This window comes from Nocardia seriolae NBRC 15557 (assembly GCF_007990715.1).
GTDB classification, from domain to species: Bacteria; Actinomycetota; Actinomycetes; order Mycobacteriales; family Mycobacteriaceae; genus Nocardia; species Nocardia seriolae.
Genome location: NZ_BJWY01000008.1, coordinates 56465 through 113998 on the forward strand (window position 1 = coordinate 56465; position 57534 = coordinate 113998).

General features: G+C 69.5%; 52 protein-coding genes (2 of these 52 only partly in view). 36 read left to right on the forward strand and 16 right to left on the reverse strand.

Translation table 11 applies throughout. The annotated features are described in order from the left end of the window. From NS2_RS04280 to NS2_RS04290, 3 genes are all read right to left on the reverse strand, one after another. Nucleotides 1-570, reverse strand: partial view of an alpha-(1->6)-mannopyranosyltransferase A gene (locus NS2_RS04280; RefSeq protein WP_045436675.1) — the beginning only. It extends 1077 nt beyond the left edge of the window; the window shows 570 of its 1647 coding nt (coding positions 1-570); its start codon is at nucleotides 568-570; its stop codon lies beyond the left edge, outside the window. A 66-nt stretch (nucleotides 571-636) separates the two neighbouring features. Next, nucleotides 637-2250 (reverse strand): phytoene desaturase family protein, encoded by a 1614-nt coding sequence (gene crtI / locus NS2_RS04285; protein WP_033085815.1) that lies wholly within the window; start codon nucleotides 2248-2250, stop codon nucleotides 637-639. Nucleotides 2251-2366: 116 nt separating this feature from the next. Then, nucleotides 2367-3545 carry a polyprenyl synthetase family protein gene (locus NS2_RS04290; protein WP_370737283.1) on the reverse strand — a complete coding sequence of 393 codons (1179 nt, stop codon included), beginning with the start codon at nucleotides 3543-3545 and terminating at the stop codon, nucleotides 2367-2369. 259 nt (nucleotides 3546-3804) lie between these two features. Here NS2_RS04290 and NS2_RS04295 point away from each other — a divergent pair, with 259 nt between their 5' ends. Both NS2_RS04295 and NS2_RS04300 read left to right on the forward strand, forming a co-directional pair. Next, complete coding sequence (locus NS2_RS04295; RefSeq protein WP_071811994.1) at nucleotides 3805-4803, forward strand: methylenetetrahydrofolate reductase; 999 nt, start codon at nucleotides 3805-3807, stop codon at nucleotides 4801-4803. A 113-nt stretch (nucleotides 4804-4916) separates the two neighbouring features. After that, a complete protein-coding gene (locus tag NS2_RS04300) occupies nucleotides 4917-5723 on the forward strand; it encodes a hypothetical protein (RefSeq protein ID WP_033085813.1) in 807 nt (268 codons plus the stop codon). A 47-nt stretch (nucleotides 5724-5770) separates the two neighbouring features. On the opposite strand, the gene NS2_RS04305 is transcribed toward NS2_RS04300, so the two are convergent. From NS2_RS04305 to NS2_RS04325, 5 genes are read right to left on the reverse strand one after another with little or no spacing between them, the layout of a single operon-like run. Beyond that, entirely contained in the window at nucleotides 5771-6937 is a 1167-nt protein-coding gene (locus tag NS2_RS04305) for a glycosyltransferase family 2 protein (RefSeq protein WP_033085812.1), read from the reverse strand. Then, on the reverse strand, nucleotides 6934-7668 hold the full coding sequence (locus NS2_RS04310; protein ID WP_045436703.1) for an LppM family (lipo)protein: 735 nt from the start codon (nucleotides 7666-7668) through the stop codon (nucleotides 6934-6936). The genes NS2_RS04305 and NS2_RS04310 overlap by 4 nt, the downstream gene beginning before the upstream one ends. A gap of 21 nt (nucleotides 7669-7689) precedes the next feature. Then, complete coding sequence (locus NS2_RS04315; RefSeq protein WP_081985647.1) at nucleotides 7690-8508, reverse strand: carotenoid biosynthesis protein; 819 nt, start codon at nucleotides 8506-8508, stop codon at nucleotides 7690-7692. A 52-nt stretch (nucleotides 8509-8560) separates the two neighbouring features. Continuing rightward, entirely contained in the window at nucleotides 8561-10174 is a 1614-nt protein-coding gene (locus tag NS2_RS04320) for a phytoene desaturase family protein (RefSeq protein WP_172416791.1), read from the reverse strand. Further along, nucleotides 10171-10800 carry a GNAT family N-acetyltransferase gene (locus NS2_RS04325; RefSeq protein ID WP_033085811.1) on the reverse strand — a complete coding sequence of 210 codons (630 nt, stop codon included), beginning with the start codon at nucleotides 10798-10800 and terminating at the stop codon, nucleotides 10171-10173. The genes NS2_RS04320 and NS2_RS04325 overlap by 4 nt, the downstream gene beginning before the upstream one ends. Before the next feature lie 191 nt (nucleotides 10801-10991). Here NS2_RS04325 and NS2_RS04330 point away from each other — a divergent pair, with 191 nt between their 5' ends. The 21 genes from NS2_RS04330 to ileS all read left to right on the forward strand — a co-directional run bounded on the left by NS2_RS04330 (nucleotide 10992) and on the right by ileS (nucleotide 36124). Continuing rightward, nucleotides 10992-11432: an SAV_6107 family HEPN domain-containing protein gene (locus tag NS2_RS04330; RefSeq protein WP_033085810.1), complete on the forward strand. Its 441-nt coding sequence runs from the start codon at nucleotides 10992-10994 to the stop codon at nucleotides 11430-11432. Between the two features lie 125 nt (nucleotides 11433-11557). Further along, on the forward strand, nucleotides 11558-11983 hold the full coding sequence (locus NS2_RS04335) for an SCO2097 family morphological protein (RefSeq protein WP_033085809.1): 426 nt from the start codon (nucleotides 11558-11560) through the stop codon (nucleotides 11981-11983). A gap of 457 nt (nucleotides 11984-12440) precedes the next feature. Then, complete coding sequence (gene mraZ, locus NS2_RS04340) at nucleotides 12441-12872, forward strand: division/cell wall cluster transcriptional repressor MraZ (RefSeq protein ID WP_033085808.1); 432 nt, start codon at nucleotides 12441-12443, stop codon at nucleotides 12870-12872. Nucleotides 12873-13074: 202 nt separating this feature from the next. Beyond that, nucleotides 13075-14055 (forward strand): 16S rRNA (cytosine(1402)-N(4))-methyltransferase RsmH, encoded by a 981-nt coding sequence (rsmH, locus tag NS2_RS04345; protein WP_033085807.1) that lies wholly within the window; start codon nucleotides 13075-13077, stop codon nucleotides 14053-14055. 70 nt (nucleotides 14056-14125) lie between these two features. Next, complete coding sequence (ftsL, locus tag NS2_RS04350; RefSeq protein ID WP_063876855.1) at nucleotides 14126-14809, forward strand: cell division protein FtsL; 684 nt, start codon at nucleotides 14126-14128, stop codon at nucleotides 14807-14809. A 173-nt stretch (nucleotides 14810-14982) separates the two neighbouring features. Continuing rightward, nucleotides 14983-16743 carry a peptidoglycan D,D-transpeptidase FtsI family protein gene (locus NS2_RS04355; protein WP_033085806.1) on the forward strand — a complete coding sequence of 587 codons (1761 nt, stop codon included), beginning with the start codon at nucleotides 14983-14985 and terminating at the stop codon, nucleotides 16741-16743. A gap of 167 nt (nucleotides 16744-16910) precedes the next feature. After that, on the forward strand, nucleotides 16911-18548 hold the full coding sequence (locus NS2_RS04360; RefSeq protein WP_045436668.1) for a UDP-N-acetylmuramoyl-L-alanyl-D-glutamate--2,6-diaminopimelate ligase: 1638 nt from the start codon (nucleotides 16911-16913) through the stop codon (nucleotides 18546-18548). Continuing rightward, entirely contained in the window at nucleotides 18545-20029 is a 1485-nt protein-coding gene (locus NS2_RS04365; RefSeq protein WP_036545680.1) for a UDP-N-acetylmuramoyl-tripeptide--D-alanyl-D-alanine ligase, read from the forward strand. Before NS2_RS04360 ends, NS2_RS04365 begins: the two co-directional genes overlap by 4 nt. Further along, nucleotides 20026-21102 (forward strand): phospho-N-acetylmuramoyl-pentapeptide-transferase, encoded by a 1077-nt coding sequence (gene mraY / locus NS2_RS04370; protein ID WP_033085804.1) that lies wholly within the window; start codon nucleotides 20026-20028, stop codon nucleotides 21100-21102. Before NS2_RS04365 ends, mraY begins: the two co-directional genes overlap by 4 nt. Nucleotides 21103-21151: 49 nt before the next feature. Next, entirely contained in the window at nucleotides 21152-22594 is a 1443-nt protein-coding gene (gene murD / locus NS2_RS04375) for a UDP-N-acetylmuramoyl-L-alanine--D-glutamate ligase (protein ID WP_033085803.1), read from the forward strand. After that, nucleotides 22591-24099, forward strand: a complete 1509-nt coding sequence (gene ftsW, locus NS2_RS04380; RefSeq protein WP_033085802.1) for a putative lipid II flippase FtsW — start codon at nucleotides 22591-22593, stop codon at nucleotides 24097-24099. Before murD ends, ftsW begins: the two co-directional genes overlap by 4 nt. A 92-nt stretch (nucleotides 24100-24191) precedes the next feature. Further along, on the forward strand, nucleotides 24192-25652 hold the full coding sequence (murC, locus tag NS2_RS04385) for a UDP-N-acetylmuramate--L-alanine ligase (protein WP_052085995.1): 1461 nt from the start codon (nucleotides 24192-24194) through the stop codon (nucleotides 25650-25652). Between the two features lie 6 nt (nucleotides 25653-25658). Next, on the forward strand, nucleotides 25659-26492 hold the full coding sequence (locus NS2_RS04390; RefSeq protein WP_081985646.1) for a cell division protein FtsQ/DivIB: 834 nt from the start codon (nucleotides 25659-25661) through the stop codon (nucleotides 26490-26492). A gap of 319 nt (nucleotides 26493-26811) precedes the next feature. Then, the gene (gene ftsZ / locus NS2_RS04395; RefSeq protein ID WP_033085801.1) at nucleotides 26812-28059 is read left to right on the forward strand and encodes a cell division protein FtsZ; all 1248 of its coding nucleotides are present in this window, start codon (nucleotides 26812-26814) and stop codon (nucleotides 28057-28059) included. A 337-nt stretch (nucleotides 28060-28396) separates the two neighbouring features. After that, a complete protein-coding gene (gene pgeF / locus NS2_RS04400) occupies nucleotides 28397-29137 on the forward strand; it encodes a peptidoglycan editing factor PgeF (protein ID WP_033085800.1) in 741 nt (246 codons plus the stop codon). Then, complete coding sequence (locus NS2_RS04405; RefSeq protein WP_036545673.1) at nucleotides 29134-29907, forward strand: YggS family pyridoxal phosphate-dependent enzyme; 774 nt, start codon at nucleotides 29134-29136, stop codon at nucleotides 29905-29907. Before pgeF ends, NS2_RS04405 begins: the two co-directional genes overlap by 4 nt. Before the next feature lie 104 nt (nucleotides 29908-30011). Then, complete coding sequence (locus tag NS2_RS04410) at nucleotides 30012-30809, forward strand: cell division protein SepF (RefSeq protein WP_033085798.1); 798 nt, start codon at nucleotides 30012-30014, stop codon at nucleotides 30807-30809. 278 nt (nucleotides 30810-31087) lie between these two features. Continuing rightward, the gene (locus tag NS2_RS04415; protein ID WP_033085797.1) at nucleotides 31088-31390 is read left to right on the forward strand and encodes a YggT family protein; all 303 of its coding nucleotides are present in this window, start codon (nucleotides 31088-31090) and stop codon (nucleotides 31388-31390) included. 72 nt (nucleotides 31391-31462) lie between these two features. Continuing rightward, a complete protein-coding gene (gene wag31, locus NS2_RS04420; RefSeq protein WP_033085796.1) occupies nucleotides 31463-32293 on the forward strand; it encodes a DivIVA-like cell division protein Wag31 in 831 nt (276 codons plus the stop codon). Between the two features lie 126 nt (nucleotides 32294-32419). Beyond that, on the forward strand, nucleotides 32420-32626 hold the full coding sequence (locus NS2_RS04425) for a hypothetical protein (protein ID WP_033085857.1): 207 nt from the start codon (nucleotides 32420-32422) through the stop codon (nucleotides 32624-32626). A gap of 318 nt (nucleotides 32627-32944) precedes the next feature. Further along, on the forward strand, nucleotides 32945-36124 hold the full coding sequence (ileS, locus tag NS2_RS04435; RefSeq protein ID WP_147207078.1) for an isoleucine--tRNA ligase: 3180 nt from the start codon (nucleotides 32945-32947) through the stop codon (nucleotides 36122-36124). Nucleotides 36125-36249: 125 nt separating this feature from the next. Here ileS and NS2_RS04440 read toward each other — a convergent pair whose 3' ends face one another. Beyond that, nucleotides 36250-36828: a TetR/AcrR family transcriptional regulator gene (locus NS2_RS04440; RefSeq protein ID WP_033085794.1), complete on the reverse strand. Its 579-nt coding sequence runs from the start codon at nucleotides 36826-36828 to the stop codon at nucleotides 36250-36252. A gap of 130 nt (nucleotides 36829-36958) precedes the next feature. Here NS2_RS04440 and NS2_RS04445 point away from each other — a divergent pair, with 130 nt between their 5' ends. The 3 genes from NS2_RS04445 (at nucleotide 36959) to NS2_RS04455 (ending at nucleotide 38359) form a co-directional block, all read left to right on the forward strand. After that, nucleotides 36959-37231 carry a putative antibiotic biosynthesis monooxygenase gene (locus NS2_RS04445; RefSeq protein WP_033085793.1) on the forward strand — a complete coding sequence of 91 codons (273 nt, stop codon included), beginning with the start codon at nucleotides 36959-36961 and terminating at the stop codon, nucleotides 37229-37231. A 33-nt stretch (nucleotides 37232-37264) separates the two neighbouring features. Continuing rightward, nucleotides 37265-37660: a carboxymuconolactone decarboxylase family protein gene (locus NS2_RS04450; protein ID WP_033085792.1), complete on the forward strand. Its 396-nt coding sequence runs from the start codon at nucleotides 37265-37267 to the stop codon at nucleotides 37658-37660. Between the two features lie 216 nt (nucleotides 37661-37876). Next, nucleotides 37877-38359, forward strand: a complete 483-nt coding sequence (locus tag NS2_RS04455; RefSeq protein WP_228102719.1) for an NlpC/P60 family protein — start codon at nucleotides 37877-37879, stop codon at nucleotides 38357-38359. A gap of 6 nt (nucleotides 38360-38365) precedes the next feature. Here the strand turns inward: NS2_RS04455 and NS2_RS04460 are convergent, their stop codons facing one another. Then, a complete protein-coding gene (locus NS2_RS04460) occupies nucleotides 38366-38779 on the reverse strand; it encodes an organic hydroperoxide resistance protein (RefSeq protein ID WP_033085790.1) in 414 nt (137 codons plus the stop codon). A 106-nt stretch (nucleotides 38780-38885) separates the two neighbouring features. Here NS2_RS04460 and NS2_RS04465 point away from each other — a divergent pair, with 106 nt between their 5' ends. Continuing rightward, the gene (locus tag NS2_RS04465) at nucleotides 38886-39425 is read left to right on the forward strand and encodes a TetR/AcrR family transcriptional regulator (protein WP_033085789.1); all 540 of its coding nucleotides are present in this window, start codon (nucleotides 38886-38888) and stop codon (nucleotides 39423-39425) included. 1102 nt (nucleotides 39426-40527) lie between these two features. Beyond that, nucleotides 40528-40971 (forward strand): MarR family winged helix-turn-helix transcriptional regulator, encoded by a 444-nt coding sequence (locus NS2_RS04475; RefSeq protein ID WP_033085788.1) that lies wholly within the window; start codon nucleotides 40528-40530, stop codon nucleotides 40969-40971. A 26-nt stretch (nucleotides 40972-40997) separates the two neighbouring features. Here NS2_RS04475 and NS2_RS04480 read toward each other — a convergent pair whose 3' ends face one another. Both NS2_RS04480 and NS2_RS04485 read right to left on the reverse strand, forming a co-directional pair. Further along, nucleotides 40998-42005, reverse strand: coding sequence for an alpha/beta hydrolase (locus NS2_RS04480; protein WP_033085787.1), 1008 nt, complete (start codon nucleotides 42003-42005; stop codon nucleotides 40998-41000). Between the two features lie 233 nt (nucleotides 42006-42238). Continuing rightward, entirely contained in the window at nucleotides 42239-43123 is an 885-nt protein-coding gene (locus NS2_RS04485) for a UTP--glucose-1-phosphate uridylyltransferase (protein ID WP_033085786.1), read from the reverse strand. Between the two features lie 230 nt (nucleotides 43124-43353). On the opposite strand from NS2_RS04485, the gene NS2_RS04490 reads away from it, so the two are divergent. The 5 genes from NS2_RS04490 (at nucleotide 43354) to NS2_RS04510 (ending at nucleotide 51542) form a co-directional block, all read left to right on the forward strand. Then, complete coding sequence (locus tag NS2_RS04490; RefSeq protein ID WP_081985642.1) at nucleotides 43354-44679, forward strand: DNA polymerase IV; 1326 nt, start codon at nucleotides 43354-43356, stop codon at nucleotides 44677-44679. A gap of 143 nt (nucleotides 44680-44822) precedes the next feature. Then, nucleotides 44823-45320, forward strand: coding sequence for a WKL family lipoprotein (locus tag NS2_RS04495; RefSeq protein ID WP_033085784.1), 498 nt, complete (start codon nucleotides 44823-44825; stop codon nucleotides 45318-45320). Nucleotides 45321-45555: 235 nt separating this feature from the next. Next, nucleotides 45556-45816, forward strand: a complete 261-nt coding sequence (locus NS2_RS04500) for a hypothetical protein (RefSeq protein ID WP_147207079.1) — start codon at nucleotides 45556-45558, stop codon at nucleotides 45814-45816. 7 nt (nucleotides 45817-45823) lie between these two features. Then, nucleotides 45824-48076, forward strand: coding sequence for a WXG100-like domain-containing protein (locus NS2_RS04505; protein WP_033085782.1), 2253 nt, complete (start codon nucleotides 45824-45826; stop codon nucleotides 48074-48076). A gap of 166 nt (nucleotides 48077-48242) precedes the next feature. After that, nucleotides 48243-51542 carry an arabinosyltransferase domain-containing protein gene (locus NS2_RS04510; RefSeq protein WP_261772261.1) on the forward strand — a complete coding sequence of 1100 codons (3300 nt, stop codon included), beginning with the start codon at nucleotides 48243-48245 and terminating at the stop codon, nucleotides 51540-51542. Between the two features lie 101 nt (nucleotides 51543-51643). On the opposite strand, the gene NS2_RS04515 is transcribed toward NS2_RS04510, so the two are convergent. The 3 genes from NS2_RS04515 to NS2_RS04525 all read right to left on the reverse strand — a co-directional run bounded on the left by NS2_RS04515 (nucleotide 51644) and on the right by NS2_RS04525 (nucleotide 53824). Then, complete coding sequence (locus NS2_RS04515; protein WP_033085780.1) at nucleotides 51644-52105, reverse strand: VOC family protein; 462 nt, start codon at nucleotides 52103-52105, stop codon at nucleotides 51644-51646. A gap of 121 nt (nucleotides 52106-52226) precedes the next feature. Next, nucleotides 52227-52937 carry a hypothetical protein gene (locus NS2_RS04520; protein WP_052085989.1) on the reverse strand — a complete coding sequence of 237 codons (711 nt, stop codon included), beginning with the start codon at nucleotides 52935-52937 and terminating at the stop codon, nucleotides 52227-52229. Then, nucleotides 52925-53824, reverse strand: coding sequence for a hypothetical protein (locus NS2_RS04525; protein ID WP_036545661.1), 900 nt, complete (start codon nucleotides 53822-53824; stop codon nucleotides 52925-52927). The genes NS2_RS04520 and NS2_RS04525 overlap by 13 nt, the downstream gene beginning before the upstream one ends. A 205-nt stretch (nucleotides 53825-54029) precedes the next feature. Here NS2_RS04525 and lspA point away from each other — a divergent pair, with 205 nt between their 5' ends. The 3 genes from lspA to NS2_RS04540 are packed head-to-tail and all read left to right on the forward strand — an operon-like array spanning nucleotide 54030 to nucleotide 56269. Continuing rightward, nucleotides 54030-54671 (forward strand): signal peptidase II, encoded by a 642-nt coding sequence (lspA, locus tag NS2_RS04530; RefSeq protein WP_033085855.1) that lies wholly within the window; start codon nucleotides 54030-54032, stop codon nucleotides 54669-54671. Further along, a complete protein-coding gene (locus NS2_RS04535) occupies nucleotides 54668-55594 on the forward strand; it encodes an RluA family pseudouridine synthase (protein ID WP_033085778.1) in 927 nt (308 codons plus the stop codon). The genes lspA and NS2_RS04535 overlap by 4 nt, the downstream gene beginning before the upstream one ends. 12 nt (nucleotides 55595-55606) lie before the next feature. Beyond that, nucleotides 55607-56269, forward strand: coding sequence for a hypothetical protein (locus NS2_RS04540; RefSeq protein ID WP_228102721.1), 663 nt, complete (start codon nucleotides 55607-55609; stop codon nucleotides 56267-56269). A gap of 28 nt (nucleotides 56270-56297) precedes the next feature. Here NS2_RS04540 and NS2_RS35805 read toward each other — a convergent pair whose 3' ends face one another. After that, nucleotides 56298-57534, reverse strand: partial view of a hypothetical protein gene (locus NS2_RS35805; RefSeq protein WP_036552118.1) — the 3' portion only. The gene runs 2612 nt beyond the window's last position; the window shows 1237 of its 3849 coding nt (coding positions 2613-3849); the start codon falls outside the window, past its right edge; its stop codon occupies nucleotides 56298-56300.

Here is a 57534-nt window from a genome sequence, read left to right on the forward strand (position 1 = left end):
CGGGCTCACATTGTCCAGGACCGCCGGGACGTTCGTCTTCAGCTCCGAGGGCCCGAACACGTACGGGTTGATGTCGTAGTGCAGCATCGCGCCCTGCGCCAGATAGGAGTAGGCGTCGCGGCTGAACATGGGCACGGCGAACAACAGCGGGAAGATCCAGACGCCCACGATGGCGCGCAGCTCGTTGAGGGTGACCGTGGCCCCGGGCTGCCGCCCGATCACGATGCGCCCCAACCGGACCCACGCGGTGATCATGGCGATCACGCCGATCCACACGAACACCGACGACAGCACCAGCCCGTGCCCGAACCGCAGCCACGACAGGTGCATGGCCTCGAGTAGCGGGTCGTTGCGCCGGACGCTGCCCGCGCCGAAACCGCCGAAGGTGATCAGCAGCGCGCCGAAGAATCCGAGCGTGGCCGAATGCCCGGCGGGGCCGCGGACGAAATCGGCGACGTCGCGCCGCCAGTGGTGCGCGCAGGCATGACCGACATGGTCGCCGGACCGCGCGGCGGTGGAGCTCTGTGCGGCGTCCGGGGCGAGGACGGCGTCCGTATCGGGGGTCGGCATCGGCGGTCGTTCCCCCCGGAAAGGTCGGCGGCATGCGGCCGCGTGTGGTCTCAGGACGCGGTCAGTCTAGTGCGTGTGCGCCGGGTCCACCGCCCCGGTGTCAAGTGTCCGGCGCCCGGCATGTCGCATATCGCCGGTTATCCGCGCGGCCGCCAGTTTCCCGGACAACAGCACGGTCGGCACGCCGACGCCGGGCACGGTCCCCGAGCCTGCGAGAACGACATTCGCGCGGCCCCGCACCAGGTTTCGGGTGCGGAAGGGGCCGGTCTGGCGGAACAGGTGCGCGGCCGAGAACGGGGTGCCCGCGAGCATGCCCTTCGACTTCCAGGTGCGCGGGGTGTCCACGTGGTCGATCCGGAAGTGCTCCGAAATGCCCTGGTAGCCGCGCTCTTCCAGGGTTTGCAGGAGTTCGCGCAGGTAGAAGGGGGTGAGCTGGTCCCAGCCGAACGGTGCGGCAGCCAGGTTCGGGCACGGGGCCAGCAGCGAGAGTGGCTCGTAGCGGACGGTGTCGCGAAGATGCCCGGCCGCGTCGATGTGCTGTTCGGCACGATCGATGTAGAGCGAGGGATCGGTGAGCGCGGGCCGGGTGAGCAGCAGTGACGGATCGCTCATGAGGCGGCCGCGGCCGGGCCGGGCGGCGATCTCGCTGAAGGTGCGGTCCCAGTCCCGGCCGAAATCGATGGTGTGGTGGGCGTGCACCGGCCACGCCCGGGTCACCTCGGCCGGAATCGTGCCGTGCGCCACCACCGCCGACGGCGAGGCGCGCAGTCCGCGCCGATGCCGCAGGCCGAAGCGCGGCAGCGAGCCGATATCGGCGGTCACCACGACGGCGTCGCAGTCGAACACGCGGCCGTCGGCGGTTCGCACGGCGGTGGCGCGCTTGCCCGCGTAGTCGATGCCGATCACGTCGGCGTCGAGTTCGAGTGATCCGCCCGCGGCCGTGAGCGCGCGGCCCAGGGCCGCGGCGATCGCGCGCATGCCGCCCTCGGGGTAGTAGACGCCCAGGCAGGTATCCATATAGGGAATCGCGCCGTAGACCCCCAGCGCCTGGTTCGGAGCCATGCCCGCGAACAGGGCCTGGAAGCTGAACAGCCGCGCGAGCTGCGAATCCCGCATGATCGCGCCGACTTTCGGGCCGAGCCGCCCGAAGGCGCCCAGCCGCACCAGCTTCGCCAGCGCCACCCGCTTCTCGGGAATCCGCACCATGTCCAGCGGTGAGTCGAAGTTGGTGTCCATGAACTGCCCGAACTCGGCCTCGTACACCTCCCGCAGCCAGCCGCGTAGTCGCCGATACCGCCGCGCCGCGCCCGGCCCGCGCACCCGCGCCACCTCGTCGGCCATCCGCTCCGGATCCGAGTAGACCCCGACCACCGGCCCGTCGGCGAACCGCGCCCGGTACGCCGGTGCCATGTCGAGAATTCGCAGCCCTACCGACTCGCGGGTCTGCCCGACCATCCCGAGTGCCTCGTCGATCAGTTCCGGCAGCGTGAGAATCGTTGCCCCGGAATCGATCTCGTAGTCCGGCCCGCTGTACGACCCGACCCGCCCGCCCGGCCGATCGTCCCGCTCCAGCACGGTGACCTGCCGCCCCGCCGCCACCAGATACAGCGCCGCCGTCAGCCCGGACAACCCCGCGCCCACCACGACCACCCGATCACTCGGCCCCGCAACGGTTCTCATGCCACGCCACCCGCTTCCCTCATGCCAGTCCTCGTCATCCCGCTGTGTTCCTCGTCATCCCGGCGTGCTTTCGGCCGAGCGCGCCGGATCGACGGGGTGAGCTTCCGCCCGGACGCTCAGTAGGAGCGCGCGGTGGCCGCCAAGGCCATGGCGCGCAGTTGCCGCTTCGCCTCCGGGGTCGCGGTGCTCGCGTCCAGGGCGGTGAGCGCCTGGTCGGTGAGTGCGGCGATGCGCTTCTCCACCGCGTCCACCGCGCCGAGTTCGGTGATGGCCGTGCGCAATTCGGCGACCCGGTCCGGGGTGACGTCGGTGCCGAGGCTGGAGCGGACGAGGTCGGCGACGGCTGGGGCGTCGGCGTCGGCGCGCTGCAGGGCCTCGGCGATGAGGACGGTGCGCTTGCCCTCGCGCAGGTCGTCGCCCGAGGGTTTGCCGGTGACGGCCGGGTCGCCGAAGACGCCGAGCAGGTCGTCGCGCAGCTGGAAGGCGATGCCGATATCGGTGCCGAATTCCCGGTAGGCGGCGACGAGTTCGGGGGAGGCGTCGGCCAGGGCCGCGCCCAGGTGCAGCGGGCGCTCGATGGTGTAGGCCGCGGTCTTGTAGCGGTTGATGCGCAGCGCCGCCTCGACGGTCTCGTCCCCGGCGGACTCGCCGTAGATGTCGAGCAGCTGCCCGCCCAGCACCTCGGTGCGCATGGCCGCCCACACCGGGGCGAAGCGGGCGGCGGCGTCGGCGGGCAGCCCGGCGTCGCGGGTCATATCGTCGGCCCAGGCCAGGGCCAGATCCCCGATCAGTACGGCGACGCTCTCCCCGTAGTGGGCCGCGTCACCGCGCCAGCGCCGATCCCGGTGCCGCTGTTCGTAATCCACGTGCACGGTCGGGAAGCCGCGCCGGGTGCGCGAGGAATCGATGATGTCGTCGTGAATCAGCGCACACGCCTGCACCAGCTCCAGCGCCGAGCAGGCGGTGAGCACCGCGTCGGCGTCCGCGTCCTCGGCGCTGCGCCCCGCGCCCAGCCAGCCGGTCCACGCGAACGAGGGCCGGGTGCGTTTGCCGCCCCGGATCACGAAGTCCTGCAGCGCCCGCGCCGCGTCCACGAACACCGGCCCGAGCGGTTCCACGATCGGTCCGCGCGTCACGAAGAAGGCGTTGAGACGTTCCTCCACGGCGGCGACGAGCGATCCCGCGCCGACCGCGTGGCGGGTCGGGGTACCAGGTCCGGCGGACAGGGGAGCCTCCTCGGTGAGTGCCGTACTGCGGCGATGGCAGCGCCCCGCTGGTCGGCTTCCCCCGGGCAACCGACCCCATCGCGAACCGCACAAGCCCGCGCGCGGGATTCGCCCCCGACAATACCCAGCTCCCACCCACCCCCGGGAATCGGTCGCATCCCTGCCCCGGTCCGGCGTGACCGGTCCCGCGGCAGTCCCCCTCCGCGCCGCCCCGCGCGAATGTCTGCCGGCGAACGGTGGGGAGCAGGTTGAGGTGAATCGGGTCCCACCTGCTGGGATAGGCGCGGGGTGGGGTTCGGGAGCCGGTCGCGACCCGTAAAATGTCGGCGTGAGTTTCGACAATGTACGGGGATATTCGACCCCTGGCCGAGTTTCCCGCACACCGCGAGTGTCCGGAACTCGTTCGGTGGTCCAGCAGTTGGGCCCGCGTCCCGACGGGTCGATTCCGTTCTCGGTCGAGTTCAATCCGCCGCGCGACGCCGCCGGTGAGGCGCGGCTGTGGCGGGCCGCGCGCGAATTCGAGCGGCTGCATCCGGCATTCGTGTCGATGACCTACGGCGCGGGCGGGTCCACCCGCGATCGCACCATCCGGATCACCGGGCAGCTGGCGCGCGAGACCACGCTGCTGACGGTCGCGCACCTGACCGCGGTCGATCACTCGGTGGCCGAGTTGCGTTCGATCGTCGGCGCGTACGCCGACTCGGGCATCCGGAATCTGCTGGTGCTGCGCGGGGATCCGCCGGGCGATGTGCTGGGGGAGTGGGTCAAACATCCCGAGGGCGTCGAGTACGCCGAGGATCTGGTCCGCATGGTGCGCGAGCTGGGCGACTTCCATGTAGGAGTGGCCTCGTTCCCGCAGGGGCATCCGCGCTCGGCCAACCTCGAGGACGACACCAACTTCCTGGTCGCGAAACTGCGTGCGGGCGCGGAGTATTCGATCACCCAGATGTTCTTCGACCCCGAGCACTACCTGCGGCTGCGCGATCGCGCCATCGCCTGCGACCCGGTCGAAGGCGCCAAGCCGATCATTCCCGAGCTCATGCCGATCACCTCGCTGCGCACCGTGGAGCGCGCGGTGGAGCTGTGCGGGCGGCCGCTGCCGCCGAAGGTGATGGAGCGCCTGCACAAGGCCGCCGGTGACGGTCCGGAGGAGAATCGCGCCGCGGTCCGCGAGGTCGGCATCGAGATCGCCACCGAGATCGCCGAACGCCTCATCGCCGAGGGTGCGCCCTGCCTGCATTTCATCACCCTGAATTTCGCCAAGGCCACCGGCGAAGTGCTGGCGAACCTGGGCTACTCGATGTCGCCCGCACCCGCCACGGTCTGAAAAGGTCCGGCCCCAGCCTGAACAAGTGACCGGCATACCGAATGAAATGTCCGGTTTGCACTGGTCAGCGGAGTAGCGTTCCCCTCGACTCGTGACCTCGAGGGGAGCCACCCATGTCCTTGTTCCACCACCTCGTCCGTGTCGCAGGCGCCGTCGGCGTCTGCGCGGTACTCGCCGCCGCCGGTCCGGCAACCCTGGCGGGCCCGGCATCCGCGGCTCCCGCCGATCCGGTGCGCAACGGCTCCGGCGATCCGGTGCGGATCGCCCCGGCCGCCCCCGCGACCAAGGACGCCGCGGCGGCCCTGGCGGCGATCACGACCCTGGGCAATGCCTTCGCCGGATCCGATACCGCCGCCCCGTCCGACTGGCTCTCCGCCTACGGTCAGACGGTCAACGGCCTACAGGCACTGGGCATTCAGCCGTTCCTCTACCCGACCGCCGCCCCGTTCTGTCTCGGCGGCACCACCCTCGGCCTGGCTCCGGCGGTGGCGGGCACCGTCCCCGGCCCGTGGCCCCGCTACGCGATTTCCATTCCCGGCCTGGACCTTTCGGCGGTGAAGGCGGGGCAGACCATGTTCGCGTTCGTCCCCTACGGCATCAACCCCGACGGCGCGGACACCTCCGGCATGCAGGTCGCGTGGTTCAACCTCACCACCGGTCGCGGTGGCCTGGTTCCCATGGGCCCCCTCAGCCAGGTGCTCAATGCCATGATCCCGCCCCAGGTCCCGAACGAGTTGCGCCCCATGGTCGAACAGGCCGTCCGCGACTACTTCACCGCCGCCCTTCCATCCGGCGGCGTGCGCGCGGTCCCGGTCAACACCGGCTCCGGCACCGTCCTGGCCGCCATGTTCGGCACGGTCCGCAATGGGGCGACCACCTGCCTGTTCCTGCCCACCGTGGGAATGACTCCGGTTCCGTAACCGGGTTCGCCGAGATCAGTGCGCCTCGAGGCCGATACGCTCCAGGGTCAGTGTGTTCCGACACCCGGGCCGGTGGCCCCGACGGGTCGGCCCTTCCAGCGCAAGCGGTTCCGGCCCCGCACCCGGTGTGAGCGGATCGACAGCGCCAGGTAGGCGGCGACGGAGAGTGGATGCGCCAGGGCCGCACCGACATCCGCGCCGTCGATGGGTCCGCCGTTCTCGGTCGAGCGGGCCAGCAGGCGGGCGGTGACCCCCGCGCCGTAGCCGAGCAGCCCGGCTCCCCGCAGTCGCCCGCGCCCGAACAGTGCGGCCAGCGGCGGAGCCCAGAAGGCCAGGGCTGCAATGGATCCGACCGCGAGGCTCCCGGCCGGCCCGCCGTAGGCCGACCACAACCAGCGGGTGTAACCCTCGGTGAGCTCGGTCGCGTCGCGGTACATGCGGGTCCGCGCCATGGGCCCGGCCGCGACCAGGGTGGTGCGCCGCCCGCTGCGTCGCAGTTCGCGGGCGATGGCCAGGTCTTCGGTCACGCGGTCCGCGACGGGTTCGTGGCCGCTGATCGCGCGATAGGCGGCGGCGTCGAAGACCAGGAACTGGCCGCAGGCCACGGCCATGGACGGGAGGCGGGTCCGATTCGCCAGTGCCACCGGCAGCGTCGAGGCCCATGACCAGCCGAGCAGCGGTTGCACCAGGCGTTCGGCCGGGGAGGCGGCGAGTTGCCGGGGCCACGGGCAGACCAGTGCCGCACGCGCCGAACGCAATTCGCGCACGGCCGCGGCCAGCGCGTCCGGGGACAGCCGGATATCGGCGTCGAGGAAGATCAGCACGTCCTCGCCGGAGGCCAGCTCGGCCAGTCGCGCGCAGGCGGCGGTCTTGCCGGTCCAGCCCGGCGGCGGCTCGATATCGTTGCGGGACAGGAAGAATCGCTCGTCCCCGCCGATGGCGGCCTGCGCGGCCGCGGAGGTGCCGTCGGTGGAGCCGTCGTCGAGGATGATGACGCCCAGGTCGGCGATGCCGCGCTGGGCGCGCAGATCGGCGATCAGGGCGGGCAGGCGGTCGGCCTCGTCGCGGGCCGGGATCAGCACGGTGACCGGCTCGGTGATCTCGTGCTCGGCGGGCCGCAGTCGCCGCAGGCTCAATCTGTTCGCGAGGGCGATGGCCGCGCCGCCGGCGGCGACGGCGCTACCGGCCGTCACCACCTTGGCGGCCAGGCTCATCGCAGCCGGGTGCGATCGGGGCGCAGCCAGCGGGCGGCCCGCACGTAGGCCGGCGGATCGGGATTCCGGGTCATGTACGCCAGCACCGCGACGACCGCGGCCACCGCCAGGGTGATGCCGCCGACAATGCCCGCCCACCCGGCGAAGGAGCGCGTATTCGGGTCCGCGTAGCCGACTTCCGCGCGCAGCGTGGTGACATCACCCGCGGGCAGCTTCCAGGTCACCACGGAGTCGCCCTCGCGGGTGCCGTTGGTGGTGGCGACGCGGGCCGGGAAGGCGACGGTCAGCTGCACGTCGGAGCCCTGGGGCGGCAGCGATTTCAGATCCACCCGGCCGGTCAGGGTGACCAGGTCGCCGGTGCGGCTGAAGACCAGGTTGAACATGCCCGAGGTTTGGTCCGACATCGAGCCCAGCTGCTGCACCTCGCCGAAGGTGAGGTCGTCGAAATACACCTGGCTGCCGACGTATCCGTCCTGGGCGTACGAGTCCACCCGGACCTTGCTCTGCAACCCGTCGGGCGCCTTGAGCTGCGGCCCCTTGTCCTTGTCGTTCTGCGGGACGGCCGCGGCGACAATGCGGCCCGACACCCGGTCATTGGAGGACACGCCCATCGACACCTGCACCCGCAGGCATCCGGTCAGCCCCGCGAGCAGGACCACCGCCAGCATCCGCACCCGGCGGCGCGGCCGCCGCACCGGGGTTGACTCGGGCGTTTCCTCTGGTGTCGACATGATCGGACTCGGCTGCACGGCTCACATCGTGCCATGCGCCCGGGGCCGCAGGGTGATTCGACGGGCACCGAGCTCACGAACCAGCGGAAACCCCAGTACCCCGAGCCCGAGAAACCCGTACCCGGCCGATACCGGCAGTCCCAGAAACGCCGCGTGCGCCAGCGCCGACCCCAGCCACGTCCACCCGAACACGGCCACCGGAACAGCCCGCCCCGCCCCGGTATCGGGTGCGGTCCGGTCCCACACCTCCAGCAGTACCGCCATCGCCACCGCCACCCCGAACCAGCCGACATAGTTGGTGACCGGAATCCGCTCCAGCCCGGGCAATCCCGCAACCGTCGAGCGCCAGCTCCACTGCCCGTCCGCGACCATCTGCGGATCCAGGAACAAATCCCATCCGACCGCCCCCGCCGCCGTCAGCACCACCCGCCCCGCCACCGGCGAAATCCGTCCCCGCACACCGCGACTCACCATCCCGGCCACCATCCACACCGGATACAACCCACCCGTCCACGCCAGCGCCACCACCAGCGGCACCCCCATCACCTCGGGTCCGAGCCGCCCACTCGCGTACTCATAGCAACCGAACGGAAACCCGGTCGCAGTCCCGAGCACCTCGGCCCCCAGCCCGATCCCCGAAACGATCACCAGCAACCCCGCCGCCCACCGCACACCCCGAGTCACCGCCGCGTGCACCAAAGCGGCCCCCGCCGAAAGCAATACGACCACCACGGTCACCCGATCCCGCCCCACCCCGTGCGCCAGCGGATAGGTGATCTGCACCAGCACCAGCAGGATCGCGGGCACCGCGGAAACCACCGTCGCCCGCTCCGCGGCCATCACCCGCACCGGTGCGGGCTCGATTCGCCGTCCATTCCGGGATGGCGTGTGGTCATCGCCGCCACGTGAGCAGGCGGCGGGGGCGCAGGTCGTGCTCGACCAGCCGGGCCGCGCTGCGGCCGCTCGCGCCGGACACGCCGCCGCCCGGATGCGTCGAGGCGCCGGTGAGATAGAGCCCCGGCGCTCCCGGAACTCGCTGGCCCGAGAGTTCGGGGAGCGGGCGCCACATGAACATCTGGTCGATGGACATCTCGACGTGCATGACATTGCCGCCGAGCAGGCCCATTTCGCGTTCCAGGTCGGCGGGGGTCTGGACCTGGCGGTCGCGCACGGTGGCGGCGAAACCCGGTGCGTGGGCGTCGAGTTCGGCGATGATGCGGTCGGCCTCGCGGTCGGCGTGGTCGGACCACTCGGTGCCGTCGGCCAGGTTGTAGGGGTGCCACTGGGACCACAGGGTCAGCTGGTGTTCGCCCGGGGCAGCGATGGTCGGGTCCAGGGCGCTGAAGCTCATGGCCAGCACCACCGGGCGGGGCGGGAGGTCGCCCGCCAGGGCCGCACCGTGGGCACGGCGCAGCTTGCGGCGGTCGGTCACGAGAAGTTGCAGGCCGTGGGCGGATTCGGCGGTGGTCGCGCCCGGGTAGCGGGGGAGGGCGGTGGTGGCCGCGCGGACCACCATGCCGATGCCGGGGCCGACGCGGATGCGGCGGCGCCAGTCGGCGAGCACGGCGGCGTCGAATCCGCCCCGCTCCAACAGGTCCAGGGTGGTGAGGATGTGGCAGCCCGCGATCACGCTGTCCGCGTGGACGTTCCGCCCGCTCGCGGTGCGCACTTCCCAGCGCTCCCCGTCCCGGGCGACGGAAACCACCGCGTCCCCGGCGCTCACGGTGCCGCCGTCGGATTCCAGCCGCGCCACCAGCGCCGCGCTCAACGCCCCGCTGCCGCCGACCGCCCGCCCGGGCGGCAGCGTGTGCATGAGCGCCGCGAACCCGACCATGGGCGCGGACCCGGGTTCGGACATGGGCGGCCCGGACTGCGCGCCGAACCAGGCCAGCGCCGCCTTCAGCCGCTCACTGTCGAAGAGGCTGTCCAGCAGCGCGTCCCCGGTCTGCATCATCTCCCGTGAGAGCGCCCCGCCGCTGGCGCGCCCGGTCGCCCCGGCGGCCTCGCGGGGATCCATGCCCCAGAACGATTTCAGCAGGTGCCCGCCGGTCGGCGTCCCGGAGAAGGCCCGCATCACCCGGGCACTGCGCGGACCCCACACGCTCGCGAACCGCCGATACGCTTCGGCGTCGCGCTCCCCGCAGGCCGCGGCGATGGACGCGCAGGTCCGGTCCAGGTCGCGATGGAAAACGAGGGGCGGCAGGTCACTGCCGGGCGGCGCGGGCGCGAAGGCCCAGGGATCACAGTCGATATAGCGGAGCCCGAACCGCTCCAGCTCCAGTTCCTCGATGATCCCGGTGTGCCGGATCATGATGTGCGCGGACGATCCCCGATCCACCTGGTGCCCGGGAAATCGCTCGACGGTGGAGACGGCTCCGCCCAGTACCGTGTCGCGCTCGAGCACCTCGACCCGATGCCCGGCCCGCGCCAGATAGCAGGCCGCGACCAGCGCATTGTGCCCGGATCCGACAATGGCGACGGTCCGGGACTCGAAACTCCCGCTCACTGTGCCTTTTCCGGCCAGAGCGGCAGCCGCCGCCCGAGTACCGCGAACCGGCGGGTGTCGCCGGAGAAGATGAAGTGCCGCACCACATCCCCGAACCCCTGCCGCCGATACAGCCGCCAGGCCCGGTTCGCCTCCCGATCCACCTCGGGCGTGGACAGCAGCACGGTGCGCTCGGGCCGGTTCTGTAATAGCCGGGTGAGCAGGATCTCCCCGAGCCCGCGCCCCTGCGCGGCCGGGTGCACGTGCAGCTCGGTGAGCTCGAAATAGTCCGAAAGCAGTTCCCGCGCCGCGGGTTCGGGCCACCCGGTGCGCCGCATTCCGCTGTACACCTGCTGATGCCACCACTGGTGCGGCGCGCCGTGATACCCGTAGGCGATGGCCACGATGGGCGCGGTGCGCAGGTCCAGCCGCCCGTCGTCGTCGGGCAGCACCGCGGCCACGGCCTGCCAGCCGGGCCGGGTGGTGTGCTCGGTCCACATGGGCGCGCGCTGGTGCTCGGTGCCGCGCGGATAGTCCATGGCCGCGACGTAGACCGCGAGGGCATCGTGCAGCCGGTGCCGCAGGGTCGCGGCCGACATGTCGACCACGACGGGCGCGGGTGTCGGTTTGGGGGTGACTGCGGTCATCGGCTGGACGCAACTCTCCGTTGGCGCGGACAGATGGATTCGACAGTAGCGCCACGGCGGACGCCGCAACTTGTCGGTGGGTCTCTCTATATTCAAACTCACGAGAAACCTTCGAATACCTGTTCGATCTTCACGCCGGCCAGATGCCCTTATAGAAGACGAATCGGTGGACGAGTGGGGAGGTACCCGAAATGAGCGGGAAAACGGAACGACCGGGCCATCCCGGCCGCGCCGGCGACCTACTGCGCAAGGCGGATGGTCTGTTGCTCGAGGCCCAGGGGGAGCGAGACCCGGCCGAGCGCTTCCGCATCGCCTACCTGGCCGCCCTGCGCGGGGCGGGTGCGGTGCTGGCTCTGACCGGAGCAGACCGCGCGCCCCGCGCGCGTTCTCGCAATGCCTGGGTCCTGATGCAGCGCGCGGCACCGGAATTCGTGATGTGGGCGGACTATTTCACCGGCCAATCCGAGACCCGCGCGGCCCTGGAAGCGGGGTTGCCGAGGCCGGTCGATGATCGCCGCGCCGACGAGTTCGCTTCGCGGGTAGGCGCATTCCTGCATGACGTGGGCGATCTGCTGGCCGCCGCGGCTCGCTTGCGCCCCAGTTCAGGGTGGGTAACCGGAATGCTGGCGTGAGTATCGGCGAGTAGGTGGTCGCACTCTGATCGAACTCGTATTATTGGTGGCAGACAGCCGCCAAGGTCGGCTATCCGTCGTCTACCCGGAGGCGACAGCCACCACCTAGTGCCGGGGGAGGTACCGTGCCACTCTCCGAGCACGAGCAGCGCATGCTCGAACAGATCGAGAGCGCGCTCTATGCTGAGGATCCGAAGTTCGCCTCGACTGTTCGGGGTGGACGGTTACGTTCTGCCACCGGTCGACGCAGACTTCAGGCGGCCGCCCTGTTCGTCCTCGGTCTGTTCCTATTGGTGGCGGGTATCGCCGCACCGTTCAAGCCCGGCGGGTTCCCGATCATCAGTCTGGTCGGCTTCATCGTCATGTTCGCGGCCGGCGTCCTGTTGCTGATCGGTGGCCCCCGCATGAGCGGTTCGGCGAGCCGCGTCAGCGACGCGCACCCCAGCGCGGGCGGCGCTCCCGGCGCCAACCGCGGTAAGCAGCGCAAGCCGGGTGGGTTCTCCGCCCGGATGGAGGACCGCTTCCGCAAGAGGTTCGAACAAGACAGTTGACGGACTGCCGTGCGGCCGAGAGCTTTCGGCGCGGCCGACCGGCGGACCATGATCGACTAACTGAAACACTTGCGAAACGCCGTGACGCCACACCGATTTCGGGTGTGGCGTCACGGCGTTTCGTGTAGGTGCCGGTTCGGCGTGTCGCGGGTTTCCATGATTCCCCACACCTCCCCACGGGTGCACCCCACCGCGCCCCACGCGCGCCTGTTATGCCCGCTATCTGCGGGTTTGCTGGCGGTTGTCGGGCGCCGTCCGGCGCGCGTCGCGCGTGTCGGGGAACTGCACGAAATCTTCCCCACCTCGGTGATAGCTGGCGTGACCTGCGAAGTTCGCCATGCGGGGACCGAGATCACCGACGCTTTCGATTGAAAGTGGGGGAAAGTGGGGTAATGTGGAGCGCGCACTACAGGAGGCCGAACAGTCGAGAGGGTGATCCGGTAGGAGGTGTCGGGGCTTGTTTCTCGGTACCTACACCCCTCGGTTGGACGACAAAGGGCGACTGACGTTGCCTGCGAAGTTCCGGGACGAGCTGGCGGGAGGGTTGATGGTCACGAAGGGACAGGACCACAGCCTTGCCGTGTACCCCAAGGACGAGTTCACCGCGTTAGCGCGGAGAGCCGCGGCCGCATCCCGATCGAACCCGCAGGCCCGAGCATTCGTCCGGGCCTTGGCGGCTTCCAGTGATGAGCAACGTCCGGACGCACAGGGCCGGATCATGCTGTCGGCCGAACACCGCCGCTACGCCAATCTCTCCAAGGATTGCGTGGTGATCGGCTCGGTCGACTTCCTCGAGATATGGGACAAGACGGCGTGGGATTCCTACCTCGCCGAGCACGAGGAGGATTACTCGCAGGCCAGAGACGAGTCGCTGGGCGGGATCTTCTAGCCCGCAGCGAGGCGAGTGCCCTGCGGCCTCTGCCCGACACCGACCCTGACGTACTTCCCCAACGCCAGGTGCGGTGCTTCGGTCAGAGACCACGGGGCATTCGCCCAAATTCGAAGGTCGTTCTCGAAACGAGTACGGCCGTCCGGCGACCCTGTAGGGGCCGTGCGAATGAACGTGAGGCAGGAAATTCCGGGAGGTCCAGGTGCACCGAGGCAATGACGGCCCCCGCCATGTTCCGGTTCTCCTGCATCGCGCCGATGAAATCCTCGGTCCCGCACTGCAATCCGAAGGCGCGGTCTATGTGGACTGCACCCTGGGCCTGGGCGGGCACGCCGAATACTTCTTGCAGACGTATCCGAACATCCGGCTGGTCGGACTCGACCGCGATACCGCGGCGCTGAAGCTGGCCGGGGAGCGACTATCCCCGTTCCAGGACCGGATCACCCTGGTGCACACCAGGTATGACGGCATCGCGCACGCACTCGAACAAGCCGGACTACCCGAGAAGTCCTCGGTCAACGCGATTCTGATGGACCTGGGTGTGTCCTCCATGCAGCTGGACGAGGCCGAGCGCGGCTTCGCCTACTCCATCGACGCGCCCCTGGACATGCGGATGGACTCCAGCACCGGCCCCACCGCCGCCGACGTGCTCAATACCTACAGCCACGGCGAGCTGGCCCGGGTACTGAAAATCTATGGCGAGGAGCGCTTCGCGGGCAAGATCGCCTCCGAGGTGGTGCGCCGCCGCCAGCGCACCCCGTTCACCACCAGCGCGCAGCTGGTGGAACTGCTCTACGACACCATTCCCGCCGCGGCCCGGCGCACCGGCGGGCATCCCGCCAAGCGCACCTTCCAGGCGCTGCGCGTCGAGGTGAACCGTGAGCTGGAATCCCTCGAGGCCGCCCTGCCCGCCGCGCTGGACGCGCTGGCCCCGGGCGGGCGGATCGTGGTGATGAGCTATCAGTCCCTGGAGGACCGGGTGGTGAAGACCGAGCTGGCCAAGCGGTCGGCCTCGCGCACACCGCTGGACCTGCCGGTCGAACTGCCCGGCATGGGACCGGAATTCAAGATCCTGACCCGGGGCGCGGAGAAGGCGACCGAGCAGGAGATCGAGGACAACCCGCGCGCGGTGCCGGTGCGCATGCGGGCGGCGGAACGGATCGCAGGGGAGGACGGCACATGAGCGGGCAAGCCCGGGACCGGGAGCGGGACACCACCGATCGGGCGGGGAGCCGCCGGTTCGGGGCCGCCCTATGACGATTCAGAAGCAGGCGGCGGGCCGGGGGGCTCGCCGGGTGCAGGCCGCCGAACGGGTGAAATCCGGTGCGGCGAAACGAGCTTATGCCCGCCGCCGGAATCGGGCGGGCGGCGCGGCCGAGGTGCCCGGCATGCGGCGCGGGCGGCGCAGCGACGCCATGCCGCGCGGCCGGATGTCGTTCGTGGCCACCATCATCGCCCTGCTGGGCTGCGGCCTGGCCCTCACCCTGCTGCTCACCACCCGCGCCACCGAGGACTCCTACCAGCTCGGCGACCAGCGCCGCGCCAACCAGAAGCTGTCCGACGAGCGCGACGCCCTGCAACGCGAGGTCGCCGCCGCCGACTCGGCCCCCGAATTGGCCCAGCGCGCAGCCGAACTCGGCATGATCCCCGCCAAGGACCCGGCCCGCCTCGTCATCGGCCCCGACGGCCAGGTCACCGTGATCGGCAATCCCCAACCGGCCCAGGGCACCCCGGCCCCGCCGCTCAATACCACCCCGCCCGCCGCGGCCCAGCCGCCCAAGCCGGGCCAGCCCCAGGCCGACCGCGTCGTCCCGGTGACCACCACCCCGGCCCCACCCGCCGCGCCGACTACGACGCCGCCCACCAGCGCGAATCCCGCTCCGGCAGTTCAGGCTCCGCAGAATCCCCAGGTCCAGGCGAACGGAGCGCCCCGGTGAGTCCTGCTCGCGCGGGGCGCGGGCGCGACACCGGGCGGGGGCGCACTGCCGCCGCCCGCAGCCGGAGTGGTTCGGGCCGGGCGAGTGCGGGGCCGGGGCGGCAGTCCAGACCGCGGCCCGCTCCGGGGCTGGACTCGAGTACGCGATTCCGGTTCGGGGTGGGCCGGTTGGCGATGCTGGTGGCGCTCACCGTGGCGGCCGTCCAATTGCTGTGGGTGCAGAGTGTTTCCGCGCCGAAGCTGTCGGCGGAGGCGGCCAGTCAGCGGACGGTGAAGGTGGCCGATCCGGCGACGCGCGGGGCGATCACCGATCGATACGGGAAGTCGCTGGCGTTCACCATCGCGGCCAAGCAGCTGAGCTTTCAGCCGGTGCGGGTGCGCAAGGATCTGGCCGACGCCTACGAGAAGAATCCGAAGACCGCGCCGAATCCGGATGATCGGCTGGCTGCCATCGCCAAGTACATGCACGAGAAGCTCGGCAATGCCGCGCCGGAGAAGGACATCCTGGCCCAGCTGAAGAGCGACGAGCCGTTCGTCTACCTGGTGCGCAATGTGGATCCGCGGATCGCCGCCGACATCACCCTGAAGTTCCCCGAGATCGGGCAGGAACGCCAGGACATGCGCCAATATCCCGGAGGATCGCTGGCCGCCAATGTGATCGGCGCGACCGGCTGGGACGGGCACGGCCAGATCGGCCTGGAATCCTCGATGGACGCGCAGCTGGCCGGCACCGACGGCTCGCTCACCTACGACCGCGGCTCCGACGGCGCGGTCATTCCCGGCTCGTGGCGTGATCGCCATCCCGCGGTGAACGGCTCCGGCGTGGAGCTGACCCTGGACTCCGACCTCCAGTACTACGTGCAGCAGCAGGTGCAGCAGGCCAAGAACCTCTCGGGCGCGGGCGCGGCCTCGGCGGTGGTGCTGGACGTGCGCACCGGCCAGGTGCTGGCCATGGCCAACGACAACACCTTCAACCCCTCGATGGATCCGGCCACCTGGTCCAGCACCGACCTGGGCAACCCCTCGGTGCAGCAGGTGTTCGAGCCGGGCTCGGTGAACAAGATCGTCACCGCGGCCGCGGCCATCGAGTACGGCGTCACCAATCCCGATGAGGTGCTCGATGTTCCGGGCGCCATCAGTATGGGCGGCGTCACCGTGCACGACGCCTGGGTGCACGGCAATGCGCCCTACACCACCACCGGCGTCTTCGGTAAGTCGTCGAACGTGGGCACACTCATGCTGGCCCAGCGGGTCGGCGAGGACCGCTGGTACGACATGGTCAAGCGGTTCGGCATCGGCCAGCGCACCGGCGTCGGCCTGCCCGGCGAGAGCGCGGGCGTGCTGCCCGCCCGCGACCAGTGGTCCGGCTCCACCTTCGCCAACCTGCCCATCGGCCAGGGCCTTTCGATGACGACCCTGCAGATGACCGCCATGTACCAGGCCATCGCCAATGACGGCGTGCGGATTCCGCCGCGCATCGTGAAGGCCAGGATCGCGCCCGACGGCACCCGCACCGAGGAGGAGTCGCCGGACCCCGTCAAGGTGGTGAGCCCGCAGACCGCGCGCACCCTGCGGCAGATGTTCGAGGCCGTGGTGCAGAAGGACCCGAACGGCGGCAACCAGTTCGGCACCGGCATTCCGGCCGCCATCGACGGCTACCAGATCGCCGGTAAGACCGGCACCGCCCAGCAGGTCGATCCCAAGTGCCACTGCTACTCCAGCGACCGCTATTGGATCACCTTCGCGGGCATGGCCCCCGCCGACAATCCGCGTTACGTGATCGGCATGATGCTGGACGCGCCGGTACGCAGCTCCGACGGCAGCGGCGGCGGGTCGACCGCGCCGCTGTTCCACAGCATTGCCTCGTGGCTGCTGCAGCGGGACCGGATCCCGCCGTCGCCGCCCGCCAAACAGCTGGTTTTGCAGGCGAGTTAGAGCAAGGAACGAATGGTCGTGATCCACACCGCCGTCGGCGCGTGCACCGGCGGTTGACCGAACTGCGCCGTGCCGATCGCGAGGCAATCGAACACAGGTAACCTGACACGTCGATCCGGTCCGCCGGACCGATTTCTGCATATGACCGCCACCCGGAGAGGAGCTTCGTGCCCGCGCAGTCCAGCCCGCAGGTACTTCGGCCCGCCGCCCCCGCGGCGACCAGCCTGCGCAAGGTGGAGGAACTCACGGGTGCGCGCAGCGCCGGATCTCCGGAGGGATCGGAGAACGTCCAGGTCACCGGTATCGAGCAGCGCTCCAATGCGGTTCGGGCGGGTGATCTCTTCGCCGGTCTGGCGGGATCCCACGCGCACGGCGCGCGCTTCGCCCACGATGCCGTCGAGCGCGGCGCGGTCGCGATCCTCACCGATCCGGCGGGCGCGGAGCTGATCGGCGAGATCGCCGTGCCGGTCCTGGTGCACGACGCGCCCCGCGCGATCCTCGGCGAGTTGTCCTCGGCCCTTTACGGTGACCCTTCTCGCAAACTGCGCATCGTCGGCATCACCGGCACTTCGGGCAAAACCACCACCTCGTATCTGGTGGAGGCCGGGCTCGCCGCCGCGGGACTGACCACCGCGCTCATCGGCACCATCGAGACCCGCATCGGCGGCGTCCGGGTGCCCTCGGCGCTCACCACCCCCGAGGCGCCGCAGCTGCACGCCATGTTCGCGCTCATGGTCGAGCAGGGCGTGGACGCCGTCGTCATGGAGGTCTCCAGCCACGCCCTGGCCCTGGGCCGGGTGGACGGCGTGCACTTCACGGTCGGCGCGTTCACCAACCTGTCCCAGGACCACCTCGACTTCCACTCCGACTTCGAGGACTACTACGCCGCCAAGCGCCGCCTGTTCATCCCCGACGGCCCGGACTCCGCCGCTTCGGCGCGCCCCTCGGTGGCCGCGCGCGCCTCGGTGATCTGCGTGGACGACGAGTGGGGACAGCGCCTGGCCGCCGAGATCGGGGACGATCTCGGCCCGGCCGAAACCGCCGGTGCGCGCCTGCGGACCGTCGCGACTCGCGCAGGGGTTCGGGCGGATTGGCTGGCCGACGGCATCACGGCCGGGCCGGGCGGCACCCAGGAGTTCATCGCCATGGGCCCCGACGTCAATGTGGATGTGCGGCTGCGGCTTCCGGGCACGTACAACATCGCCAACGGGCTGCTCGCCGTCGCGGTGTGCGTGGCGGCGGGAGTCGAGGCGGAGGCTGCCGCTGTGGCGCTCGGAGACGTCGACGTCCCGGGCCGCATGCAGCGGGTGGATGAGGGTCAGGAGTTTCTGGCCGTGGTGGACTACGCGCACAAGCCCGCCGCGATCGAATCGGTCGTGGCGACGCTGCGCACGTGGTTGGCCGAACAGGGGGAGGGGCGTCTGGCGGTAGTGGTGGGCGCGGGCGGTGATCGCGATGCGGGTAAGCGGCCCTTGATGGGTGCGGCTGCGGCGCGCGGCAGCGACCTGGCCATCATTACCGACGACAATCCGCGCAGCGAGGACCCGGCGGCCATCCGCGCCGCGGTGCTCGCCGGTGCCGAACAGGTACCGGACGCGGAACGCGGTGAGGTCCGGGAGGTCGGGGACCGGGCGGCCGCGATCAAGGCCGCCGTCGCCTGGGCGCAGCCCGGCGATGTGCTGCTGATCGCGGGCAAGGGACATGAGACAGGGCAGGAGATTTCAGGAGTGAAGCATCCGTTCGACGACCGCGAGGTACTCGCGGCCGCCCTGTCGGAAAAGACGAGGGACCTGACGCATTCATGATCGAGATGACTTTGCGGGAGCTCGCGGAGGTGGTCGGCGGCACGCTGCACGACGCCCCGGACCCCGAGGCGAAGGTCACCGGCGCGGCCGAATTCGATTCGCGCCGAATCGGTTCCGGTGACCTGTTCCTGGCGCTGCCGGGTGCGCACGCCGACGGCCACGACTTCGCGGCGCAGGCCGTCGCGCAGGGCGCGGTCGCGGTGCTGGCCGCCCGGCCGGTCGGGGTGCCCGCCATCGTGGTGGAGCCCCGCCCCGGGAACACGCGCGCCCTCGCGCTCGAGCACGACACCGACGGCTCGGGTGCGGCCGTGCTGGACGCGCTGGCCAAGCTGGCGCGGGTGAGCGTGGACCGCCTGGTGGCCGCGGGCACGCTGACCGTGGTCGGCGTGACCGGCTCCTCGGGCAAGACCTCCACCAAGGATCTGATCGCCGCGACGCTGGCCCCGCTGGGACCCGTTGTGGCCCCGCCGGGTTCGTTCAACAACGAACTCGGCCACCCCTGGACCGCGCTGCGCGCCGACACCGGCACCCGCTTCCTGGTGCTGGAGCTGTCCGCCCGCGGGCCCGGACACATCAAGGCGCTCACCGAGATCGCCTCGCCCGGCATCGGCGTGGTGCTCAATGTCGGCACCGCGCACCTGGGCGAGTTCGGCGGCCAGGACATCATCGCGCAGGCCAAAGGCGAACTGGTGGAAGCACTTCCGGCCAACGGGCTGGCGGTGCTGAACGCCGACGACCACCTGGTCGCGAAGATGGCCGGGCGGACCGCCGCCCGCGTGGTCACCGTCGGCCAGGCCGCGGGCGCCGATGTCCGCGCCTCCGACGTCGTCCTCGACGAGCACGCCCGCGCGCGATTCACCTTGCACGCCAAGGGCGAATCGGTCGATGTCCAGCTGGCCGTGCACGGCGAGCATCAGGTCGGCAACGCGCTTTCCGCAGCCGCTGTCGCCCTGGATCAGGGTGCGGACCTCGCCACCGTCGCGCGGGCGCTGTCCGGCGCGAGCGCGGTGTCGGGTCGCCGCATGGACGTGCGCACCCGCGCCGACGGCGTCACCGTCGTCAACGACTCCTACAACGCCAACCCGGATTCGGTGCGCGCCGCGCTCAAGGCGCTGGTCACCATGTCCCGGACCGGAACCTCCCCGCGCCCCAGCTGGGCGGTACTCGGCGAAATGGCCGAACTGGGCGAGGAATCCGTGCTCGAACACGACCGGATCGGCCGCCTGGTGGTCCGGCTGGACGTGGACCGGCTCATCGTCGTCGGCCAGGGCCGTCCCGTGCGCGCCATGTTCCAGGGCGCGGTGCAGGAGGGCTCCTGGGGCGAGGAGGCGATCCATGTGCCCGACATCGACGCGGCCATCGCCCTGCTCGACGAGGAACTGGAGCCGAACGCCGTGGTGCTGGTGAAGGGTTCGAACTCCGCGGGCCTGTGGACGGTCGCCGACCACCTGATCGCCGCCGAGCAGGAGGCCGCCCGATGACCCAGATCCTGCTGTCGGCGGCCATCGCGCTGACCGTCTCCATCCTGCTGACCCCCGTGGTGATCCGCTACTTCGCCAAACAGGGCTTCGGACAGGAGATCCGGGTCGACGGCCCGGAGAGCCACAAGGCCAAGCGCGGCACCCCCACCATGGGCGGCGTCGCCATCATCATCGGCATGTGGGCCGGATACCTGGGCTCACACCTGATCTCCATGACCTACGGCGAGCCCGGCCCCTCGGCCTCGGGCCTGCTGGTCATGGGCCTGGCCACCGCGCTCGGCTTCGTCGGCTTCCTCGACGACCTGATCAAGCTGCGCAAGCAGCGCAACCTGGGCCTGACCGCGGCCGGCAAGTACATCGGCCAGCTCACCTCGGCGGTCGTGTTCGGTGTGCTGGCACTGCAATTCCGCAACGCGCACGGCCTCACGCCCGGCGACAAGCACCTGTCCTACACCCGCGACATCAATACGGTGACGCTGTGGCTGCCGTTCTTCCTGGCGTTCGTCTGCCTGATCGTGGTGGCCTGGTCCAACGCGGTCAACCTGACCGACGGCCTGGACGGACTGGCCGCGGGCTCCATGAGTCTGGTGCTGGGCGCGTACATGATCATCACCTTCTGGCAGTGGCGCAATTCCTGCTCCGCGCATGCGGTCGCGGGCTGCTACCAGGTCCGGGATCCGCTGGATCTGGCCCTGGTGTGCGCCGCGGGCGGCGCGGCCTGCATCGGCTTCCTGTGGTGGAATGCCGCGCCCGCCAAGATCTTCATGGGCGACACCGGTTCGCTGATGCTGGGCGGTCTGCTCGCGGGCCTGTCCATCACCACTCGCACCGAACTGCTCATGGTCGTGATCGGCGCGCTGTTCGTGGCCGAGACCGCCTCGGTGGTGCTGCAGGTGGCGGTCTTCCGCACCACGCGCAATCGCCTGTTCAAGATGGCACCGTTCCATCACCACTTCGAGCTGAGCGGGTGGGCCGAAACCTCGGTCATCATCCGGTTCTGGTTGCTGGCCGGCATGGCCTCGGCGATCGGACTGGGCCTGTTCTACAGCGAATACCTCTCTGCGGCAGGGTGAGTGAGCAATGTCCGAACATTCTCCGAGGGTCCTGCGTTCGCCGGGCCCCATGCTCGAATTTCTGCGTGGCCGTGATGTGCTGGTGGCCGGTTGGGGCGTCTCCGGGCGCTCGCTGATCGAGCCGCTACAGGACATCGGCGCGCGACCGGTCGTCACCGACGGCGGCGGCAAGGCCCTGGCCGAGGCCGCCGAACTCGGACTGGGCACCGCGACCACCCAGGATCTGCTGGAACCCGATGCGCTGCAACGCTTCGCGCTGGTGATCACCAGCCCGGGCTGGCGGCCGGACTCCCCGGTGCTGGTCTCGGCCGTCACCGAGGGCATTCCGGTGTGGGGCGACGTCGAATTCGCCTGGTGGGTGGATCAGGCCCGCATCTACGGGCCGGTCCGCAAGTGGCTGGTGGTGACCGGCACCAACGGCAAGACCACCACCACCCAGATGACGCACTCGATCCTGCGCGCCGCCGGGATCCCGTCGGTGGCCTGCGGCAATATCGGCCTGCCCATCCTGGACGCGCTGCGCCGCAATCCCGGCCCGCAGATCCTGGCGGTGGAACTGTCCTCGTTCCAGCTGCACTGGGCTCCGTCGGTGCGCCCCGAGGCCGGTGTGGTGCTGAATGTGGCCGAGGACCACCTGGATTGGCACGGCGGCCTGGACGCCTACGCCGCCGCCAAGGCCCGCGCGCTGACCGGACGGGTCGGCGTGGTCGGCCTGGACGACGCCGTCGCCGCCGCGCTGGCCCGGAAGTCCAAGGCGCGCCGCACCGTCGGGTTCCGGATCGGCGTCCCCGCCGACGGCGAGCTCGGCGTGGTGGACGGTAAGCTGCTCGACCGCGCCTTCACCAAGGCCGCCATCCTGGCCGAGGTCGGCGACATCAGCCCGCAGGGCCCGGCCGGGGTCGCCGACGCGCTGGCCGCGGCCGCGCTCACCCGATCCATCGACGTGGCACCGCAATTCGTCAAGGAGGGATTGCAGGAGCACAAGGTCGGCCCGCACCGCGCCGCCTTCGTGCGAGAGCTGTCCGGCGTCGAATTCGTCGACGACTCCAAGGCCACCAACCCGCATGCAGCGCGCTCCTCGATCCTGGCCCACCCCAATGTGATCTGGGTGGCGGGCGGTCAGCTCAAGGGCGCGACTGTCGAGGACCTCATCGAGGAGTGCCGTGAGCATCTGGTCGCGGCCGTGCTGTTCGGCCAGGACGCGGCGGTGATCGCGGCCGCACTGGCGCGACACGCCCCGGATGTCCCGGTCGTGGAGCTGAATTCGGGGGACGATGCTCGGATGGGTGACCCCTTCACCGAGATCGAACCCGAAGCGGTGATGGCGCGCGCGGTGCGCGTGGCGGCCGGATTCGCCCACCGCGGCGACACCGTCCTGCTGGCCCCGGCCGCGGCGTCCCTGTACATGTTCGCCGACTACACGCACCGCGGCCGCGCCTTCGCGGCCGCCGTGGGGGCCCTGGACGAGAAGGACATCGGGAGAACCGAATGACAACGGCGACGCCGCGGCGGGTCGGGAACAAGGCCCAGCGTGCGCGAACCGGATGGTTCGGGGCATGGCTGGCCCGCCCGCTGGCGTCGTTCCACCTCGTGGTGGCCATCGCCGTGCTGCTGACCGTGCTCGGTCTGGTCATGGTGCTCTCGGCCTCCAGCGTGGAGGCCTACGCCGGTGGCGGATCGGTGTATTCGCTGTTCATCCAGCAGGCCATGTTCGCCGTCCTGGGCGGGGTGCTGTTCTATATCGCGCTGCGCGTGCCCATGCGGGTGATGCGGCAGCTGTCGTTCCCGATGTTCGCGCTGTCGCTGGTGCTGCTGGTGCTGGTGCTGATCCCCGGCATCGGCACCGAGGTGCAGGGCTCGCGGCGCTGGTTCGACCTCGGCCTGGTCTCGATCCAGCCCTCGGAGATCGTGAAGATCACGCTGGTGGTGTGGGGTTCGCACCTGCTGGCCTCCCGGCAGACCGAAAGGGCCGGGTACAAGGACATTCTCATGCCGCTGGTGCCCGCGGGCCTGCTGGTGTGCTTCCTGGTGGTGCTCGAACCCAACCTGTCCACCACCATCGCGCTGGGCATCGTGCTCACCTCGCTGCTGTGGTTCGGCGGGCTGCCGCTGCGCATGTTCGTCACCATCGCGGTGTCCGGCGGGGTGGCGGCGGGAATCCTGGCGCTGTCGGCGGGCTACCGGTCCGACCGCATGCGGGCCTTCTTCAGCCCGGGCTCGGACCCGCAGGGCATCGGCTATCAGGCCCGCCAGGCCATGTACTCCCTCGCCGACGGCGGCATCTGGGGGCGCGGGCTGGGCCAGTCGCGGGCCAAGTGGAGCTATCTGCCCAACGCGCACAACGACTTCATCTTCGCCATCATCGGCGAGGAGCTCGGATTTCTCGGATGTGCCCTGGTACTGGGGCTTTTCGCGTTGTTCGTCTACGCCGGCCTGCGCATCGCCACCCGGTCGGTGGACCCGTTCATCCGGCTGCTGACCGCCTCGGCCACCACCTGGATCACCGGGCAGGCACTGATCAATGTCGGCTACGTGGTGGGTTTGCTGCCGGTGACCGGGCTGCAGCTGCCGCTGGTGTCGGCGGGCGGGTCCTCGCTGGCCATCACCCTGCTCATGTTCGGCATCATCGCCAATGCCGCCCGGCACGAACCCGAGGCGGTGGCGGCCCTGCACGGCGGCGGGGACGGCCGGTTCAGCCGGTTGCTGCGGCTGCCCAAGCCCGAAATGTACTCGCCGACACGGGCTCGCGCCGCGCGCGCCCGCGGCAAGGCGAAGGCCAAGGTCAAGCCCAGCCCGCCCAAGCGCGCGCTACCATCGGGCCGGGCCCGGGGCGGGTCGGATGCGTCCGCGCGGCGATCGATAGATTCGGATTCGGCTCGCCGCAGCGGCCGCCCCGCGGATCGCAGCAGTCGATCCACCGAGGCGTGGCGCAGCACCCGGGCCTGGGAACCCAACTATCCGATGAAACACGCCAGGGAACGGGGTAATTCGAGGTGACAGTGGAGCGGCCGGACAGCGATGCGCCAACCGCGACCGAGCCCGTCGCAGGAGAGCACACCGATCTGCCCGAGCACCTGCGGCGCGTGCACATGATCGGCATCGGCGGGGCCGGAATGTCCGGAATCGCCAGGATTCTGCTGTCGCGCGGCGGCATGGTGTCCGGTTCCGACGCCAAGGAGAGCCGCACCGTGCTGGCCCTGCGGGCGCGCGGCGCCCAGGTGCGCATCGGGCACGACGGTTCCGCGCTGGACCTGCTGCCCGGCGGGCCCACCGCCGTGGTCACCACCTACGCCGCCATCCCCAAGACCAATCCCGAACTGGTGGAAGCGCACCGGCGCGGCCTGCCGGTGCTGCTGCGCCCCGCGGTGCTGGCCTCGCTCATGCAGGGGCACAAGACGCTGCTGGTATCGGGCACGCACGGCAAGACCTCGACCACCTCCATGCTGGTGGTGGCGTTGCAGCACTGCGGATTCGACCCGTCCTTCGCGGTCGGCGGCGAGCTCAACGAGGCGGGCACCAATGCCCACCACGGCACCGGCGGCATCTTCGTGGCCGAGGCCGACGAGAGCGACGGGTCGCTGCTGCAATACGCGCCGGATGTCGCGGTGGTCACCAATATCGAGTCCGACCACCTGGACTACTTCGGCACCGACGAGGCCTACGTCCAGGTCTTCGACGACTTCGTGGATCGGCTGGAACCGGGCGGTCGGCTGGTGGTGTGCCTGGACGATCCGGGTTCGCTCGGGCTCGCCCGGCGTTCGGTCGCCAAACTGAAGGACAACCCCGACGGCATCCAGGTGATCGGTTACGGCTCCGGCGGCGCCCTTGATGATTCCGGCGCCGAGACCGGGGTCCCGGTCGGCGCGCGGCTGCTGTCCTGGGAACCGCGCGATGTCGGCGGCGTCGCCGTCTTCCAGCTCTCCGACGAGCCCGCCCCGCGCACCCTGCGGCTGTCGGTGCCCGGCCGCCACATGGCCCTCAACGCGCTCGGCGCGCTGCTCGCCGCCCGCGCCACCGGGGCCGACATGGGCGAAATCATCCAGGGCCTGGAGGGTTTCGGCGGTGTGCACCGCCGCTTCCAGCTCACCGGGCGCGAGAACGGCGTGCGCGTCTTCGACGACTACGCCCACCATCCGACCGAGGTGCGCGCGGTGCTCTCGGCCGCGGCCGAACTGGTCGCGCAGGAGGCCCGCGACGGCGCGCGCTCGCGGCCGGGCCGGGTGATCGTGGTCTTCCAGCCCCACTTGTACAGCCGCACCGCGACTTTCGCGACCGAGTTCGGTGCGGCGCTCTCGCTGGCCGACGAGGTGGTGGTGCTCGACGTGTACGGCGCGCGCGAGGAGCCGCTGCCGGGTGTCAACGGCGCGCTGGTGGCCAACGCGGTCACCAAACCCGTGCACTACCAGCCGGATATGTCGCGGGTCGGCAAGCAGGTGGGCGCGCTGGCGCGGCCGGGCGACGTGGTGATCACCATGGGCGCGGGCGATGTGACCATGCTGGGCGGCCAGATCCTGGACGGTCTGCGCGCCCGACCCGGCCACGGGCGGTGAGCCACGATGACCTCGGGCGGGGGAGCCGACACCCAGACACCGGAAGCGGCGGAAGACGATTGGGACGAGGAGGATTCGGCCGAGCCGGAAGCGGACTATGAATCCTCCGCGGCTCGGCGTGCGCGCCTGCGCCGCGAGCGCGCGCGTCCCGAGTCCCGGTTCCTGACCGCCTGGCGCTCGCGCAAGGTCCGCTTCGGCGTCCCGGCAGGTGCGCTCGTACTGATCGCCCTCGGACTGGTCGCCTGGTTCACCCCCTTGCTGGCGGTCCGCACGGTCCGCGTCGACGGCCTGGCCACCATTGGGGAGCAACAGGTTCTGGACGCCCTCCAGGTACCTGACGGGCTGTCCATGATGCGGCTGGACACCAATGCCATGGCCGAACGGGTCTCGCGACTACCCAAGGTCCGCTCGGTCCGGGTGCAGCGGGAATTCCCGGCCACCGTCCAGGTGACGGTGGTGGAACGCACCGCGGTGCTCTACTTCGACAGCTCGGACGGCACACACCTGCTCGATTGCGACAGCGTGGAATTCGCGATCGAGCCGCCCGGACCCGGAGTGCCCAAACTCATTACCGACCATCCGGGCGGTTCTGATCCGGTGACCAAGGCCGCGGTCGCGGTCATGGCCGCCATTCCGATACCGCTGCGTGACCAGCTCGGCGTGGGAGCGGTTGTGGCCCGCTCGGTTTCGGATATTGCCCTGGAGTTGCGTGACGGGCGTACGGTGCTGTGGGGTGGGATCGCGGACTCCGCGCGCAAGGCGGCGGTGGTCGGACCCCTGCTTTCCCAGCCGGGCAAGGTATTCGATGTTTCGAGTCCGAATCTGGTCACGGTAAAGTGAGCGATACCCATTGGGCCGCCGAAATTTTCGGTGGTTTGCCGGAAGGGCACCGTCGGTTCCGATCCAGGACCGGAGGGCAACCGTCCACGATACGATGCTCAGGTGGGTCGGACGAGGCGAATCACACAAGATTCTGACACTCGTTTCGGCGCGCCTGCGCTGGTAACGCGGTGGCTGCGAATACCGTTCGGCACCAGTCGGATACTTGACATAACGCTGAAGCTATGGTTGAGGGTTTATCGGACCGAGACCATTGCGCCGGCATTTGCCGAGTAACCGAAGACGACAGCTGTTTCAGATCGAAGGAAGGCGAGAGCCCATGACGCCCCCGCACAACTACCTTGCTGTGATCAAGGTCGTCGGTATCGGCGGCGGCGGCGTGAATGCCGTCAACCGGATGATCGAACAGGGACTCAAGGGAGTCGAGTTCATCGCCGTCAACACCGACGCGCAGGCGCTGTTGATGTCCGATGCCGACGTGAAGCTCGATGTCGGCCGTGAACTGACCCGCGGCCTCGGTGCCGGTGCCGATCCCGAGGTCGGCCGCAAGGCCGCCGAGGACCACAAGGACGAGATCGAGGAAGTCCTCAAGGGCGCGGACATGGTCTTCGTGACCGCCGGTGAGGGCGGCGGCACGGGCACCGGCGGCGCTCCGGTCGTCGCGCAGATCGCCCGCAAGCTCGGCGCGCTCACCATCGGCGTGGTGACGCGGCCGTTCTCGTTCGAGGGCAAGCGCCGCAGCAACCAGGCCGAGGCGGGCATCCAGGCCCTGCGCGAGTCCTGCGACACCCTCATCGTCATCCCCAACGACCGGCTGCTGCAGCTCGGCGACGCGGCCGTCTCGCTGATGGATGCCTTCCGCTCGGCGGACGAGGTGCTGCTCAACGGTGTTCAGGGCATAACAGATCTGATCACCACCCCGGGTCTGATCAATGTCGACTTCGCCGACGTCAAGTCGGTCATGTCCGGCGCGGGCTCGGCGCTCATGGGCATCGGCTCCGCGCGCGGCGAGGGCCGCTCGGTGAAGGCGGCCGAGGCGGCCATCAATTCGCCGCTGCTGGAAGCCTCCATGGACGGCGCGCACGGCGTGCTGCTGTCGATCGCCGGTGGTTCGGATCTGGGTCTGTTCGAGATCAACGAGGCTGCCTCGCTGGTCCAGGAGGCCGCCCACATCGAGGCCAACATCATCTTCGGTACGGTCATCGACGACTCCCTCGGCGACGAGGTCCGCGTCACCGTGATCGCCGCCGGGTTCGACGGCAGCGGCCCGTCCCGCCGCATCGAGCCCACGGCCAGCCGCTTCACCACCGGCACCGCCAGCGCCTCGGCCGGATCGGTAAGCCGCACCAGCGAATACAGCTCGACCCGCGCCGCCGCCGAGCCGGTCCGCCCCGTCGAGCCCGCCCCGGCCCCCCAGCCTCCGGTGGCCGAACGCGGCCCGGCCCCCTCCTACAGCGCCCCCCGCCCCTCGGTCGACCCGACCATCGGCGGCAACGCCCGCAACCACATCCAGCCCCCGGACGCCGATGACGACGACGTCGACGTCCCCTCCTTCATGCGCCGCTGACCCGCAGCGCCCCTGACGGCTTCGCAGCGCGCCCGCTCCGGTCACCGGAGCGGGCGCGGCGCATTTCACCGCTGGGTTCGCCGCCGACCCGGGGTGCATCGGTGGTCGCCGCGATACGCCTGGCCCCTGTTCCGGCCGACTGTCACGCCGCCGCGCGCCGAGCTGTCGCGCACACCGCGGCGATAGGGCGTGTGACACAGGCGATCTCAGGTAGCGCGCGCCACGGCTGCGTCGGCCGTGGCGGCGGCGGGCTCGGTGCGCGGCGGGCTCGGGGCGGCAGCGGCCGGGGTCGTGGTGAGTTCGAGGTTGCCTCGGAGTGGCTACTACCCTCGGAGGCATGACTTCGGCGGCACCTGTTTTCCGGACCAGACGGGTTGTGACCACGCGGGCGGGCGGCTTCTCGCAAGCGCCCTACGACTCGTTCAATTTGGGTGATCACGTGGGGGACGATCCGGAGGCGGTGCGGCGCAATCGGGTTCGGCTGGCGGAGAGCATCGGGCTGGCCCCGGATCACCTGGTGTGGATGGAGCAGATCCACGGGCGCAACGTGGAGATCGTGGACGGGCCGCGCGACGAGCCGGTGCCTGCCACGGATGCGCTGGTGACCACCCGGCGCGATCTGGCGCTGGTGGTGCTGAGCGCGGACTGCGTGCCGATCCTGCTCTCCGACGACGAGGCCGGTGTCATCGCGGCCGTGCACGCCGGGCGGATCGGGGCACGCATCGGGATCGTGCCGCGGGTGCTCGAGGCCATGGTGTCGGTGGGTGCGAAGCCCGAGCGCATCGGCGCGTTCCTCGGACCGGCGGCCAGTGGTCGCCAGTACGAGGTGCCCGCCGCCATGCGCGCCGATGTCGAGGCGCATCTGCCGGGCAGCGCGACCACCACCGCCAAGGGGACCCCGGGCCTGGATCTGCGCGCGGGCATCCGCCGGCAGCTGGAGGCGGCGGGGGTGGGTGCGGTCGCGATGGACCCGCGATGCACCATCGAGGACAAGACGCTGTTCTCACACCGCCGCGGCGCGCCGACGGGCCGACTCGCCGGTGTGATTTGGATGTCATCCGAGGGAGTTTCAGAATGACCGAAAGTTCTATCGTCGCAAAGGGATCCGATGCGGCGCAGGTCACTCCCGGCGCGGGCCGCGCCGCTGAGCTCGAGGCCTCGCTTTCAGCACTCCTGCAGCGTATCGACGCAGCGTGTGCGGCCGCGGGGCGTCCGGCGGGCGCGGTCCGGCTGCTCCCGGTGACCAAGTTCCACCCCGCCTCGGATATCGAGATCCTCTATCATTTGGGCCGCCGCGAGTTCGGGGAGTCCCGCGAGCAGGAGGCCGCGGCCAAGGTGGCGCAGCTGAGCCAGCTGTCTCAGATACGTTGGGAATTCATCGGCCGTCTCCAGCGCAACAAGGCGAAATCCGTTGCACGCTGGGCGGATACGGTCTATTCGGTCGATTCGGACCGGCTCGCGAGTGCCCTGGATGCGGGCGCTCGGGCCGCATTGGACGAGGGCGCGCGCACCACCCCCTTGCGCGTGCTGCTGCAGGTCTCGCTCGACGCCGATCCCGAGCGCGGCGGTGTCCGGGACGCCGCCCTGCACGCCCTCGCCGATCAGGTCGCGGCCTCGGAATCGCTGCAGCTCGCGGGCCTGATGGCCATCCCGCCGCTGGACGTCGAACCCGATGCCGCCTTCGAGCAACTGGCCCGCATCCACGCCGCATTAACGACCGTCCACCCCGAAGCTATAGAGCTGTCGGCGGGCATGTCCGGCGACTTGGAGTCGGCCATCCGCCACGGATCGACGTGCGTGCGTGTCGGTACTGCGCTGATGGGCGCGCGACCGATAACCTCGGCGTAGCAAAGAAACCTCATCAGTCACATTTGAAACATATGCTTGGTGACAGACGAGGGCTGAGCAGGACAACACCCCAGGCCAACCGGGGCCGAAGGAAGGTCGACCAGATGAGCACGCTGCACAAGTTCAAGGCGTACTTCGGGATGGTTCCGCTCGAGGATTACGAAGACGATTACGTCGACGACCGCGGAGCCGCCCGGAGCGCCGATGAGCGTGGCCAGCGTCGCCCCCGTGCCTACGGGGAACGGGAGCGCGACTACGACCGGTACTCCGAGCGTGACTACGACGACGAGCCCGGTTACGAGCCGTCGTACAAGGCTCCCTACAAGCCGGCCTACAGCGCGTCGCGCCGCGACGACTACGCCGACGACGTCCGCGAGCGCGACCACCGCGACCGCTACGACGCCGACGACCGTTACGAGCCGCCGCGCCGTCCCACCCGCATCGACACCGCCCCCTCCAGCCGCACCCGGTCCGTGGGCGGCAGCGCGCCCATGGTGCGCGGCAGCACCCGCGGCGCGCTCGCGATGGATACCGACGCGGAGCGTCGCATTGAGGAGCTGCGGGAGCAGGAGCGCCGGATCGAGGCGGCCCGCCGTCCCCAGATCTTCGAGGACGGAGGCACCTTGTCCAAGATCACCACGTTGCGCCCGCGCACCTATGCGGAGGCCGCCATCATCGGCGAGCGCTTCCGCGACGGCACCCCGGTGATCATGGACCTGGTCGAGATGAGCAACTCCGACGCGCGTCGCCTGGTCGACTTCGCGGCGGGTCTGGCCTTCGCACTGCGCGGTTCGTTCGACAAGGTCGCCACCAAGGTGTTCCTGCTGTCGCCCGCCGACGTGGACGTCTCCGCGGAAGAGCGCCGCCGCATCGCCGAAAACGGCTTCTACAACCAGAAATAACGAGCTGCCGTCAGCTGTGGGGAAGCAGCGGCGGCGGCCGGGAGTCGGCGTTCGCGCCAAAGCTTAACGGCGGCAACGAATTGCGTTGCGTCTACGGGGGTTGCGACAAAGTCGCGGGGGAATCGCGGGGGAGTCTTGTGCCCGACTTGCCGGGTATTCGGGTGCCACAGTCTGTGTCGGCGGGGTCGGCACGCGGTCATGCGGCAACGGTCCAGCTGTGACCGGGGCGATCAGTGTTTCTATTTTGCCGATCATGGTTTCTGAGGCAGAGTGGTCGGGTGGCCCTGTTCCCCGTGCTGAACCTGCTGCTGTTCCTCTTCTGGCTGCTGCTGATCAGCCGAATCATCGTCGAGTTCATCCGCAGCTTCGCGCGCGACTGGCGGCCGAGGGGCTTCGTCGTGGTCATCCTGGAGGTGATCTTCACGGTCACCGACCCCCCGGTGAAACTTCTGAGGCGTTTGATACCCCCAGTGAATCTTGGGGGAATTCGGCTCGATCTGTCCATTATGGTCCTGCTTTTCATCGTGTTCATCTTGATGACGATCACGGGCCAGGCAGGGCAGTCGATAGCTCAGGTGTGACAGAATGGGCCGAAAGAAAGCTTGCCCAGATCTACCGCTAGATCTCCATACGAAGCGTGAAGGGATCGTTCCATGCCGCTGACCCCCGCCGATGTTCATAACGTCGCGTTCAGCAAACCGCCGATCGGGAAGCGCGGATACAACGAGGACGAAGTCGATGCCTTCCTCGACCTCGTCGAGCAGGAGCTCTCACGCCTCATCGAGGAGAACGCAGATCTTCGCCAGCGCGTTGCCGAGTTGGACGCGGAACTGGCTGACGCCAAGAAGAATCGGGGCCCCGCGGTCCAGACCGTGAAGGCGCCGGTCGCGCCGGAGCCCATCAAGGCCGCTCCGCCCGTGCCCCCGGCCCCGATGCCGGCCCCGGCCCCCGTGGCCCCCGTCAAGCAGGACGCCCCCTCCGCGGACGCGAATCTGCAGGCCGCCAAGGTGCTTTCGCTGGCCCAGGAGATGGCCGACCGCCTCACCTCCGATGCCAAGACCGAGGCCGAGCAGCTGCTGGCCAACGCCAGAGCCAATTCGGAGCGCCTGGTCAGCGATGCGCGGACCCGCTCCGAAGCCATGATCGCCGACGCCCGCCAGAAGGCCGAGGCCATGCTGTCCGACGCGCAGACCCGCTCGGATTCCCAGCTGCGCCAGGCCAAGGAGAAGGCCGACGCCCTGCAGGCCGACGCCGAGCGCAAGCACACCGAGATCATGGCCACCATCACCCAGCAGCGCAGCGTGCTGGAGAGCCGCATCGAGCAGCTCAAGACCTTCGAGCGCGAATACCGCGTGCGCCTGAAGTCCTACCTGGAGTCGCAGCTGGAGGAGCTGGAGAACCGTGGTTCGGCGGTCCCGGTCGACGGCGGCGAGTTCGGTGCCGACGCGTCGGGCAACGGCGCACTTCTCAAGGGCGGCAAGTAGAGTCGCTAATACGGCCAGCGATGTTGTACCGGGCCGGGTGAATCCCGGGACGGTGCGGCGTCGTCGCCAACCTTTCGAGTCCTCCGATGGCGCCCGCCATCGAAGCCCAGCGAGGGGGTGGTGTACTTGCTCGTGGTGACGCTCGCGCTCGCCGCCGTGGGTTTCGGCCTGCTGGTGACCGCACTGACCACCGGTTCGGTGATCTGGGCATGGGGCTGCATCATCGTGTGCGTGATCGGCGCGGTGCTGCTGCTCGTCAGTGCGTTGTCGCTGCGGACCGAGAACGACGAGGAAGCCTCGTCGCACCCGGGTGGCAGACACGCGAAGCACTAGCCAGACGTGCTGGGGCGGGTCGGCGGAATAACCGCTGGACCCGCCCCGCTAGTATGTAGACAGCAATACGGCGTCGATCCGGCCATCACCGGGGAGTCTTCGGAAGAACGGCGAGCGTGCCTTCGGCAGCATGGGCATGGCTCGCTCAGTAGAACCGAACGGGTGAGCCCGTCACAGCTCGCAACGAGAGGCTCGGTCCTGCAAGGGTTTTCGTGATCCACGGGTCGGGCAAGCGGGGTGGTACCGCGGTTACGACGCACCTGGCGTCGCCATCGTCCCCGTGCCCACAGTGCTGGCACGAGGAGCTGAGAGGCCGCGATGGCGGACGAGACCACCACCCGAAACGCATACCCCCGGGTCGACCTGAGCCGGACCAGCGGTCAGGTGTCCTTCCCTGAGCTGGAGCAGCGGGTCCTCGACTACTGGGCCGCCGACGACACCTTCCGCGCCAGCATCGAGAACCGTTCCGATGCAGAGGAATTCGTCTTCTACGACGGCCCGCCCTTCGCCAATGGGTTGCCGCACTACGGCCATCTGCTGACCGGATACGTCAAGGATTTGATCCCGCGATTCCAAACCATGCGCGGGAAGAAGGTGGAACGACGATTCGGTTGGGATACTCACGGGCTGCCCGCGGAAATCGAAGCCGAGAAGCAGCTCGGTATCACGGAAAAATCACAGATCGATGCCATGGGGCTCGGGGAATTCAATGCCGCGTGCAAATCCTCGGTGCTCCGCTACACCAACGAGTGGCGTAACTATGTGACACGCCAGGCGCGCTGGGTTGACTTCGACAACGACTACAAAACCCTCGACCTCGACTTCATGGAATCGGTCATGTGGGCGTTCAAGTCGCTGTACGACAAGGGCCTGATCTATCAGGGCTTCCGGGTGCTGCCCTACAGCTGGTACGAGCAGACGCCGCTGTCCAACCAGGAGGCGCGCCTGGACGACTCCTACCGGATGCGCCAGGATCCGGCCGTCACCGTGGACATGGTACTCCAGGTTCCGGCCGACCACCCGCTGTACGCCCTGAACGGTGCGAACGCCCTGATCTGGACCACCACGCCCTGGACCCTGCCGTCCAACCTCGCCATCGCCGTGCACCCGGACGTGACCTACGCCCACGTCGAGGGCAAGGACGGCAAGCGGTACGTGCTTGCCGCCGAGCGGGTCTCGCACTACACGCGCGAGTTCGGCGAAGAGCCGACCGTGCTGTCCGAGCATTCGGGCGCGGCCCTCGAGGGCCTGCACTACCTGCCGCCGTTCGACTTCTTCCTGGGCCACCCGCGCGCGCACCGCGTGCTCAACGCCGACTACGTGACCACCGACTCCGGCACCGGCATCGTGCATCTCGCGCCCGCCTTCGGTGAGGAGGACATGGATGTCGCCTCCGCCAACGGGATCGACATCGTGCCGCCCCTCGACGCGGGCGGCAAGTTCACCTCCATGGTGCCGCCTTACGAGGGCCTCATGGTCTTCGACGCCAACCCGGTCATCATCAAGGACCTCAAGGCCGCCGGAAAGTTGCTGCGGCACGAGACCATCGAGCACTCCTACCCGCACTCGTGGCGTTCGGGCCAGCCGCTGATCTACATGGCCGTGCCGTCCTGGTTCGTGGCGGTCACCAAGTTCCGCGACCGCATGGTGGAGCTCAACAAGGAGATCACCTGGGTCCCCGAGCACATCCGCGACGGCCAGTTCGGCAAGTGGCTGGAGAACGCGCGCGACTGGAACATCAGCCGCAACCGGTACTGGGGCGCGCCCATCCCGGTGTGGGTCTCCGACGATCCGGCCTACCCGCGCGTGGACGTGTACGGCTCCCTGGACGCGCTCGAGCGTGACTTCGGCGTGCGCCCGGACGACCTGCACCGGCCCATGATCGACGAGCTGGTGCGGCCGAATCCCGATGACCCGACCGGGAAGTCGATGATGCGGCGCACGCCCGAGGTGCTCGACTGCTGGTTCGAGTCCGGGTCCATGCCGTACGCGCAGGTGCACTACCCCTTCGAGAACAAGGAGTGGTTCGAGGGCACCTCGACGGAGTCGACTGACGGCACCGCCGTCGCCGCGCCGCACAGCCCCGGCGATTTCATCGTCGAGTACAACGGCCAGACCCGCGGCTGGTTCTACAACCTGCACGTGCTCTCGACCGCGCTGTTCGACCGCCCGGCGTTCAAGTCCGTTGTGGCGCACGGCATCGTGCTCGGCGACGACGGCCTCAAGATGTCCAAGTCCAAGGGCAACTACCCGGACGTCAACGAGGTCTTCGACCGCGACGGCTCCGACGCCATGCGCTGGTTCCTGATGGCGTCCCCGGTGCTGCGCGGCGGCAACCTCATCGTCACCGAGCGCGGCATCCGCGAGGGTGTCGGCCAGGCGCTGCGCCCGCTGTGGAACGCGTGGACCTTCCTGCAGCTCTACGCCACCGAGCCGGGCACCTGGCGCACCGACTCGAAGAACGTGCTGGACCAGTACATCCTGGCCAAGCTCGCGCAGACCCGCGACGTCATGACCGACGCGCTCGAGGTCTACGACATCGCCACCGCCTGCGACGAGCTGCGCACCTTCGCCGACGCGCTCACCAATTGGTATGTGCGCCGGTCGCGTTCGCGCTTCTGGGAAGAGGACCGCGACGCCATCGACACCCTCCACACGGTGCTCGAGGTGACCACCCGGCTGGCCGCGCCGCTGCTGCCGCTGCTGTCCGAGGTCATCTACCGCGGCCTCACCGGTGAGCGGTCGGTGCACCTGACCGACTGGCCGAAGGCCGACGAGCTGCCGCACGACGCCGCGCTGGTGTCGGCCATGGACGAGGTGCGCACGGTCTGCTCCACGGTGCTGAGCCTGCGCAAGGCCCAGAATCTGCGGGTGCGCCTGCCGCTTTCGGAGGTCACCGTGGCCGCCGCCGACGCGGAGAGCCTGCGGCCCTTCGTGGATCTGATCGCCGACGAGGTGAACGTCAAGCGCGTCGACCTCACCACCGATGTGGCCTCCCACGGCCGCTTCGAGCTGGTGGTGAACGCGCGTGCGGCGGGTCCGCGCATCGGCAAGGACGTACAGACGGTGATCAAGGCCGTCAAGGCGGGGGAGTGGCGCGAGGCCGCCGACGGCACCGTCACCGCCGCCGGAATCGCGCTGCTGCCCGAGGAGTACACCCAGCGCCTGGTCGCCGCCGAGCCCGAGTCCACCGCCGCCCTGCCCGGCAATGCCGGTCTGGTGGTGCTGAATTCGGTGGTCACCGAGGAGCTCGAGGCCGAGGGCTGGGCCCGCGACCTCATCCGCGACCTCCAGGAGACCCGCAAGTCCCTGGGCCTGGACGTCTCCGACCGCATCACCGTGGTCCTCGAGGTCCCGGCCGAGCGGCTGGGCTGGGCCGAGACGCACCGCGACCTGATCGCGGGCGAGATCCTCGCCACCGCACTGACTTTCGGTGCGGCGGGCGCGGAGTCCGCCGAGATCGTCGGTGGCGTGAAGGTCTCGATCGTCAAGGCATAGTCGAATCTCTTTCGATTCCCGTGCCCCGCTGCTGGAGCAGCGGGGCACGGAGCGAGAAGGTTTGCAGCCTTGTCGAAGTGGCGGGGGCGGAACCGAATCGGGTCCGCCCCTTTTCTTTTGCCCGGTCAGGGGCGCGGGCGCAGCCCGTCGAGGATGGAATCCACCAGGCTCGGAGCGTCGAGGACATCGCCCGCGCCCAGCAGGAACCTCAGGTAGACCGGTCCGTAGAGCATGTTCGTCATCACCAGCGGCGTCAGATCGTCGCGAATCTGCCCGGCCGCGATGGCCTTCTCGAGGCGGCGGGCTCCGGCGGTCGCGCGCGGCTCGACGAAGGTGTCGCGGATCATCTGCATGAGCTTCGGGTCGTGCTGGGCCTCGGCGATGACGCCGCGGTAGACGCAGCCGACATCGCCCGCAAACATCCGCGATAGCCCGGTGACCTGGGCTTTCAAATCGGCGGCGATATCCCCGGTGTCGGGAAAGTCGGTGGCCGAACCGATCTGGTCATTGATGGCCTCCAGCGCGATCGCGCCCTTGGAGGGCCACCACCGGTAGATGGTCTGCTTGCCCACCCCGGCCTTGGCCGCGATGGCCTCGATGGAGAGCTTGCCGTAGCCCTTGCTCACCGCGAGCTCGAAGGTGGCGTCCAGGATCGCCTGATGGGACTTGGCGCTGCGCAGTTCGGGATTCGGGGGCGGTGGCATGCGTCGATGATACCCCCAAACGAGACGGAACGTCTCGTCTTGACAAGTGATCGCCGGGCGCATAACTTACATTCATGAGACGAGACGGACCGTCTCGCCGAATTGGGAACACGGTCGCTAGGAGCGAACAATGACCACCCTCACCACCACCCCCGCCGTTACCGCGAATGTCGCCGCCCCCGTGGCGGTTCCGTCGGTGCACCGGCGCGCCGTCATCACCTGGCTGGCCGTGTACCCGACCATCACCCTCGCTCTGGCCCTGCTCGGCCCGCTGATGACCGGCCTGCCGCTGATGGCCCGCACCCTGGTCCTCACCGCGGTCGTGGTGCCCGCCACGGCCTACCTCCTCGTCCCCATGCTGATGAAGGCCAACCACCACCTGACCCTGCGCCTGCACCGCTGACCCGCCATCCGCGACGAAACAGAAAGAGACGCAATGACTTCCCTCGACACCACCGCCGACCGCTTCGAACGCGGCCTCGCCGTCCTCGACGAGATCAGCGGCCCGGGCGGCCGCGCGGTGGTCGACCGGCTGGCCGACATCGCCCCGGACCTCGGCCGCTACGTCGTCGAATTCGGCTACGGCGACATCTACTCCCGGCCCGGACTCACGATCCAGCAGCGTCAGCTCGTCACCATCGCCGCCCTGGCCGCGCTCGGCACGGCCGCGCCGCAGCTGCGCTTCCATATCGACGCCGCGCGGAATGTCGGCGTCACGCAGACCGAGATCGCCGAGGCGCTGATCCAGATCGCCGCGTACGCGGGCTTCCCGGCGTCGATCAATGGCGTGGCGGCCCTGCGTGAGGTGCTCGACCAGCGCGCGGCCGAATAGCCCGACCGGGGGTTTTCCGGATTCGGGTGATGCGGGTCTCGAGACACGCGGGTGGTGGTTCTCTTGTGACGTGTGTTGCGCGTGCGATACAACGGCTATTGGCTAGCAAATGATCTTTTGATGCAGCAGTTCCCGCGGTATCGCCGATGAAGGGGCGCGCACATGGCTCGAAGCATGCTAGGCAGGCTCAGAATCTTTGGTTCGACAACCGCTTTAATGATTGCTATTGGTGCGCTGTGGGCGGGGATGGCCCACGCGGACACCGGCTCCGCGTCCGGGTCCTCCTCCGGCAGCGGCACCGGTTCGTTCTCCGGAAGCGCCAGCGGCTCGGCGCAATTGCCGATCGCCAGTCCGCGGGCCATGGCCGCGCTGGCGCTGGCGGGGACGCAGACCGGCAAGCCCTATGAGTGGGGCGGGACGGGGCCGGATGCCTGGGACTGCTCGGGGTTGGTGCAGTGGGCCTTCCGCGGTGTCGGCATCGATCTGCCGCGCACCACGTGGCAGCAGGCCGAGGCCGGGCTCGAAGTGCCGTTCGGCGCACTGCAACCCGGTGATGTGGTCATTCTCAACGATGACGCCTCCCATGAAGGCATCTACGCGGGAGGCGGCAATGTGTTGAACGCGTACGACTGGGGTGTGCCCGTCGGGCTGACTCCGCTGAGTCGGTTCGACGTCTACGCCATTCGCCGCTTCTTCTGAATCCGCTTACTCGACAACGAGTTCCGCGGGGATGTTGCCGCGGGTGGCCTTGGAGTACGGGCACACCTGGTGGGCGGCCTCGACGAGCTCGCGGCCCTTCTCGTTCTGCAGTTCCTCGGGCAGCTCGACGCGCAGCACGACGGAGATGCCGAAGCCGGTCTCCTCGTCCTTGTTCAGGCTGACAGCGGCGGTCACCGAGGCGTCGCCGAGGGCGATGCCCTGGTTGCGGGCCACGACCTGCAGCGCGCCGGCGAAGCAGGCCGAGTAGCCCACCGCGAACAGCTGCTCGGGGTTGGTGCCGTCACCGCTGCCGCCGGCCTCCTTGGGCTGGGCCAGCTTCAGGTCGAGGTAACCGTCGGAGCTGACCGAGCGGCCCTCGCGGCCGACGGAGGTAGCGGACGAGGTGAAGAGCTCAGCCATTTCGAATCTCCCTAGACAGACTTGTCTGTTCAGACGCGACCCAGAGTAGACAGGTCTGTCTGCTATCGTCAACACCGAAGATCCGATCAGGGGAAGGAGAGCAGCCATGAGTGAGGCCCGTGATCGCCTGCTGGACACCGCGACTCGGCTGTTCTACGCCGAGGGCATCCACACCGTCGGCATCGACCGCATCATCGCCGAGGCCGGGATCGCCAAGGCCACTTTCTATCGGCACTTCAGGACCAAGGAGGACCTGGTCGTCGCGTATCTGGTGCGTGAATACGCCCGGCAGCGCGAGATTCTGGAGGCCATTCCCGGGTCGGGCGCCGACTCCATCGTGGGGATTTTCGACCGCCTGGGCGAGCTCAGCTGCGGGCCGGGGTTCCGGGGGTGCCCGTTCCTCAACGCGGCCGTGGAGTTTCCGAACCCCGACCATGCCGTGCGCAAGGTGGTCGACGACTACCGCGGGTGGTTCCGGGAGCTCATGGCCGACCGGCTGCGCGCCGCCGGATACTCCGATGTCGACGACGCGTCGCGGGTGTTGCTGATGACTCGCGACGGCGTAGCCATCAGCGGGGGAGTGGGAGACAACGAGACGGTCCGGGTGGGTATCCGGACCGCCCTGTCGCAGTTGGGTATTCGGTAGCCCGTCAGACGCCGACGGACTCCTCCATCTCCTCCTCTGCCGGTTCCGTGGCCTCCGCGGTCGCGGCGTGGCGCGGCCCGAGTTCGGCTGCGGCCCGGCGCTTCTCGGTCAGCGCCGCCACGGCCATGAGCGCCAGGCCCGCGGCGAACCAGAGCACCAGGCTCGCGATGCGGCCGCCGAACCGCGCTGTCGAAGTACAGCAGGCTGCGCGCGCCCTCGACGAAGCCCGCGCCGTTCCAGAAGTCGTGCAGCGTCCCGAAGAAATCGTTCTGCAGCCACGGGCTGTAGACGCCGCCGGAGCTGGTGAAGTTCAGCATGACGAACAGCACCATCATGGCCAGGGTGGTCCAGCGCGCCAGGAAGGTGTGCAGGCCGATGCCGATGGCCAGGATGCCCGCCGAGTACAGCCAGGACATGGCCCAGACCGCGCCCGCGTCATGGTCGACCACGTGGAAGACCGGACTCGACAACGCCAGTCCGATCAGGCTCACCAGCAGCGAGGTGACCAGGCCGAACAGGCCGCGAATCCACATCGGCAGGCCCGCGCCCGCCGCGCCGATGGCGGCCACGCTGCCGTAGGAGCCGATGCTCAGCGTGACCAGCAGGAAGAAGATGCCCTGCGCGGTGGGGTCGCCGGAGCTGGGGGTGGTCACGTCGGTGATGGTCATCGGCGTGTTCTGCACGGCCGCGACCTGTCCGAAGACGGCCTCGGCGGCCATCGCCGTGGTGTCGGATCCGGCCTTGGCGACCAATAATTCGGGCTTCTGTGGGTCGGGCACGTACGCCCCCGCGAGATCCCGGTGCCGCAGCTGGCCGACCGCGTCGTCGCGGGTGGGCACGGTGATCACGTCGAGGGCATTGCCGCCCTTGTCCTTCATGGTCTGGGCCAGCACCTTGACCTGCGGGCTGTCGCCGACGATGGCCACCGCGAGGTGATTGGGCTCGGGCTGGTGGAACGCGCCCAGGTAGGCCAGGCCCATGCCGAGGCACATGAGCAGCGGGGTCAGCAGGTGCAGGGCGACATGCCGGATCTGGTGGGAGGCCATGGGATTCTTCTCCAATAGTTGGTAAATACAACCAAGCGAGGTTGTAGTCTACAACCATGAGTGGAGATCCGGCATTCCCCGGCCGTGCCGATGCGATCGAGGTCATACAGCGCGAGCTCACCGCCTTCGCCCGCCGCGCCCGCGGGCGGGCCGGTGAACTGCACCCGGAACTGTCGCTGGTGGCGTCGAGCGTGCTGGACCTGGTCATCGAGCGGGACGGCTGCCTGGCCGCCGATCTGGCCGGGCACTTCCACCTGGACAAGTCCACGGTCAGCCGCCAGGTGGCCGCGCTGGAGCGGGACGGGTATCTGGCGCGCGAGGTGGACCCGGCCAAGCGGCGCAATCTGATCCTGCGCGCGACGCCCGAGGGCCGGCGCGTGGCCCGCGCCGCCGCCCGCTCGCGCGCGGACGCCTTCACCGAACGGTTCCGGGACTGGGACGACGGCGACGTCGAGCGGCTGGCCGAATATCTGGTGCGCTACAACGCCGCGGACGAGTGAGAGCCGGTGCTGAACGAGCCCGGGGCTCAGGGGTTTTCGGGGAGGTTCAGGCCCTTGGCGAGTACCGGCCACGAGGAGCGCAGGGCGTCCTGCCAGTAGCCCCAGGAGTGGGTGCCGGGCTTGGCGATATCGCAGGTGGCCGGAATCTCCAGCTGTTGCAGGCGCACCTTGAGGTTGCGGGCGCACCAGTCGCTGGCCGCCTCCAGGATGCCGCCGACCAGGATCTGTTGCGGCAGACCGCCGTCCGCGGGGCCGAGACTGCGCACATCGGAGATATTGTCGTGGCGTCCGGGCAGGCCGCTGCCGTTGGAGACGTAGAGGCCCAGCCCGCGCAGGGCCTCGGCGTGCACGTAGGGATCGTTCTCGGCCCACTGCGGATCGTCGCTGGGGCCGTACATGTTCACCGGATTGCCGCCGCCGATGGAGATCACCAGGTCGGCGAACTTCTGTCCGATCGGGTCGCTGATCTGTGCGCAGCCGCTGTAGGCGGCCACCGCGGTGTACAGCCCGGGCGCGGCGATCGGCAATTGCAGCACCGAGGTGCCCGACATGGACATGCCCGCGATGGCGTGAATACCGTTGGTATCCAGGGCCGCATCGATGAGCGGGGGCAGCTCGTCGGTGAGGAAGGTCTTCCAGCGCGGCAGGCCCAGCCTGGGATCCGGTGTGCGCCAGTCGGTGTAGTAGGTGAACGCGCCGCCGATCGGCATCACCACGTTCACGTTCTTGTCCTCGAAGAACTCCGTGGAGTCGGTATTGCGCTTCCAGGTGGCCGTATCCTGGCCGCCCCCGGCGCCATTGAGCAGGTACAGCACCGGGCGGGGCACGGAGGTGTCGGCGGGGCGCTGCACCTCGACGGTGACATCGCTGTCCATGGCCGCCGAATGCACGTGCAGCGTCAGATTGCGGGAGTCGTGGATCTCGTAGGACTTGATGGTGGATCCGTCGTCGGAGACCGGGGTGTCGGCCAGCGTCGCGGTGCTGGTGATCGGATCGGGTGGGGCCGCGTCGGCCGGTGCGGGGGTCACGGCCATCGTGAACGTAGTGACAAGGGAACAACTTGCCGCCGCGAGCAGTGCCGCCCGGGTGCCCAATCCGTCTAGCAAAACCGACCTTCGATCCAGAGGTGCCCGACCCGAATGCATGATCGCCGAAAAGCGCCCCCATGTTTCGGGTTTCGACAAGATTGGGTCTGGCGTGCTTGTGGCGCAAGGCACTTGTGTGCCGATCGATGCGCCGACCTCGAAGGTTGTGACTTGTCAGCGGGTCACGGCTGCTCGGTGACGAGTTGCCGCAACAGCGGACCGTACTCCGGATGCGCCAGCGCCGAGGCGAATTGGGCGGTCAGATAGTCGGCGGGATTGCCGGTGTCGTACCAGCGGCCGCGAATCACCTGGCCGTACACCGGGTTCGCGGCGGCGAAGATATTGATCGCATCGGTCAGGTAGACCTCGCCGGTGCGGTGGGTGTACCACTCGTCGACCTGCCTGCGCAGTTCGGCGATGATGCCGGGGGTCACCACGTAGCCGCCGATGGCCGCGAACGACGACGGCGCGTCGGCGGGCTTGGGCTTCTCCTTGAGGCCGCTGATCCGCATCAGGCCCTCGCCCACGGTCTCCTCCACGACCGGCACGCCGTAGCGCTGCGATTCGGACGGATTCATCGGCATGAGCGCCAGCACCGGCGCGCCGGTCTTCTCGTAGGCGTCGACCAGCTGCTGGGCGCGCGGCACCTCGGCGACGAAGACGTCGTCGGGCCACAGCACCAGCATGGGCTCGTCGCCCAGGTGGCGGGCGGCGTTCAGCACGGGCGTGCCATTGCCGTAGGGGCCGTGCTGGTCCAGGTAGGTGATGTGGCCGGCGCGGCTGAGTTCGCCGACCTCCTCGACGGCGTCGGCGTAGGCCGCCTTGCCGTCGGCGCGCAGCTGTGCGACCAGGGCCGGGTTGGGGCGGAAGTGGTCCTGGATCAAGGACTTTCCACCGCTGACCACGATGGTGATGTCGGTGACGCCCGAGGCCACGAGTTCGCGGACGGTGTGTTCGATGACCGGCTTGTCGCCCACCGGGAGCATTTCCTTGGGGATCGCCTTGGTCAACGGCAGCAGCCGTGAGCCGATGCCGGCGGCGGGAATCACGGCCTTGCGAATCGTCATGGCTCGATCATCACACACGCCACGGCACGTACCTGTCGGTAGCCGGGCGTAAATTTCCCGTTGTGAACACCTCCGCCGCTGCCGCCAACCGGGACATTGTGCCTGGTGGGGGCGGTGGTTCGGGGTTGGCGAGGCGGGGCGTGGGATTGGGCACACCGGCAGCGGATTCACGGCAAACCGACAGCCGGGCCCGAGTTTCGGGACAGCGTCGGTGGGTGCTGCACATAGACATGGACGCCTTCTTCGCTTCGGTCGAGCAGCTCACCCGGCCGACGCTGCGTGGGCGGCCGGTGCTGGTGGGCGGCATGGGCGGGCGCGGGGTGGTGGCGGGGGCCAGCTACGAGGCGCGGGTGTTCGGGGCGCGTTCGGCCATGCCCATGCATCAGGCGCGGCGGCTGGTCGGGATGTCCGCGGTGGTGATTCCGCCGCGTGGGGCGGTATACGGCGAGCTCAGCGGGCAGGTGTTCGACACCCTGCGGTCGCGGATCCCGGTGCTGGAGACGCTGTCGTTCGACGAGGCGTTCGGGGAACCGGCGGAACTGGCGGGCGCGACACCGGCGCGGGTGGCCGAGTTCTGTGAGGAGTTGCGGGCGGCGGTGCGGGAGCGCACCGGGCTGGTGGCCTCGGTCGGGGCGGGCAGCGGCAAGCAGCTCGCCAAGATCGCCTCCGGGCTGGCCAAACCCGATGGGGTACGGGTGATTTCGGCCGCCGAGCAGGACCGGTTCCTGTCCGCGCTGCCGGTCCGCAAACTCTGGGGAATCGGGCCGGTCGCCGAAAGCCGTTTGCGCTCACTGGGAATCGAGACGGTGGGGGCGCTGGCCGCGCTGCCCGAGACCGAGGCGTCCTCGATCCTGGGCGGCAGTATCGGGGTGGCGCTGCACCGGCTGGCGCGCGGCATCGACGACCGGCCGGTGGCCGAGCGGGCCGAGGCCAAGCAGATCAGTGCCGAAACCACCTATGAGACCGACATTCTCAACCTCGCCCAGTTGCGGCCCGCCATCGACGCCATGGCGGTCTCGGCGCACCGGCGGCTGACCGCCGACGGGCGGGCCGCGCGCACGGTGGTGCTCAAGCTCAAGAAGACCGATATGAGCATCGTGACCCGCTCGTCCACGCTGCCGTATGCCACCGAGGATCTCACCACGCTGACCGCCGCGGCTCAGCGCTCCGCGCTGGATCCGGCCGAGATCGGGCCGATTCGCCTGGTGGGCGTGGGTTTTGCCGGGTTGTCGGAGATCCGCCAGGAATCGCTGTTCCCCGAACTCGACCAGACCGTCGACCCGGGCGGCGCGGTGTCGGAGGAACCCGCTCTCGCGCTACCGGAGAGCCCGGATCCGGTGGTGCCGCCCGCAACTCGCTCCTATGCGGTCGGAATCTGGTATCCCGGGCTCGATGTCGAACACCCCGAATTCGGGCACGGCTGGGTGCAGGGCGCGGGGCACGGCGTGGTGACCGTCAGGTTCGAAACCCGTTCGACCGGACCGGGTCCGGCGCGCACCTTCGCCGCCGAGGATCCGGATCTGCGGCGCGGGGACCCGCTCGACAGCCTGCGGTGATGCGGGTAAGGCATATTTGCGCGAATTATGAGGATTCGGACTGAAAATGCCGCGTCATCGCGGACGATGGCCGTTTCCGTGACCCCGCGTTGGTAGTCTCGCGAGTCGTCGAACGGACCTACTCGAACGCAAAGGACGAGCAGTTGAAGCTTCAGAAGACTGGACGCATCGCGGTCGCCGCGCTGGCTGTGGTGACCGTACTCGGGCTCTCGGCGTGTGGGAGCGGTGACAAGGACAGCAAGCCCACCAAGACCACGACCTCCAAGACCACGGCCGCTCAGACCAGCTACCCGCCGGTCCCGAGCGCCGCTGATCTGAACGCCCAACTGCAGACGGCGCTGGATCCGAGCGTGCCGGACGCGCAGAAGCTGGACATGATGCAGGGCGTCCAGGCCGACCCGAGCCTGCCCAGCCGGTTGGCCGACGCCTACAAGCAGAACAACGCCACCATCACCGTCACCAATGTGACCGATCTGGGCAACGGCACCATCACCGCCGATGCCGACATCTCGGTGAACGGCGGCCAGCCGCAGAAGGCCGTGGTGCCGTTCGTGGCCGAGGACGGCAAGTGGAAGGTCCAGAAGGAATGGATCTGCAACGCGCTGTCGCTGGCCAACCAGACCTCCCCGGCCTGCAGCTAGTGCGACGTGCCCGGTCCGGTGCCCAGCACGCCGGTGCCGGATCGGGCATTGCCCGGCACGGGTTTTCGTCAAGAACGCGGCGGGATCCGTCAGGGCGGCGTTAATTCGAGGCCGCGCGGCTGTTGCCCGAGGCTCACCCGTTGGCATCGTCGACCTTCCGTCCGATGACGAAAGGTCTTCAGTGGCAACGAGAGTGGGTGCGACGCCGAGTCGATTGCGCGGTGCAGCAGGACAGATGCAGGACCTCGAAGACCGCGTCAACCGCATCCTCGCCACCCTGGAGGGTGCGCTGTCCGCCGCGGGCGCGGCCTGGGGCGAGGACAGTTACGGCAGCACCTTCGCCGACGGCGACCAGGGGTACGTCGCGGCGCACGCCAATCTGCGCGACGGAATCCGCAATATGGCAACGACATTGGGTTCGCATGCCAGCGGGCAGCGCGAGGCCGCGGACACCCTGGAGCGGATGAACCACGGCAACGCCCGCCGGTTCCGGTAGACCGCTCTTGTCCATCGATATTCCGGGCGAACTGCAGTGGCTGGGCTGGGTCGCCGGTTCGGCGTGGCCGCAGGGCGACGAGGACGCGATGTGGGGCATCGCCGCCGACTGGGGTGCCGCCGCACGCCAATTGCGTGATCTGCTCCCCGAACTGGAGGCCGCCAAGAAGGCCACGGTCGCGGCCTACCCGTGGGGTGACGGGCTCGACGCCATGGTCGCGGCGCTCGACAAGCTCGATTCCGGCCCGCAGTCCATCGAGGCGCTGGCCGACATCCTCGATCAGGTCGCCGAGGCGGCCGACGGGCTGGGCACCGAGATCGAATACACGAAGATCATGATGCTGTCAGCCCTGGCCATGCTCGCCGTCGAGATCGCGCTGGCCTGGCTGTTCCCGCCCACCGCTCCCGCCGAGGAGGCCGCGGCCACGGTGGCCACCCGCATCGCCGTCCGAATCCTGGGCGAGCGCGCGGTCTCCGCGATCGCCCGCTACGCCGGGAAACTCGGCATCGCCGCACTGGCCCGCTTCCTCGCGAAACACGTTGCCATGAGCACGGTTCTGGGCGCGGGCCAGGACCTGGCCATCCAGGGCCTGCAAATCGCCGAGGGCCACCGCAAGGGCATGGACTGGGAGCGCGTCGGCATGACCGCCCTCACCGCGGCCGCCGCGGGCGCGGTCGGCGGCCCCACCGCCGAACTCCTCGGCAAGGCCGCCACCCACCTCCCCTTCGCGGGCAACCCCTTCGGCAACGCCGTCCGCGGCGCCCTCGTCGGCACCGGCTCAGGCATAGCCGGCGGCCTCGCCTCCTGGGGCGCAGGCGGCCTCCCCACCCTCCTCACCCAAGGCACCACCGACGGCTGGACCTGGGACCCCCGCATCCTCACCAGCTCCACCGCCTACGGCGTCCTCACCGGCGCCACCAAGGGCTTCCGCCTCCCCACCCCCGGCGTCCTCCACCCCACCAGCTTCGAAGCCCCCGCCGGCGCACGCATCCACGCCCCCGCGGGCGGCGACGGCGGCGCCCCGGCTCCCCACCCGGACCCGGCGACCACTTCCCACCCGGCGACCGTGCCGGACCCCGCGGGAACCCCGCGCCCCCAAGCCGCCTCGGCACCCAGCGGCGATCCCGCCACGCAGCCCCACCCGACCTCGAGCACATTCCCCACGGAACCGACCCGCCCCCTGACCAATCTGTCCGGCGACCCCGGCTCGCGCACCGCATCTCCGCCGTCCCCGGAACCGACCTCGCACGGCGCGAGTTCGACCACCATCGAACCGAATTCGCGCGCAGCCGCCCCACCCGCCCCGGAAACCGCCACGCGCGGCGGAACAACACCCACCGCCGAGTCCGGTCCGCGCGCAAGCACCTCTTCCACGCCGGAATCGAACTCGCGCGGCGGTGCGCCCGCTGTGTCCGAGACCAATACGCGGGCCGGCAGCCCGGCCGCGCCGGAGCGGAACTCGCGGGCGGGGAATCCAGCTGCGGCAGAGCCGAACTCGCGGGCCGGAAATCCTGCGGCGGAGTCGGGTGCGCGGGCGGCTGGCCCCGCCGCCGAGCCGCGCGTGGCCGCATCAGGTGGCGACGGCAGTGCTCCGGTTCCGGCGCGGGAACCGCAGCACGCCAACCCAACCGAGCAGTCCGCTCAACCCGTTGCGGTTGGGCGCGAGTCCGGGGTCGAGGCGGCGCTGGATTCGGCTCGGGAGCAGGTGCGTTCGCTGGGCGTCGATCCCGACGGGATGAGTCCCGAGCAATTGCGGCGGGCTGGGCTGGAGGCCGGATTGCGCCGCCTGTCCGAGTTGGATGGTGAATACGGGCGGCTCATCGACGACTTCGGGCAGTTCACCGAGAAATACGCGGGTGAGTCCGGCCCGGGCCCGGCGCACGGCGAGGAATCGGCCCCCACGAAACAGCCGACGGAAGCCGAAGGCCCCAAGCCCACACCGCAACCCGCTGGAGCCGTGGATCCCCGGCTGGCATGGCGGTTGCCGCCGCACGGTGAGGATGATGATGTGCCGGATACGTCGTCGGTGATTCCGTATACGCCGCGGTTCTTCTCGATTCCGCCTATTCCGGAGTACAGCGCGCCCGCGCCGCCGCCGGACAGCGTGTGGGAACCCGAGGATCCGCCCCGGCCGCACCCGCCGCAGCCGCCGGGCGGTGGCCACGGAGCGGGGCAAGGTAGTGGGCACCACCCCGGGCAAGGGCATCGGGCGGGGCCGGTGCCGGGCGGGCACGGGCGTTCACCGGAGGGGGCTGATTGATGGGGATGGAGGCCGCCGTGTGAGGGTGCGCGGCGGCCGGGGCGAAGGGTGGCGGAAATGTGAGCTGGCACACAGGAAGTGGGGCGGGGTTTGGGGGGTGGGGGTGGAAGGAGGGGGTTCGGTAGGGGGAGCGGGGGGAGGTGGGTTCCGCTTAGGATCTGCGGTCGTGACCGACGTGTTGGAGAAGGCGGGGCAGGATTCCGCCGGGAGTGCTGGTGCTGAACCCGAGAGACGGATTCGAGGGGGATGGGCCCGGCCGCTCGCTCTGATCGCCGGATTGCTCGCCGTTCTCAGTGCGGTGGCGGTGCCGTTGCTGCCCGTCGAGGTCGACAACACGACTCTGAGTTGGCCGCAAGGCAATTCGACGCAGAGTATCGAAGCTCCGCTGGTGTCCTACGCGCCCTTGGCCTTCGACGCCACCATTCCCTGTTCGGCTGTGACACAGCTGGGTTCGAAGGGCGGCACGCTCGCCGCCACCGCCCCCAACGGTGCGCCGGATCTCGAGCGCTACGGGTTCGTGGCCCGGGTCACCGCGGCTTCCACCACCGACGGCGTGACCACGCCGGGCAAGCTGGAGGCGATCACCCACCACAAGACGCTGGTGAGTATCCCCACCGATCAGCTCCCGGCGGGCTGCGCTCTCACCATCCACTCGGATATGACCGCCACCACGGCCACGCTCAGCGGTTCCACGGTCGCCCCGGTCACCCTGAACGGTGACTACCGCCCGCAGCTGGTCGGCATCTACAGCGATCTGACCGTCTCCGACGGAGCCAAGGTAACCGCGCAGGTGGACAGCCGCTTCACCTCCACGCCGAGCACGGTCAAGCGCATCGCCATCTGGACCGCGATCACCGCCACCCTGGTCGCCCTGTTCGCGCTGTATCGCCTGGACCGCCTCGACGGCCGCCGCAGCCGCCGCTTCCTGCCGCGGCACTGGTGGACCTTCAAACCGGTCGACGCGGTCGTGCTGGGCACCCTGGTGCTGTGGCATTTCATCGGCGCGACCACCTCCGATGACGGCTACCAGTACGGCATGGGCCGCGCCTCCATCCACGCCGGTTATATGGCCAACTACTTCGGCTACTTCGGCGTCCCCGAAACCCCGGTCGGCACACCGTATTACGACCTCATCGGCCACATGGCGCAGATCAGCCCGGCCAGCGTGTGGATGCGACTACCCGCCCTGCTCGCGGGCATCGTGATCTGGCTGGTCATCAGCCGCGAAGTGATTCCCCGCCTGGGCGCGCGCATCCGCCACGACCGCGTCGCGGTGTGGACCGGCGCGCTGGGCTTCCTGGCCGTCTGGCTCCCGTACAACAACGGTCTGCGCCCGGAACCGCTGGTGGCGCTGGGTGTGCTGCTCACCTGGGTCTCGGTGGAGCGCGCGATCGCGACCGGGCGACTGTTGCCCTACGGGATCGCCATCATGATCGGCGCCTTCAGCTGTACCGTCGGCCCCTCGGGCATCATCTGCTTCGCCCCGCTGCTGGCCGGTATCCGCCCGATCTGGCGGATCCTCAACCGGCGCGCGACGGAACTGGGCAAGCCGACCGCTGCGGACGCGAGCGCGCTCGCGATCCTGAAGGCCCGCTTCGGTTCCTACCTGTCGCTCTCGGCTCCGCTGGCCGCGGCCGGTGCGGTGGTGCTGGTGATCATGTTCTGCGATCAGCCGCTGGCCTCGATGTTCGAGATGAGCCGGGTGCACACCGCGGTCGGCCCGGACGTGCACTGGGACGCGGAATACATTCGCTACCAGTACCTTTTCATGCCCACCATCGACGGTTCGCTGGCGCGCCGCTTCGGCATGCTGGCCTTCTGGATCGGCCTGCTGGTCTCGGCATTCGTGTTGCTGCGCAAGGGCGGCCGGATACCGTTCACCGCGCCCGGACCGGTGAAGCGGGTGCTGGGCACCGGCGTCGGCATCATCCTGCTGATGATGTTCACGCCCACCAAGTGGACCCACCACAACGGCATCTACGCCGGAATCGCCGGTGTCATCGCGGTGCTGGCCGCGGTGGCGGTGGGCCCGCGGGTGCTGCGCTCGCCGCGCAACCGCGCGCTGTTCGGGGCCGTCATCGCCTTCGCCCTGGCGCTGTCGTTCGCCAGCTGGAACGGCTACTGGTACGTCTCCAACTGGGCGATCTCCTGGAACGACAAGTCGCCGGTGATCGCCGGGTTCGAGGTCTCGAAGATCTTCCTCGGGCTCACCGTGCTGATGCTCGGCCTGGCCGGATGGTTCCATGTGCGGGCACCGCAACCGGCCGGGCCGCACCGGATCTCGAAGCTGGGCTGGCGTTTCGTCGCCATTCCGCCGCTGACCGTGGCGGCCGCGTTCATGGTGCTGTTCGAGGTGGCCTCGCTCGCCAAGGGCGCGATCGCGCAGTATCCCGCCTACTCGCTGGCCCGCTCGAATATCGATGCGGTGCTGGGCAAGCCGTGCGGCCTGGCCAATGACGTCCTGGTGGAACAGAACCCGAACAAGGGCATGCTGAAGCCGGTCGACGGCGACGCGCTGGGCACCTTCACCGCGGACGCGGTCGGCTTCACCCCGAAGGGCGTCGCCACCGACCTGCGCACCGATGACGATGTCGACACCGGCGGCAATGTGGGCACCGCGGTGAGCGGCCGATCCCGCACCACCGTCGACGGAACCACCACCGCGCCACTGCCTTTCGGGCTGGACGCGAACACCCCGGTGCTCGGCAGCTACAACAGCACCGAGGCCGTCTCGACCCTGACCACCGGCTGGTACGCGCTGCCGACGCAGCGCGACAGCTCCGGCATCATCGCGATGGCGGCGGCCGGGCGCATCCGCTCGGTGGACACGGACGGGATCGTGACGCCCGGCCAGCAGGTCGAGATCGAATACGGGGTGCCGGGCGCGAACGGCGCGGTCGAACCGCAGGGCCGCGTCACGCCGATCGATATCGGCCCCGCGCCGACCTGGCGCAACCTGCGGGTGCCGCTGAACCAGATTCCGGCGCAGGCCACCGCGATTCGCGTGATCGCCGAGGATCGCGACGGCGATCCCAAGCAGTGGGTGGCGCTCACCCCGCCGCGCATTCCGCAGACCGTCACGCTGCAGGACTTCATCGGCCGTGACAAGCCGGTGCTGCTGGATTGGGAAGTGGGCCTGCAGTTCCCGTGCCAGCGCCCGTTCGACCACCTCGACGGCATCGCCGAGGTCCCGGACTACCGCATCCTGCCGGATCGGGGCGGCGCGGCCATGACCACGCTGTGGCAGAGCCACGACGGCGGTGGCGCGCTGGGCTGGAGTTCGATGCTGTTGCGCCCGGTCACCCTGGCCACGTTCCTGGCGAACGACCCGCGCCGGGATTGGGGCGAGCTGCAGGTGCTGGATCGGATCGACAAGTCCGCCCAGACCGCGAAGCCGGTCGTGACCACCGAAACCCGTTCGGGCCGCTGGACTCCCGGACCGATCAACGTCACCGGCTGGCAGTAGCGATCACGGGCCGGAAATGACCCGGCCCCACGGCGTTCCGCACCCGTTTCCACGTCGAAACGGGTGCGGAGTGCGTTGTGCCGGAAGGTGAATCCGGGCGCTCAGCCCTGCATTCCGGCCATCCGCTGCTGCAACTCCTCCGGGCTCACGTCCTCGACGTGCAGGGCGAGGGTCCAGCGGTGCCCCCACGGATCCTCGATGGCCGAGGTGCGGTCACCGTAGAACTGATTCTCCGGCGGCTGCAGCTCCTGCGCCCCGGCCGCGAGTGCGGCGGCGTGCGCGCCGTCCACGTCGTCGACATAGATGTACAGGTTGACCGGCGTGCCGCCGACCGTCTTGGGATCCAGGAATCCCATGGACGGGGCCGGATCACCGAGCATGATCACCGAAGTGCCGAACTGCATTTCGCAATGCGCGATCTTGCCGTCCGGTCCCGGCATCCGGAAACGCTCGTCGGCTCCGAACACGTGCTTGTAGAAATCGATCGCCTGCGCGGCACCGCTACAGGCGAGGGCCGGGCTGACGGTCGGGTAACCGTCGGGAATGGGTTTGACATCGGACATCGGAAACCTCCGATCGAGGTTGTCGTCGGACGCCCCCGAGCCTATTCCCGGGTACCGACAAGATTCGCGTGAACAATTCGATGATCACGCGAATCCCCCGGAGCGCCGGAAATTTCCGAGCCTACGGACCCGCAGCCCCGCGCAGCTTGCGCACCTGGGCTGCGGTCATGGCGCTGAGCTGCTGCGGATCCGGTTCCTTGGAATCGGACAGCGCGATCTGCACGACCGTGGATCCGACCAGAACAATGCTCACATCCGTATAGAGCGTGAGCCCGTCACTGGTCGTGCGCACCTGAAATGCCGTCGACCCGTCCCCGGCCTGCGGCTGATTCAAACCGCCCAGCCGGAATTCGACTTTGGTGTTGTCGGCATCACGACCGGAATATTTCGTGCACCCCTGCAAAAGCGATTGCACGGTCGAAAACGCCTGCACCGCCCCGCCGTTCGCATAGGACGCGGCATCGATGTCCACGCTGGCGAAATTCTGCCCGGCGAACTGCGCCGCGGCCTGCGCGGCCGAGCCCGGAGCCTGGGTGGCGATGGTCGCCAAGATCTTCGCGCACGGCGCCGGATCCGTCTTGGCGCCCGCGCCGCCGCTGCTGCCCGGCGGCGGATCGTCGAGCGCGGTGAACCCCGCGGGCATTTGCGACACGTCCAGCAGATCGGATCGCAGCGTGCACTGATCCAGAGCCGTCGCACCACCGGGCGCCTGCGAGGGCTGCACGGTCGGCCCCAGGCTCGGCAGCGGCGGCGCGGAATCCTTGTTCCCGCAGGCGGTCACCGTCAGCGCCAGCGCACCGGCCAGCATCGTCAGCCGCGTCAGGCTCCCCACTGCACCTCCGTGCGCAGGGTCTGGCGCAGCGTCACCGAACTGCGCGGATCGCGGTAGGTCTGATTGCCGCCCACCTCGACGGTGCCCGAAACCGGTAGCGGCAGGCCCAGATCCACCCCGATGGTGCCGGTGCCGTGCATGAGGTAGTCGACGATCTCCAGCTGCCCGGCCTCGTTGGGCAGGTGCCAGACGGTCGATTTCGGCGTCTGCGTCACATTCAGCTCGATGGTGAGCTGATTGCCGTCGCGGGCGGTGAGGGTGGCCGTGGTCACCTGCTCCAGCGGGACGCTGCCGGAAACCTGTTGCCGCACCGTCCATACCGCGCCCACGCCGACCGGCTCTTCCGGGAACGCGATGGACTGGTACACCGCCTGATAGAACGACTGCTCCAGCGCGGCGCGCGCGGTATCGGAGGTGGCTGGCTTGGGCGCCAGCTTGAGCGCCGTGATCGCGCCCTGCTCGTTCACGTCGAACCCGACCTGCGACCCGTCCGCGTGCAGCAGCGCCTTCGCCAGGTTGGGATCCGGTGAGGTGACATTGCCGACGGTCAGCGCGACTCCGTCGTTGCCCGCCTGCGCGGTGAGCGGAATGGTCACCGAGGGCGGGGAGATATCGCGCAGCGCCTGGTTGTTGATCTGCTGTTCGATGTGATGCTCGGTGCTCAGCGTGACCTGCTGGGTGGTGCCCGGTTCGAGCGTGCGCCGCAGCGGTGAGCGGGGTTCCGCGCCCGGGTCCACGACCGTGGTGGTCATGGCCTCGATGGGCATGGTGACCTCTTTGTTGATGCCCACCGGTTCGGCGCCGTCGGATTCGACCGTGCGCTCCCCGCTGTCGCTGCAACCGACGCCGAAGGCGGTCAGAGTCACCGCGAGTACCAGCAGCAACACTCCCGAGCGCGTGGCGCGGGGGCCCGCGTTTCTGCGCGGTGGTCGTGGTGAGCCGGAACAGCGTGCGGTGGCGTTCGCCGAACTGGGGGAAGAAGACAACACCGTCACGTCGAACAGGTTACGGCGCGATCCTGAAAAACAGCTGGGATCACGAGGGGGACAGCCATTCGGAGTGGCTCGGCGGGGATGAGGAATGATGGGCAGCGTGAGTACCGACCGGCCGCGCGAATCCGGCGCAGAGGAACCCGATACCGCAGCGGAACCCGATACCTCAGCGGAGGAGTCGAAGGAGACGGCTGCCGCGCAGTCGTCGGAGACGGTGGCGAAGCAGCCGTTGCGCCTGCGCACCCTGTTGATCATCGCCGCGGTGCTGCTCGGGCTGGACCTGCTGACCAAGATCATCGTGGTCGCGACCATGACCCCGGGCAAGCCCATCTACCTGATCGGTGACTGGGCGCGCCTGACCCTGGTCCGCAACCCGGGCGCGGCGTTCTCCATGGCCACCGGCATGACCTGGCTGCTGACCCTGGTCGCGGCCGCGGTCGTGATCGGCGTCATCCGGATCGGCCGCACGCTGCGGTCGCTGCCGTGGGCGATCGGGCTGGGCATGGTGCTGGGCGGCGCGCTCGGCAATCTCATCGATCGCCTGTTCCGCGCGCCGGGCCCGTTGCAGGGCCATGTCGTCGATTTCGTGGCGGTCGGCTGGTGGCCGGTGTTCAATGTGGCCGATTCGTCGATCGTGTGCGGGGCCGTTCTGCTGGTCGCGCTGACGGTGTTCGGTTTCGAGCCGGACGGCACCCGCATGCACCGGCAGCACGCGTCGAGCGCGGAGGAGAAGACGGCATGAGGGAGACCCGCAGCATGCCGGTGCCCGACGGGCTGGACGGTATGCGAGTCGATGCCGGGCTGTCCCGGCTGCTCGGCCTGTCGCGCACCGCGGTGGCGTCGATGGCCGAGGAGGGCGCGGTCCAGCTCGACGGCGTCGCGGCCGGGAAGTCGGACCGGCTGACCGCCGGAGCCTGGCTGGAGGTCGAATTCCCCGAGCCCAAGCGCGAACTCACGGTGGAGGCGACGCCGGTGGAGGGGATGAAGATCCTCTACGCCGACGACGACATCGTGGCCGTCGACAAACCCGTCGGGGTGGCGGCGCACACGGGCGTCGGCTGGACCGGGCCCACCGTGGTCGGCGGGCTGGCCGCCATGGGCTACCGCATCTCGACCTCGGGAGCCCATGAGCGCCAAGGCATCGTGCACCGGCTGGACGTCGGCACCTCCGGGGTGATGGTGGTCGCGCAGTCCGAGCACGCGTACACCCAGCTCAAGCGGGCGTTCAAGTACCGGACCGTGGAGAAGCGCTATCACGCGCTGGTACAGGGACATCCGGACCCGTCGAGCGGCACCATCGACGCGCCGATCGGCCGGGCGCGCGGCAACGACTGGAAGTTCGCGGTGACCGCCGACGGCCGGCCCTCGGTCACCCACTACGACACCGTCGAGGCGTTCCAGTCCGCGAGCTTGCTCGATATCCACCTCGAAACCGGTCGCACCCACCAGATCCGCGTGCACTTCTCGGCCGTGCGGCACCCGTGCTGCGGCGACCTGACCTACGGCGCGGATCCCCGGCTGGCCGAACGCCTGGGTCTGGAACGGCAGTGGCTGCACGCCCGCCAGCTCGGCTTCAATCATCCCGCCGACGGCCGCTGGGTGGAGATCACCAGCGAGTACCCCGCCGACCTGGAACACGCGCTGGACGTTCTCCGCGCGCACTGATCGGGAGTTGCCGTGAACGCACCGATGCTGCGGCGCGCGGGTATCGCGACGGTCGTCGTCCTGGCGGCGGTCCTGATCGTCGTCCTGGGGTGGGCGATTCCGCCCCGGGCGGCGGTCATCTCGACCGACCGGCTCGGACCCGAGAGCGGCGAGCCGGTCTCCGGCTACCTGGACCGCGCCCGGGAGTCGTTGCGGGCCAACGACGCTGACGGCCACTGGGCGCTGCTGTCGTTCACCTCGGGTATCACCGCTGACCGCATTCCCGAATACAGTGCGGGCCTGCGGATCTCACAGGTCGACTACCACGTGGCGATCGATCGGGTGGCAACCCCGATCACCGCCATCGGCGTCCCCGCCGGTGACGGCGTCGCGGTGGCCTCGGTCAGATCCGCCGCCGCCAAGGTGGCGGCGGAACAGACCTACGACGACCGCTCCACCCGGGTCAAGAACCTGGTCGCGGCCCGGCTCGCCGCGGGCTGCCCCTGCGTCGTGGGCATCGTCCTCTACGGAACCCTCGACCAACTCCGAAACCTGGCTGCCCGCCCCGGAATCCGAGCCGTCGAAGCCCTACCGGCGGACGCCTCGGCCGGAGTCTTCGCCGTCTCGCCGCTGCTTCCGGAACAGACGGAATCGGCGAGCCCGACGCCCGACGACGGCCCGGTCCCGGACAACTGAACCCGGTGACCGGGACCGGCCTCCTCGGCTACGTATTCCGCAATGCCCAAGCGTCGGCGAACATTTCGTGCAGCGGGCGGGGCGGCAGGATCACCCCGTAGGGTCCGATGATGTCCTTGTCGTCGGGGCGGACCAGATAGCTGGCGAGTTTCGCGGTTTCCATCGGCAGATGCGGTTTCGTCAGCTTCTCGGTCCAGGGCCCGGGGACGAAGGCGGTGCGTCCGGCGCGGGCGCGCTGTTCCTCCACGACCAGTCGCATCCCGGCGAGCTCGGCCCGGGCCTTCTTGTGCCGTGCCGGAGTCCAGCCGTTCCAGCGGCGCAGATTGCGGTCGGTGGGGCGGGCCAGGGTCAGCAACTGGAGGTACAGCGTGGCCGCGTCCGGGCTCGCGCCGATGCTCGCCGAAACCCGTTCGACCAGATCGGGGACGCTGTGCCGCGGATCGGCCTCGTAGTGTCCGGCGGCCACGGGAGTGGTTGCGGCGCGGTCGATCAGGTCCGACAGCCCGGCCACGAGAGTCTGCTCGCAGCGGATCGCGTGGGCCAGTTCGGTCAGCCCGTGGTCCGTGCAGGTGTTCAGGCTGTGGGCCAGGGCCTCGGGGTCGGAGAGAGCGGCCGGTCGTAGAAAGGTCGACCGCCGCCATTCGTGCGCGTCCACCACGACCAGTCCGTCGTCGTAGACGACCCGCGACAGCGGCGCGCCCGCGTAGGTGCCCGGACCGAAAAGTTCTGCGGGGAAGCGCATTCCGTTGAGCTGGACGAGCAGCTCCGGGGCGCGCAGGCGCGCGGCGAGCCGCTCGTACAGCTCGGTGACCCCGCGGACGGCCGGATCCCCGACGGGGCGTTCGGACAGTGCCCACGCCAGCGCGGTCGCGAGGCCCCGGTAGGGATTCCAGCGACGCCAGAAGGGGATATTCGAGCGCTCGCAGCGTATTTCGAGATAGTCGTGGCTGTTCCCGAGCAATCGGCATTGCAGGTCCCGGGTGGCGAGGTCGGTCGCCTCCGGATGCGCCAGTGCCAGCGGCAGCATGGCGGTCAACCCGGTGGTGGCCTCCAACTCCGCGGTGAGGTCCTCGGGTATGTGAACCCGCCTGCCGATGAGTTCGTTCCAGACCACCGCCATGCGCTCGGCGGCCGCGAGATCACCGTCCTCGGACCACAATTCGGCGGGATCCTCGGGCATGCCCGCGGCCAGCAGGCGATGACGGCCGTTCCAGTCGAGTTGCCCCGACCACTGCTCGTACTGCCGCGCGAGATCCCCCTTCGCC

Bases quoted from the DNA above. Each gene is read 5' to 3' on its own strand.
- NS2_RS04490 (WP_081985642.1), top strand. From the start codon at position 43,354: ATGGACGCCTTCTTCGCTTCGGTCGAGCAGCTCACCCGGCCGACGCTG.
- NS2_RS04390 (WP_081985646.1), top strand. From the start codon at position 25,659: ATGACCTCGGGCGGGGGAGCCGACACCCAGACACCGGAAGCGGCGGAA.
- NS2_RS04305 (WP_033085812.1), bottom strand. From the start codon at position 6,937: ATGAGCCTGGCCGCCAAGGTGGTGACGGCCGGTAGCGCCGTCGCCGCC.
- crtI (WP_033085815.1), bottom strand. From the start codon at position 2,250: ATGAGAACCGTTGCGGGGCCGAGTGATCGGGTGGTCGTGGTGGGCGCG.
- NS2_RS04300 (WP_033085813.1), top strand. From the start codon at position 4,917: ATGTCCTTGTTCCACCACCTCGTCCGTGTCGCAGGCGCCGTCGGCGTC.
- NS2_RS04455 (WP_228102719.1), top strand. From the start codon at position 37,877: ATGATTGCTATTGGTGCGCTGTGGGCGGGGATGGCCCACGCGGACACC.
- ftsZ (WP_033085801.1), top strand. From the start codon at position 26,812: ATGACGCCCCCGCACAACTACCTTGCTGTGATCAAGGTCGTCGGTATC.
- NS2_RS04460 (WP_033085790.1), bottom strand. From the start codon at position 38,779: ATGGCTGAGCTCTTCACCTCGTCCGCTACCTCCGTCGGCCGCGAGGGC.
- NS2_RS04330 (WP_033085810.1), top strand. From the start codon at position 10,992: ATGAGCGGGAAAACGGAACGACCGGGCCATCCCGGCCGCGCCGGCGAC.
- NS2_RS04535 (WP_033085778.1), top strand. From the start codon at position 54,668: ATGAGGGAGACCCGCAGCATGCCGGTGCCCGACGGGCTGGACGGTATG.
- NS2_RS04440 (WP_033085794.1), bottom strand. From the start codon at position 36,828: ATGCCACCGCCCCCGAATCCCGAACTGCGCAGCGCCAAGTCCCATCAG.
- NS2_RS04410 (WP_033085798.1), top strand. From the start codon at position 30,012: ATGAGCACGCTGCACAAGTTCAAGGCGTACTTCGGGATGGTTCCGCTC.
- NS2_RS04315 (WP_081985647.1), bottom strand. From the start codon at position 8,508: ATGGCCGCGGAGCGGGCGACGGTGGTTTCCGCGGTGCCCGCGATCCTG.
- NS2_RS04475 (WP_033085788.1), top strand. From the start codon at position 40,528: ATGAGTGGAGATCCGGCATTCCCCGGCCGTGCCGATGCGATCGAGGTC.
- NS2_RS04465 (WP_033085789.1), top strand. From the start codon at position 38,886: ATGAGTGAGGCCCGTGATCGCCTGCTGGACACCGCGACTCGGCTGTTC.
- ftsW (WP_033085802.1), top strand. From the start codon at position 22,591: ATGACAACGGCGACGCCGCGGCGGGTCGGGAACAAGGCCCAGCGTGCG.
- NS2_RS04445 (WP_033085793.1), top strand. From the start codon at position 36,959: ATGACCACCCTCACCACCACCCCCGCCGTTACCGCGAATGTCGCCGCC.
- ileS (WP_147207078.1), top strand. From the start codon at position 32,945: ATGGCGGACGAGACCACCACCCGAAACGCATACCCCCGGGTCGACCTG.
- NS2_RS04325 (WP_033085811.1), bottom strand. From the start codon at position 10,800: ATGACCGCAGTCACCCCCAAACCGACACCCGCGCCCGTCGTGGTCGAC.
- NS2_RS04515 (WP_033085780.1), bottom strand. From the start codon at position 52,105: ATGTCCGATGTCAAACCCATTCCCGACGGTTACCCGACCGTCAGCCCG.
- NS2_RS04355 (WP_033085806.1), top strand. From the start codon at position 14,983: ATGCTGGTGGCGCTCACCGTGGCGGCCGTCCAATTGCTGTGGGTGCAG.
- NS2_RS04485 (WP_033085786.1), bottom strand. From the start codon at position 43,123: ATGACGATTCGCAAGGCCGTGATTCCCGCCGCCGGCATCGGCTCACGG.
- mraY (WP_033085804.1), top strand. From the start codon at position 20,026: ATGACCCAGATCCTGCTGTCGGCGGCCATCGCGCTGACCGTCTCCATC.
- wag31 (WP_033085796.1), top strand. From the start codon at position 31,463: ATGCCGCTGACCCCCGCCGATGTTCATAACGTCGCGTTCAGCAAACCG.
- ftsL (WP_063876855.1), top strand. From the start codon at position 14,126: ATGACGATTCAGAAGCAGGCGGCGGGCCGGGGGGCTCGCCGGGTGCAG.
- NS2_RS04480 (WP_033085787.1), bottom strand. From the start codon at position 42,005: ATGGCCGTGACCCCCGCACCGGCCGACGCGGCCCCACCCGATCCGATC.
- NS2_RS04450 (WP_033085792.1), top strand. From the start codon at position 37,265: ATGACTTCCCTCGACACCACCGCCGACCGCTTCGAACGCGGCCTCGCC.
- NS2_RS04405 (WP_036545673.1), top strand. From the start codon at position 29,134: ATGACCGAAAGTTCTATCGTCGCAAAGGGATCCGATGCGGCGCAGGTC.
- murC (WP_052085995.1), top strand. From the start codon at position 24,192: ATGATCGGCATCGGCGGGGCCGGAATGTCCGGAATCGCCAGGATTCTG.
- NS2_RS04310 (WP_045436703.1), bottom strand. From the start codon at position 7,668: ATGTCGACACCAGAGGAAACGCCCGAGTCAACCCCGGTGCGGCGGCCG.
- murD (WP_033085803.1), top strand. From the start codon at position 21,152: ATGCTCGAATTTCTGCGTGGCCGTGATGTGCTGGTGGCCGGTTGGGGC.
- pgeF (WP_033085800.1), top strand. From the start codon at position 28,397: ATGACTTCGGCGGCACCTGTTTTCCGGACCAGACGGGTTGTGACCACG.
- NS2_RS04500 (WP_147207079.1), top strand. From the start codon at position 45,556: ATGCAGGACCTCGAAGACCGCGTCAACCGCATCCTCGCCACCCTGGAG.
- NS2_RS04365 (WP_036545680.1), top strand. From the start codon at position 18,545: ATGATCGAGATGACTTTGCGGGAGCTCGCGGAGGTGGTCGGCGGCACG.